The 56,288-nt window shown below is 65.7% G+C and carries 57 protein-coding genes, 3 tRNA genes and 1 rRNA gene (1 of these 61 running past the window's edge); 29 read left to right on the top strand and 32 right to left on the bottom strand.

The window, feature by feature from the left end; genetic code table 11:
- Positions 1–127, top strand: the 3' portion of a protein-coding gene (locus EGT50_RS15990) for a PaaI family thioesterase (RefSeq protein ID WP_127955651.1). Its footprint begins 308 nt before the window's first position; only the last 127 of its 435 coding nucleotides appear in the window; its start codon lies off the left edge, out of view; it ends in the stop codon at positions 125–127.
- On the opposite strand, the gene pcaG is transcribed toward EGT50_RS15990, so the two are convergent.
- Together pcaG and pcaH are read right to left on the bottom strand one after the other, a co-directional pair.
- Positions 128–802, bottom strand: coding sequence for a protocatechuate 3,4-dioxygenase subunit alpha (gene pcaG, locus EGT50_RS15985; protein ID WP_235870780.1), 675 nt, complete (start codon positions 800–802; stop codon positions 128–130).
- Positions 799–1,527 carry a protocatechuate 3,4-dioxygenase subunit beta gene (gene pcaH, locus EGT50_RS15980; protein WP_127955650.1) on the bottom strand — a complete coding sequence of 243 codons (729 nt, stop codon included), beginning with the start codon at positions 1,525–1,527 and terminating at the stop codon, positions 799–801. The genes pcaG and pcaH overlap by 4 nt, the downstream gene beginning before the upstream one ends.
- A 92-nt stretch (positions 1,528–1,619) precedes the next feature.
- Between pcaH and EGT50_RS15975 the strand changes: the two genes are divergently transcribed.
- On the top strand, positions 1,620–2,582 hold the full coding sequence (locus tag EGT50_RS15975; RefSeq protein WP_127955649.1) for a LysR substrate-binding domain-containing protein: 963 nt from the start codon (positions 1,620–1,622) through the stop codon (positions 2,580–2,582).
- A 132-nt stretch (positions 2,583–2,714) separates the two neighbouring features.
- Positions 2,715–4,322 (top strand): acyl-CoA synthetase, encoded by a 1,608-nt coding sequence (locus EGT50_RS15970; protein ID WP_127955648.1) that lies wholly within the window; start codon positions 2,715–2,717, stop codon positions 4,320–4,322.
- A 54-nt stretch (positions 4,323–4,376) separates the two neighbouring features.
- On the opposite strand, the gene EGT50_RS17095 is transcribed toward EGT50_RS15970, so the two are convergent.
- Both EGT50_RS17095 and EGT50_RS15965 read right to left on the bottom strand, forming a co-directional pair.
- Positions 4,377–4,553 (bottom strand): hypothetical protein, encoded by a 177-nt coding sequence (locus EGT50_RS17095; protein ID WP_164873434.1) that lies wholly within the window; start codon positions 4,551–4,553, stop codon positions 4,377–4,379.
- Between the two features lie 121 nt (positions 4,554–4,674).
- Positions 4,675–5,601, bottom strand: a complete 927-nt coding sequence (locus tag EGT50_RS15965) for a D-isomer specific 2-hydroxyacid dehydrogenase family protein (protein WP_127955647.1) — start codon at positions 5,599–5,601, stop codon at positions 4,675–4,677.
- A gap of 193 nt (positions 5,602–5,794) precedes the next feature.
- On the opposite strand from EGT50_RS15965, the gene EGT50_RS15960 reads away from it, so the two are divergent.
- A complete protein-coding gene (locus EGT50_RS15960) occupies positions 5,795–6,346 on the top strand; it encodes a carboxymuconolactone decarboxylase family protein (protein ID WP_127955646.1) in 552 nt (183 codons plus the stop codon).
- A complete protein-coding gene (locus tag EGT50_RS15955; protein WP_164873433.1) occupies positions 6,343–7,020 on the top strand; it encodes a haloacid dehalogenase type II in 678 nt (225 codons plus the stop codon). The genes EGT50_RS15960 and EGT50_RS15955 overlap by 4 nt, the downstream gene beginning before the upstream one ends.
- Before the next feature lie 51 nt (positions 7,021–7,071).
- Here EGT50_RS15955 and EGT50_RS15950 read toward each other — a convergent pair whose 3' ends face one another.
- Positions 7,072–7,377: a hypothetical protein gene (locus tag EGT50_RS15950; RefSeq protein ID WP_127955644.1), complete on the bottom strand. Its 306-nt coding sequence runs from the start codon at positions 7,375–7,377 to the stop codon at positions 7,072–7,074.
- A gap of 253 nt (positions 7,378–7,630) precedes the next feature.
- On the opposite strand from EGT50_RS15950, the gene EGT50_RS15945 reads away from it, so the two are divergent.
- Together EGT50_RS15945 and EGT50_RS15940 are read left to right on the top strand one after the other, a co-directional pair.
- Positions 7,631–8,164 carry a hypothetical protein gene (locus EGT50_RS15945; protein ID WP_127955643.1) on the top strand — a complete coding sequence of 178 codons (534 nt, stop codon included), beginning with the start codon at positions 7,631–7,633 and terminating at the stop codon, positions 8,162–8,164.
- A gap of 150 nt (positions 8,165–8,314) precedes the next feature.
- Positions 8,315–8,872 carry a hypothetical protein gene (locus tag EGT50_RS15940; protein WP_127955642.1) on the top strand — a complete coding sequence of 186 codons (558 nt, stop codon included), beginning with the start codon at positions 8,315–8,317 and terminating at the stop codon, positions 8,870–8,872.
- A gap of 194 nt (positions 8,873–9,066) precedes the next feature.
- On the opposite strand, the gene EGT50_RS15935 is transcribed toward EGT50_RS15940, so the two are convergent.
- The 3 genes from EGT50_RS15935 to EGT50_RS15925 all read right to left on the bottom strand — a co-directional run bounded on the left by EGT50_RS15935 (position 9,067) and on the right by EGT50_RS15925 (position 10,096).
- A tRNA-Arg gene (locus tag EGT50_RS15935) sits at positions 9,067–9,139 on the bottom strand.
- Positions 9,140–9,185: 46 nt separating this feature from the next.
- Positions 9,186–9,276, bottom strand: a tRNA-Ser gene (locus EGT50_RS15930).
- 94 nt (positions 9,277–9,370) lie between these two features.
- Positions 9,371–10,096 (bottom strand): dienelactone hydrolase family protein, encoded by a 726-nt coding sequence (locus EGT50_RS15925; protein ID WP_127955641.1) that lies wholly within the window; start codon positions 10,094–10,096, stop codon positions 9,371–9,373.
- Between the two features lie 71 nt (positions 10,097–10,167).
- Between EGT50_RS15925 and hisC the strand changes: the two genes are divergently transcribed.
- Positions 10,168–11,241: a histidinol-phosphate transaminase gene (hisC, locus tag EGT50_RS15920; protein WP_127955795.1), complete on the top strand. Its 1,074-nt coding sequence runs from the start codon at positions 10,168–10,170 to the stop codon at positions 11,239–11,241.
- A 42-nt stretch (positions 11,242–11,283) separates the two neighbouring features.
- Here the strand turns inward: hisC and EGT50_RS15915 are convergent, their stop codons facing one another.
- Positions 11,284–12,285, bottom strand: a complete 1,002-nt coding sequence (locus EGT50_RS15915; protein WP_127955640.1) for an alpha/beta hydrolase — start codon at positions 12,283–12,285, stop codon at positions 11,284–11,286.
- Positions 12,286–12,736: 451 nt separating this feature from the next.
- On the opposite strand from EGT50_RS15915, the gene uriH reads away from it, so the two are divergent.
- Entirely contained in the window at positions 12,737–13,684 is a 948-nt protein-coding gene (gene uriH, locus EGT50_RS15910) for a uridine-preferring nucleoside hydrolase UriH (protein ID WP_127955639.1), read from the top strand.
- A 5-nt stretch (positions 13,685–13,689) separates the two neighbouring features.
- On the opposite strand, the gene EGT50_RS15905 is transcribed toward uriH, so the two are convergent.
- From EGT50_RS15905 to EGT50_RS15870, 8 genes are all read right to left on the bottom strand, one after another.
- The gene (locus tag EGT50_RS15905; RefSeq protein WP_127955638.1) at positions 13,690–14,241 is read right to left on the bottom strand and encodes a YceI family protein; all 552 of its coding nucleotides are present in this window, start codon (positions 14,239–14,241) and stop codon (positions 13,690–13,692) included.
- 128 nt (positions 14,242–14,369) lie between these two features.
- Entirely contained in the window at positions 14,370–15,332 is a 963-nt protein-coding gene (locus tag EGT50_RS15900; protein WP_127955637.1) for a helix-turn-helix transcriptional regulator, read from the bottom strand.
- A 256-nt stretch (positions 15,333–15,588) separates the two neighbouring features.
- On the bottom strand, positions 15,589–16,620 hold the full coding sequence (locus EGT50_RS15895; protein ID WP_206615853.1) for an MDR family NADP-dependent oxidoreductase: 1,032 nt from the start codon (positions 16,618–16,620) through the stop codon (positions 15,589–15,591).
- Between the two features lie 192 nt (positions 16,621–16,812).
- Positions 16,813–17,613: a TlpA family protein disulfide reductase gene (locus EGT50_RS15890; RefSeq protein ID WP_127955636.1), complete on the bottom strand. Its 801-nt coding sequence runs from the start codon at positions 17,611–17,613 to the stop codon at positions 16,813–16,815.
- A gap of 80 nt (positions 17,614–17,693) precedes the next feature.
- A complete protein-coding gene (locus tag EGT50_RS15885) occupies positions 17,694–18,434 on the bottom strand; it encodes a class I SAM-dependent methyltransferase (protein WP_127955635.1) in 741 nt (246 codons plus the stop codon).
- 127 nt (positions 18,435–18,561) lie between these two features.
- Positions 18,562–19,314, bottom strand: a complete 753-nt coding sequence (locus tag EGT50_RS15880; protein ID WP_127955634.1) for a class I SAM-dependent methyltransferase — start codon at positions 19,312–19,314, stop codon at positions 18,562–18,564.
- A 139-nt stretch (positions 19,315–19,453) separates the two neighbouring features.
- Positions 19,454–20,029, bottom strand: a complete 576-nt coding sequence (locus EGT50_RS15875; RefSeq protein WP_127955633.1) for a class I SAM-dependent methyltransferase — start codon at positions 20,027–20,029, stop codon at positions 19,454–19,456.
- A complete protein-coding gene (locus EGT50_RS15870) occupies positions 19,956–20,657 on the bottom strand; it encodes a TetR/AcrR family transcriptional regulator (protein ID WP_127955632.1) in 702 nt (233 codons plus the stop codon). Before EGT50_RS15870 ends, EGT50_RS15875 begins: the two co-directional genes overlap by 74 nt.
- 397 nt (positions 20,658–21,054) lie before the next feature.
- Here EGT50_RS15870 and EGT50_RS15865 point away from each other — a divergent pair, with 397 nt between their 5' ends.
- Complete coding sequence (locus tag EGT50_RS15865) at positions 21,055–21,879, top strand: PH domain-containing protein (RefSeq protein ID WP_164873432.1); 825 nt, start codon at positions 21,055–21,057, stop codon at positions 21,877–21,879.
- Between the two features lie 111 nt (positions 21,880–21,990).
- On the opposite strand, the gene EGT50_RS15860 is transcribed toward EGT50_RS15865, so the two are convergent.
- The 3 genes from EGT50_RS15860 to EGT50_RS15850 form a co-directional block, all read right to left on the bottom strand.
- Positions 21,991–22,075, bottom strand: a tRNA-Ser gene (locus EGT50_RS15860).
- 42 nt (positions 22,076–22,117) lie between these two features.
- The gene (locus EGT50_RS15855; RefSeq protein ID WP_127955792.1) at positions 22,118–22,552 is read right to left on the bottom strand and encodes a MarR family winged helix-turn-helix transcriptional regulator; all 435 of its coding nucleotides are present in this window, start codon (positions 22,550–22,552) and stop codon (positions 22,118–22,120) included.
- Between the two features lie 79 nt (positions 22,553–22,631).
- Positions 22,632–23,795, bottom strand: a complete 1,164-nt coding sequence (locus EGT50_RS15850; protein ID WP_127955791.1) for an alpha-hydroxy-acid oxidizing protein — start codon at positions 23,793–23,795, stop codon at positions 22,632–22,634.
- A 54-nt stretch (positions 23,796–23,849) separates the two neighbouring features.
- Between EGT50_RS15850 and EGT50_RS15845 the strand changes: the two genes are divergently transcribed.
- Entirely contained in the window at positions 23,850–24,845 is a 996-nt protein-coding gene (locus EGT50_RS15845) for an NAD(P)H-quinone oxidoreductase (RefSeq protein ID WP_127955631.1), read from the top strand.
- 14 nt (positions 24,846–24,859) lie between these two features.
- Here EGT50_RS15845 and EGT50_RS15840 read toward each other — a convergent pair whose 3' ends face one another.
- Positions 24,860–26,062 carry a cysteine desulfurase-like protein gene (locus EGT50_RS15840; protein WP_127955630.1) on the bottom strand — a complete coding sequence of 401 codons (1,203 nt, stop codon included), beginning with the start codon at positions 26,060–26,062 and terminating at the stop codon, positions 24,860–24,862.
- A gap of 134 nt (positions 26,063–26,196) precedes the next feature.
- On the opposite strand from EGT50_RS15840, the gene EGT50_RS15835 reads away from it, so the two are divergent.
- From EGT50_RS15835 to EGT50_RS15815, 5 genes are all read left to right on the top strand, one after another.
- Complete coding sequence (locus EGT50_RS15835; protein ID WP_127955629.1) at positions 26,197–26,778, top strand: bacterial proteasome activator family protein; 582 nt, start codon at positions 26,197–26,199, stop codon at positions 26,776–26,778.
- Between the two features lie 57 nt (positions 26,779–26,835).
- Positions 26,836–27,717 carry a galactan export ABC transporter permease subunit Wzm/RfbD gene (wzm, locus tag EGT50_RS15830; RefSeq protein ID WP_127955628.1) on the top strand — a complete coding sequence of 294 codons (882 nt, stop codon included), beginning with the start codon at positions 26,836–26,838 and terminating at the stop codon, positions 27,715–27,717.
- A 21-nt stretch (positions 27,718–27,738) separates the two neighbouring features.
- Positions 27,739–28,569, top strand: coding sequence for a galactan export ABC transporter ATP-binding subunit Wzt/RfbE (gene wzt, locus EGT50_RS15825; RefSeq protein ID WP_127955790.1), 831 nt, complete (start codon positions 27,739–27,741; stop codon positions 28,567–28,569).
- Positions 28,566–29,480: a galactofuranosyltransferase GlfT1 gene (glfT1, locus tag EGT50_RS15820; RefSeq protein WP_127955627.1), complete on the top strand. Its 915-nt coding sequence runs from the start codon at positions 28,566–28,568 to the stop codon at positions 29,478–29,480. The genes wzt and glfT1 overlap by 4 nt, the downstream gene beginning before the upstream one ends.
- Before the next feature lie 145 nt (positions 29,481–29,625).
- Complete coding sequence (locus EGT50_RS15815; protein ID WP_127955626.1) at positions 29,626–30,486, top strand: class I SAM-dependent methyltransferase; 861 nt, start codon at positions 29,626–29,628, stop codon at positions 30,484–30,486.
- Between the two features lie 26 nt (positions 30,487–30,512).
- On the opposite strand, the gene EGT50_RS15810 is transcribed toward EGT50_RS15815, so the two are convergent.
- The gene (locus EGT50_RS15810) at positions 30,513–32,363 is read right to left on the bottom strand and encodes a glycosyltransferase (RefSeq protein WP_206615852.1); all 1,851 of its coding nucleotides are present in this window, start codon (positions 32,361–32,363) and stop codon (positions 30,513–30,515) included.
- 45 nt (positions 32,364–32,408) lie between these two features.
- Entirely contained in the window at positions 32,409–33,164 is a 756-nt protein-coding gene (locus EGT50_RS15805) for a glycosyltransferase (RefSeq protein ID WP_235870796.1), read from the bottom strand.
- Positions 33,165–33,357: 193 nt separating this feature from the next.
- On the opposite strand from EGT50_RS15805, the gene EGT50_RS15800 reads away from it, so the two are divergent.
- The 4 genes from EGT50_RS15800 (at position 33,358) to EGT50_RS15785 (ending at position 39,275) form a co-directional block, all read left to right on the top strand.
- Complete coding sequence (locus EGT50_RS15800) at positions 33,358–35,559, top strand: hypothetical protein (RefSeq protein WP_127955623.1); 2,202 nt, start codon at positions 33,358–33,360, stop codon at positions 35,557–35,559.
- Positions 35,560–35,720: 161 nt separating this feature from the next.
- Positions 35,721–36,443, top strand: a complete 723-nt coding sequence (locus tag EGT50_RS15795; protein WP_127955622.1) for a cysteine hydrolase family protein — start codon at positions 35,721–35,723, stop codon at positions 36,441–36,443.
- A gap of 102 nt (positions 36,444–36,545) precedes the next feature.
- Positions 36,546–37,970 (top strand): purine-cytosine permease family protein, encoded by a 1,425-nt coding sequence (locus EGT50_RS15790; RefSeq protein WP_328590654.1) that lies wholly within the window; start codon positions 36,546–36,548, stop codon positions 37,968–37,970.
- Between the two features lie 264 nt (positions 37,971–38,234).
- On the top strand, positions 38,235–39,275 hold the full coding sequence (locus tag EGT50_RS15785; RefSeq protein WP_235870779.1) for a phosphatidylinositol-specific phospholipase C: 1,041 nt from the start codon (positions 38,235–38,237) through the stop codon (positions 39,273–39,275).
- Here the strand turns inward: EGT50_RS15785 and EGT50_RS15780 are convergent.
- Together EGT50_RS15780 and EGT50_RS15775 are read right to left on the bottom strand one after the other, a co-directional pair.
- Positions 39,268–40,227: a Gfo/Idh/MocA family protein gene (locus EGT50_RS15780; RefSeq protein WP_127955619.1), complete on the bottom strand. Its 960-nt coding sequence runs from the start codon at positions 40,225–40,227 to the stop codon at positions 39,268–39,270. The genes EGT50_RS15785 and EGT50_RS15780 overlap by 8 nt on opposite strands.
- Positions 40,224–41,330 carry a DegT/DnrJ/EryC1/StrS family aminotransferase gene (locus EGT50_RS15775; RefSeq protein ID WP_127955789.1) on the bottom strand — a complete coding sequence of 369 codons (1,107 nt, stop codon included), beginning with the start codon at positions 41,328–41,330 and terminating at the stop codon, positions 40,224–40,226. The genes EGT50_RS15780 and EGT50_RS15775 overlap by 4 nt, the downstream gene beginning before the upstream one ends.
- A gap of 122 nt (positions 41,331–41,452) precedes the next feature.
- On the opposite strand from EGT50_RS15775, the gene EGT50_RS15770 reads away from it, so the two are divergent.
- Both EGT50_RS15770 and EGT50_RS15765 read left to right on the top strand, forming a co-directional pair.
- Positions 41,453–42,178: a DapH/DapD/GlmU-related protein gene (locus EGT50_RS15770; RefSeq protein ID WP_127955618.1), complete on the top strand. Its 726-nt coding sequence runs from the start codon at positions 41,453–41,455 to the stop codon at positions 42,176–42,178.
- 88 nt (positions 42,179–42,266) lie between these two features.
- Positions 42,267–43,280: a lysylphosphatidylglycerol synthase transmembrane domain-containing protein gene (locus EGT50_RS15765; RefSeq protein ID WP_127955617.1), complete on the top strand. Its 1,014-nt coding sequence runs from the start codon at positions 42,267–42,269 to the stop codon at positions 43,278–43,280.
- Positions 43,281–43,299: 19 nt separating this feature from the next.
- Here EGT50_RS15765 and EGT50_RS15760 read toward each other — a convergent pair whose 3' ends face one another.
- Together EGT50_RS15760 and rfbB are read right to left on the bottom strand one after the other, a co-directional pair.
- Positions 43,300–43,932 carry a pentapeptide repeat-containing protein gene (locus tag EGT50_RS15760; RefSeq protein WP_127955616.1) on the bottom strand — a complete coding sequence of 211 codons (633 nt, stop codon included), beginning with the start codon at positions 43,930–43,932 and terminating at the stop codon, positions 43,300–43,302.
- A 115-nt stretch (positions 43,933–44,047) separates the two neighbouring features.
- Positions 44,048–45,043 (bottom strand): dTDP-glucose 4,6-dehydratase, encoded by a 996-nt coding sequence (gene rfbB / locus EGT50_RS15755; RefSeq protein WP_127955615.1) that lies wholly within the window; start codon positions 45,041–45,043, stop codon positions 44,048–44,050.
- An 80-nt stretch (positions 45,044–45,123) separates the two neighbouring features.
- Here rfbB and rfbA point away from each other — a divergent pair, with 80 nt between their 5' ends.
- The 3 genes from rfbA to EGT50_RS15740 are packed head-to-tail and all read left to right on the top strand — an operon-like array spanning position 45,124 to position 47,718.
- Positions 45,124–45,999: a glucose-1-phosphate thymidylyltransferase RfbA gene (gene rfbA / locus EGT50_RS15750; RefSeq protein ID WP_127955614.1), complete on the top strand. Its 876-nt coding sequence runs from the start codon at positions 45,124–45,126 to the stop codon at positions 45,997–45,999.
- A gap of 2 nt (positions 46,000–46,001) precedes the next feature.
- Positions 46,002–46,598, top strand: a complete 597-nt coding sequence (locus tag EGT50_RS15745) for a dTDP-4-dehydrorhamnose 3,5-epimerase family protein (protein WP_127955613.1) — start codon at positions 46,002–46,004, stop codon at positions 46,596–46,598.
- 4 nt (positions 46,599–46,602) lie between these two features.
- Positions 46,603–47,718 carry a S1C family serine protease gene (locus EGT50_RS15740; RefSeq protein WP_127955612.1) on the top strand — a complete coding sequence of 372 codons (1,116 nt, stop codon included), beginning with the start codon at positions 46,603–46,605 and terminating at the stop codon, positions 47,716–47,718.
- 3 nt (positions 47,719–47,721) lie between these two features.
- Here the strand turns inward: EGT50_RS15740 and EGT50_RS15735 are convergent, their stop codons facing one another.
- Both EGT50_RS15735 and EGT50_RS15730 read right to left on the bottom strand, forming a co-directional pair.
- On the bottom strand, positions 47,722–48,573 hold the full coding sequence (locus tag EGT50_RS15735; RefSeq protein WP_127955611.1) for an LLM class F420-dependent oxidoreductase: 852 nt from the start codon (positions 48,571–48,573) through the stop codon (positions 47,722–47,724).
- An 87-nt stretch (positions 48,574–48,660) separates the two neighbouring features.
- Positions 48,661–49,128, bottom strand: coding sequence for a GtrA family protein (locus tag EGT50_RS15730; RefSeq protein ID WP_127955610.1), 468 nt, complete (start codon positions 49,126–49,128; stop codon positions 48,661–48,663).
- Positions 49,129–49,218: 90 nt separating this feature from the next.
- Between EGT50_RS15730 and EGT50_RS15725 the strand changes: the two genes are divergently transcribed.
- Both EGT50_RS15725 and EGT50_RS15720 read left to right on the top strand, forming a co-directional pair.
- Positions 49,219–50,643, top strand: coding sequence for an FAD-binding oxidoreductase (locus EGT50_RS15725; RefSeq protein ID WP_127955609.1), 1,425 nt, complete (start codon positions 49,219–49,221; stop codon positions 50,641–50,643).
- A 36-nt stretch (positions 50,644–50,679) separates the two neighbouring features.
- Positions 50,680–51,462: a decaprenylphospho-beta-D-erythro-pentofuranosid-2-ulose 2-reductase gene (locus EGT50_RS15720; protein ID WP_127955608.1), complete on the top strand. Its 783-nt coding sequence runs from the start codon at positions 50,680–50,682 to the stop codon at positions 51,460–51,462.
- Positions 51,463–51,532: 70 nt separating this feature from the next.
- Here EGT50_RS15720 and EGT50_RS15715 read toward each other — a convergent pair whose 3' ends face one another.
- Entirely contained in the window at positions 51,533–52,447 is a 915-nt protein-coding gene (locus EGT50_RS15715; protein ID WP_127955607.1) for an alpha/beta fold hydrolase, read from the bottom strand.
- A 150-nt stretch (positions 52,448–52,597) separates the two neighbouring features.
- Here EGT50_RS15715 and EGT50_RS15710 point away from each other — a divergent pair, with 150 nt between their 5' ends.
- Entirely contained in the window at positions 52,598–54,445 is a 1,848-nt protein-coding gene (locus tag EGT50_RS15710; protein WP_127955788.1) for a galactan 5-O-arabinofuranosyltransferase, read from the top strand.
- Positions 54,446–54,466: 21 nt separating this feature from the next.
- Here the strand turns inward: EGT50_RS15710 and EGT50_RS15705 are convergent, their stop codons facing one another.
- Entirely contained in the window at positions 54,467–55,078 is a 612-nt protein-coding gene (locus tag EGT50_RS15705; protein WP_235870778.1) for a TetR/AcrR family transcriptional regulator, read from the bottom strand.
- Between the two features lie 67 nt (positions 55,079–55,145).
- Here EGT50_RS15705 and EGT50_RS15700 point away from each other — a divergent pair, with 67 nt between their 5' ends.
- Positions 55,146–56,102, top strand: a complete 957-nt coding sequence (locus EGT50_RS15700; protein ID WP_127955606.1) for a Rossmann-fold NAD(P)-binding domain-containing protein — start codon at positions 55,146–55,148, stop codon at positions 56,100–56,102.
- Between the two features lie 111 nt (positions 56,103–56,213).
- On the opposite strand, the gene rrf is transcribed toward EGT50_RS15700, so the two are convergent.
- Positions 56,214–56,288, bottom strand: a 5S ribosomal RNA gene (gene rrf / locus EGT50_RS17440); the annotation flags it as partial.

Below are 56,288 nucleotides of genomic sequence, written 5' to 3'. Positions count from 1 at the left end.
GCGGGTCGTGCACTCGGGACGACGCCGCGCCGTGTGCGAGTGCACATTGGAGATGGTCGCCAACGACGGCAGCACTAGTCTGTGCGCCGTCGCGCAGGGAACCGTTCTCCCCGTGACCGCTTCCTGATCAGATGTCGAAGAACACCGTCTCCGCACCGCCGTCGGGGCTGCTCTGCAGTCGGATGTCGAAGGTGTAGAACGTCTTTCCGTCCCGCTCCGAGCGCGTGGCGACGAGCGTCCGGCGACGGGTCTCCCACTCGATGCTCGCCAAGACCGGGTCGGCCGCGTTGCGCTCGGCCTCGTCGTCGAAGTAGAGGCGGGTGTGCAGACCGAAGTTGATGCCACGCGCGAAAACGACGACGCAGATGTGCGGAGCCTGTACGCGCCCGCCGTCGGCCTCGACCGGCCCCGGCTTGACCGTGTGGAACTCGAAGACGCCGGAGTCGAAGTCGGCACCGGTGCGCCCCCACCCGCGGAATGCCGGGTCGACCGCCTTGTCTTGCGGGTCGAGGCGGTGTGCGTACTTTCCGGCGGCGTTGGCCTGCCAGATCTCGAGCAATGCGTCGCGCACCACGGTGCCGCTGCCGTCGAATACGCGGCCGGCGATCGTGATCCGTTCGCCGACGGTGGCGTCGGAGACGAGGCTGTTTCCGAAGTTGTTCTCGAAAATCTCGAAGCCGGCCTGATGCGGTGCGAGCCCGATGTGGACGTACGGCCCCCCGGTCTGCGACGGCGTCTCGACCAACCGCGTCACCATCGGGCGTGGAGTGAAGGAGTTGGGATGCTGGTCGATTCGGCTCATCGCGAAGATCCTGGGACGGTGTTCTCGAAGAAGGTGGCGCGACGTCCGCGGAGGGTGACGTCGAAGCGATAGGTGCGCGCGTCGAATGGCACGTGATGGGCCGGGTCCTCCTGCGCGATCAGGCTGCGGACCTGCTCGATGGTGGGGACCGTCCGGACGATGGGGCACCGCTCGATCAGCGGGTCACCCTCGAAGTACAGCTGCGTGATCAGGCGCTGCGCCCACCCGTCCGCGCTGAGGGACATGTGGATGTGAGCGGGGCGCCAGGAGTTGGTGTTGTTGGGCCACGGGTACGGGCCCGGCTTGATCGTGCGGAAGACGTAGTAGCCGTTGCTGTCTGTGAGCATCCGGCCGCAGCCGCCGAAGTTGGGGTCGATCGGCGCGAGGTACTGGTCCTTCTTGTGGCGGTAGCGGCCGCCGGCGTTGGCCTGCCACAGCTCCACCAGGGCTCCCGAGACCGGATTGCCGAACTCGTCGCGCACGTAGCCGTGGACGATGAGGCGTTCGCCGATCGGCAGTCCGTCCGTGGCGAAGTTGAGGATCAGGTCGTTGTCCTTGTCCCCCAACTCGTTTGCAGCGAACACCGGTCCGGTGACCTCGGAGAGCGTGTTCCGGGGCGAAATCAGGGCGTTGCGCGGCGCACGCAGCACGCTGGTTTTGTAGCCAGGGGTCAGCGCCGGTGGATGCACCGTCAAATCACGTTCGACGAACTCGCCGATGGTCATGGGGTTCTCCTCGAGCCGATACTCCGCCACACTATTTCTGAGCATGCCTCATGTAAATTGACATTTTGTCCAACTTTCCATAACTTGAGGAAATGTCCGAAGGTTTCGTTCCCCCGCCCCCACCGGACACCGCGGCCGCGGCCCGCTTCCTGCAGCGGATCCGACTGCGACACCTCACCTGCTTCGTCGCCGTGGCTCAGGAACGCCACCTCGGACGCGCGGCGCAACGCCTGCACCTGACACAGCCCGCGGTGACGAAGACGCTCAACGAACTCGAGGCCCTCGCGGGTGTGCGCCTGGTCGACCGCGGACGGCACGGCGCCCGCCTGACCCCGGCCGGGGAACAGTTCTTGCGGCGCGCGGTCGCGGTCACGGACGCGATGGAGTCCGCGGCAGCGGCCCTCTCCGGAGCCGGCGCCCCGAGTGCACCGATTCGGGTTGGCGCACTTCCCACCGTCGCGAGCGTGATACTGCCCAAAGCGATCTCACGGCTGCAGAGCACACACAAGGACACTGGTGTGCGGGTGATCACCGGCTCGAACGCTGTCCTGCTCGCCTCGCTCCGCGCCGGTGAACTCGATCTCGCGTTGGGTCGGATGGCCGAGCCCGAGGCGCTGCAGGACGTGACCTTCGAACTGCTCTACACCGAGTCGCTGGCCCTCGTCGTACGGCCGGGACACCCCCTGACCGCATACGCCGGAACCGCCCCGATGCCAGCCGTTCTCGAGTATCCGATGATCGTGGCGACCGCGGGAACGGTCCCTCGCCACCACACCGAGGTCCTGCTGCAACGGCACGGGTTATCCCTGCCCTCCGGCCGAATCGAGACACTGGACGTCACGCTGGCCCGGACCATGGCCCGAGACGGCGACGCGGTCTGGTTCACTCCGGAACGCGCACCGCAGACCGATCTCGCCGACGGAACTCTCGTCCGGCTGCCACAGCCGACGCCGGGCACCGCGGAACCGGTTGGCGTGTTCCGGCGGGCAACACCGGATTCGGCTACAGCCGTCGAGGAATTCGCCGGGATTCTGCGGGAACTGGCCGTCACCTGAGGCGGTGTGGGGCGGCCGATCACGCGGCGCCGAGAAGTCCGAATCCGCCGATGAATCCGTTTCGCGCTACTCTCCATCGACGACAAGGGTGATGCGTGCCGGCGTCCGGCACTGTGCCGAAGGGAATGACTAATGCAGTTCAATCTCGCCGATGTCTTCGAGTCCGTCGCCGAGTCAGTACCCGACCGCGTTGCGCTGACATACGAGGGCAGGAGCCTCACGTACGCGAGGTTGGACGCCGAGGCAAACCGGGTCGCGCACCTGCTGACACAGGCCGGTATCGCCCCGGGCGACCATGTTTCGCTGTTCCTGAAGAACAGCATCGAGCACGTCACATCGATCCTCGGGTCGATCAAGATCCGCGCGGTACCGGTCAACGTCAACTACCGGTACACGCCGTCCGAGCTCGAGTACATCTTCACCAACTCCGACTCGGTCGCCGTCATCGTCGAACTCCCTGAGCACCAGCGGGCCCTCGCCGGGCTTCTAGACGGCTGCCCGCTGATTCGGTCGGTGATCGTCGTCGGTGATCCGGTCGCGGAACTGGTCGACGCCGCCGCCAGGCGATCCATCACCGTGGTGCCCTTCGCGGATTCCCGTCAACAGTCGAGCAGCAGGGACTTTCCCGCGCGATCGGGCGACGACCTGTATGTGTTGTACACGGGTGGCACCACCGGGTACCCGAAGGGCGTCATGTGGCGCCATGACGACTTCTTCCGCAAGCCGCTGTCCGGCGGCAACCCGTACGGCGAGGAGAAACGGCAGGATCTCGCGGAAGTCGCTTCTGCAGCAAAAGAATTCCCGGACATGTCCTTCCTCATCGCCGCGCCGCTGATGCACGGGGCCGCGCTGTACTCGCTGTTCACCTTCTTCACGCTCGGCGCGCGCGTCGTGCTGATGCGCGACTTCGACCCGAAGAAGGTCGTCGAGGGGATCGAGAAGGAATCGTTGCAGGTGATCCTGATCGTCGGTGACGGTATGGGGCTGCCGCTCGTCGACGAGATGGAACGCCGCGAGGGCGAGGTCGACTTCAGTTCGCTCTACTCGATCACGTCGGGCGGGGCGATCTGGTCGGTCGGCGTCCGTGAACGGATGCTCGCGATCAAGCCGGACCTGGTGTTGCGTGACAATTTCGGCGCTTCGGAGTCGGGGAACGACGGCGCCTTCACCGTCGACCAGGACGGCAACCTCCGCATGCCGCCCTCTCCCAACATGGTTCTCGTCGACGAGGCGCTGAATGAGATCGAACCCGGAACCGACGAGATCGGGTACATCGCGCGCATCGGAAATGTCCCGCTCGGGTACTACAAGGACGCGGAGAAGACCGCCCGGACCTTCCCGACACGCGACGACGGCACCCGTCTGGCGATCCTCGGTGACATGGGCCGGGTGGAGGTGGACGGCACGATCGTCTTCCTCGGACGCGGCTCGCAGTGCATCAACACCGGAGGCGAGAAGGTCTTCGCGGAGGAGGTCGAGGCGGCGCTGCACGCGCACCCGTCGATCGCCGACGCGCTGGTCGTGCCGCGACCGGACGAGCGCATGGGTCAACAGGTCGCGGCCGTGATCGCCACCTACGCCGACGCTCCGGAACTCACCCTGACCGAGATCCAGGAGCATTGCCGGAAGACTTTGGCCGGCTACAAGATTCCGCGGGCGATGGTCGTGGTCGATGCGGTCAAGCGCACGCCGGCCGGTAAGGCGGACTACCGCTGGGCCACCGCGATGGCCTCTACCTAGGCGGTCACAGCGAGCGGGACCCGCGGCCCGGGACGACCCGGGTCGTGGCGGTGACTACACGCGTTCACGCTCCTTCTCGAGTGTGGCGGCGAGCCGAATGATCTCGCCGGCCGCCGCGATGTTGGCGGCCTTGTCACTCGTATCGGCGATGCGTTGGGCGAGCCGACGGATGCGAGCCGCATCGCTCGATCGCGTGGTGATTCCGTCTGTGTGCGGTCTGTGGTGTTGCACCGGAAATCCTTAGTCGAGTTGGGCGTTCCCGCTAGGTTAGGCATTCGGGCATTCCACGTAAACCCCCGGGCCCAGGATTCGCCCCGGAACTCATCCCCGACCGTGTCAGTTGAGGTGTGGATCAGTAGCCGGCGACCGGGTCGACCCGCGCCATGAGGTCTTCGCCCGCGACAAACCGGCGTACGTTCTCCGCGACGTGCTCGGCGTAGGCGGGCGAGCGCAGTGATGGCGGGTTGGAGTCGTGCGGTGTGACGATCGCGTTCGGTAATTCCCACAGCGGATGCCCGTCCGGCAGTGGCTCGGGATCGGTCACATCGAGACCGGCTCCACCGATACGGCGGTCCCGCAGCACCTCCACCAGGGCCTCTGTGTCGACGAGGGAACCGCGCGCGACGTTGATCACCCAGGACCGCGATCCCAGCCGGGACAACTGCTCCCGCCCGACCAGATGCTGGGTCTCGGAGGTGGCCGGCGCCGCGATCACCACGTGGTCGACCGTCGAAAAGACCTCGTCGACGCGGTCTGCGGGGATGGTCTCGTCGGCGCCGTGGACGGGTCGGCCCGAGCGGTTCACGGCTACCGTCGTGGCGCCGACCGAAGCGAGCATCGGAATCAGCGCTCGTCCGATCCCGCCGGCGCCGACGATCCCGACGCGGGAGCCGCGCAGGGTTCCGACCAAGTCGAACAACTCCCGTTGTCGCCACGTGGTGGCGGCGAGGTGCTCGGGCAGCCCGCGGACCCCGGCGAGAAGCATCGTGAACGCGTGCTCGGCGACGGTCGCGGCGTAGGCCCCGGCCGCGGACGTCCACACGATCTCCGGGTGACGCTGGATGACCCCAGCTGCGAACCATTCCTCGACGCCTGCCGACGGCAATTGCACCCATCGGATCGTCTCGGGGACATCGCCGGGAAAAGCCGCCGGGTCGTTGCCTGCCCACACGAGAGCGCGAGCATCGGCCTGTGCAGCGACGATCGCACCGCCCCGAGCAACGGCATCCACCAGCACCGGATGGTTCGTCGGGCCAAGTGCGACGGGGACGGGGGACATTTCACGCTCTCCTTCGGGTCGTGGCCCCGGTCCGCCAGAATACGCGGCCTGGTGAGGTCACACGATCGTCCTAGGTGCGGAGCATGGCCCACACGCCGTTATTGCCGGGAAGATCTATCGATCTCACCGGGTTCCCTGGTTATCCACCGTGGATCGCCAGGAGTACCCGCGGACATTCGAGAGAGTTCAGTTGATGCCCCGCATACCAGTTCACACGATCGACAGCGCCCCCGACGCCAGCACGGCTACCTTGCAGGCGCTGGCGAAACGCACCGGCAAAGTCCTCAATATTCACGGCGAAATGGCGCACTCACCGGTCGTGCTCGCCGCATACTCCGGGATCAGCGACGCCATCGCACAGCACGGCAGTTTCGACGCGCGCACCCGTGAGGCCATCGCCCTGGCCGTCGGTGCAGTCGACTCGTGCGACTACTGCCAATCCGCCCACACCATGATGGCGATCGGTGCCGGGCTCAGCGAAGAGCAGACCATCGCAATCCGTCGCGGCGACGACGGTGTTGACAGCAAGCTCGGCCCGTTGCTGGCCGTGGTCCGCGAGGCCACCAGCAATGTCGGTGAGGTCGACGACGCGACCTGGAAGACCGCGCTGGACGCCGGGTGGACCGAAACCGAACTCACCGAAGCGTTCGCCCACATCGCGGTGAATCTGTTCACCAACTACTTCAACCACTACGTCGGTACCGAACTCGACCTTCCCCCAGCTCCGGGACTATCCGCGACGTGACCACACGGATTCGGCCGGACGTCGTCGTGTTCGACGTCGTCGAGACGCTCGCATCACTCGATGCGGTGCAGTCGCGGCTGAGCCGGCTGCAGCAGCCCAGTGGGCTGCTGCAGCGGTGGTTCGCCCGGTTGCTGCGCGACGCCATGGTGATCACCGCGGCCCACGGCTACTGCACCTTTCTCGACGTCGCCGCGTCCTCGCTGCAGGCCGAAACGCGTGGGACCCTCACCCCCGAACAGATCGACTTCGCGGTCGCCGGATTCCGCGAGTTGACCGCCCAACCGGACGCCGCGGAGGCAATCGACACCGCGAAGCGCGCCGGATTCCGTGTTTTCACCCTCTCCAACGGGTCCGAAGAAGCAACCCGAGCGTTCCTCGCCCGCGCCGGACTCACACCACAGATCGAGGAGGTCCTCTCGGTCGACGAGGTCAAGATCTGGAAGCCGGCGCCAGAGCCATACGAACTAGCGATCAGCAGGGCACGGGTACCCGCCGAGCGGGTCGCCCTCGTCGCCGTGCACTCCTGGGACATCCACGGCGCACACCGTGCCGGGTTGACCACCGGCTGGTGCCCGCGACTCGAGACCGTTGCGACCCCCGCGTTCACCGAGGCAGACGTCAGCTCGGACACCCTGCCGGGTGTCATCGACGCCCTGGCCGCCCTACCGCGGTGACCCGGCCACCGGCAACTGACAACTCGCCCACGATCGAAAGCCGTTCCTGAATCAGCGACGGTGGATTTCCGGCAATAGGCCGGGAAGCGGTTCTACAGGTAGGACTTCCTCCGGGGTGACGGTCCCGGTAGCCGAGAACAATGACAGCCCGAGAAGCACCGCTGTGACCAGGGTGATCGCGCCGACCACGACAACATCCCGATTCAGAACCATACTGACGACCGCCAGTGGCACAGCAATGAAGGGATTGAAAAATAGCAGCGGGACGCTCGCCACTGCCGCAATTTGCGTGACCGCGGGCATCCATGAGGACACGGCGACGGGTGAATCATGCTGCGGATGTTGAGTTTTGGACATCAGACTCCCCCATCAGGGCATCGGCATCAGCGCCGAACGGACCCCGGCCGCGATGAACACCAGAGTTGCGATCAACAAGGTCGAGACCAAACGCCCCTCCGAGATTTAAGAAGAGGATACTAACCGTTTGGATGTCCTTGTGTAGGTTGATACCCGGCTTGCACCGGTTCCGACGACAAGGCCTGGGTAACTACTTCGAAGGGGGAGAAACCTGAAGGTCAAAGCACGGAACGCACTTCTCGGTGCCTTTGTTGTGTCCGGGACTGTTCTGGCAGTTGGCGGGCTGGCGCAGGATGAAGGCATCAGTGCCCAGCTCGAGCGTACGCAGCTCGTGAACGAGGTCGTCTACGAGGAAGAAGCGCAGCTTCCCGTCGATGCCGCCGCACATGCGAGTCAGCGGGCGGCCGAATCGGATGGCCGCACAGTGAGTCCCATGGCCGCTGGATGCTGGACAATGCGAGCCGACTATCACGGGAGAGCGGCAGCCGGGAACACTGTCTACACCGCCTGGCATACCGGTTATTGGTGCTCTGATGGAAACACGATCACCGATGCCCGCACCCTCGACTCCGGGGGGCAGACCATGACCCCGTACTGGGGATTCGAAGGCCCGATCGATGGTGGTGCGGGCGTATGGCAAAACGAGGCACGTTCGTTCACCAAGTTCCACTTCGTCCTTGGCATCTCCGGGAAGTGGCAAATCCAGAGCCCGACGCCGTGTATCCGGGTCATCGGATCCGTGAATGGATCCGGCAGAGGCGACGATCGCTGCTCGGTCGAGTTCTGACCGCAAGTGAGTTCGGAACAGATTCCTGCTAACCGATCAAAACGGTTCCACTCGTAACGGACTCGGGCCCTTCGCCGGTACACAAGACGCAGATGCAGCCGGGGGGTGTTGATCAACCGTCCCCTTGGCCCGTAGCCAACAGGAGGGGACATGAGTATCGGCAAAGCGGCGAAGCGTGCACTTGTGGGGGCCGTCGCTGCCGTCGCGCTCGGTAGTGGAGTGACGGCACCAGCGGGCGCAGCTACGGATCCGCCGGGCTCGAGCGCCGGGAGTGCTTCTCTCGGTAGCGTCGCAGCACCCGAGGCGATGACGACCCAGACTCTGATCGCAGCCCGGAACGCCGGGCTCCCGATCTACGAAGCGGTTGTCACCAACGAGTACTCCGCACCGAAATCGATGTTGACCCTGACCGAGTACCGGCGGGTGTACGACATCGACGCACTGAGTTCGCCCACAGTGAAGTTCGTGGGCCTCGGTGCCGTCGCCCCGGACACCTTCTGGGTCATACCCCGCGGCTTCCGCAGCACTTCGATCCTCGTCAATCTGCACGAGACGTGGCAGGACAACGTCGCATTCCCGCTGATGAGGTGGGACGAAACGACGCTGAAGTTCGTCAACAGCCCGCTCGTGCAACTGCCAGACGGCGGCCCCAGCATCGGTATCGCACGGATCACAGATGAGGATGAGAACGACTCGAGTTCCAGCTGACCGAGGTCACCGGGGCGGGTTGGCCCGAGTGGATGGACGGGTTGCTTGATCCATCCGAAGCTGCTCCGGCCCTTCGTCGTTCGGCGTGCACTCGGCCGATCTCCGCCCTCGAACGCTAGCGGCTTCGGAGCGAGACACGAAAAGGCCCCAGGCGATTCGACCGTCAACAACGGTGCTTCACCTGGGGCTTTGCGTGCGCCCGAAGGGATTCGAACCCCTAACCTTCTGATCCGTAGTCAGATGCTCTATCCGTTGAGCTACGGGCGCATATCCAGACATGTTCATTTGTTGCTGGACTATACGAGAACCAGCGTGGCGGAGGCGAGAGGATTTGAACCTCCGGTCCCCTATAAAGGGACAACTCATTAGCAGTGAGTCCCATTCGGCCGCTCTGGCACGCCTCCTTGGGGGCCGGCCCTTTCGAACCGCCGAGCGAAACAGTACACAGAGTTGGCCGAGAAACGCAAAACTACTGTTCAGGGTCTCATGTCCGGCGAGTCACCGAAGGTTCGCGTCGAACCAGTTGAAGATCCGGCGTTGCGCATCGAGGATGGCGATGACGAGCGGATCGTCGTCTGCGGCGCCCGGCTCCGGCACCGGCGGCTCGTCGGCCCGGTGCGCAAGTCCGGCGTAGCTGACGATGTTTGTGGCGACCTCGGCGTGCGCGACCGCCTCTCGGAGCAGGTCGACGTGCGCGGGCGGAGTGCGGGGGTCGTCGGCTCCGTACAGCGCGAGCCAGGGCGCTTTCAGCGCCGGGGCCGCCTCGACCAGGGTGGGGGTGTCGTCGGCGAGCTTGTGGACGATGCCGTGCGCAGAGACACTCACCACCGCCCCGACCGGCCGGTTGGTGGCGACGAGCATCGCCGCACTGCCCGCGTCGTCGAATCCGAGGACGCCGACGCAGTCGGGATAGATGCCACGGTCGACGAGCCAGTCGAAGGTGGCGTCGAAGTCGTCGAAGAGGTTCTGACCGAACACCTCAGCGTCGCTGTGCGCAGGTTCGCGATGGAACAAGTGTGGCGCGACCGCGAGCCATCCCTCCGCAGCGAGCGCGCCCATCAACTCGATCAGCGCGTCGGTGAACTCGCGGGATTCGTGCAGTACCACAATCCCACCGCGCGCATGCCGCTCCGGCTCGACGGCGGTGAGCGGCACCCGCGGTCGCGCCTGGGGGTCAGAGCCATCGGAGCGCAGAGTCACACTGGCCCGGAGGATTCCCGGCATATATCAACCTTGGCACGACCACGTCGTGAAAGCACGCGCTCCCAGAGCGCATAATCGCAATCGTGACCCCTGTGACCCGTGTGACCCGCGCAGACCTCGATTCCATCCCAGCCTACGTGCCCGGGCGCAGTTCTCCGCGGGCGATCAAGTTGGCGAGCAACGAATCGACACAAGGGCCGTTGCCCGGTGTCGCGCAGGCCATCGCCGACGCTGCCGCGACCGCGAACCGTTACCCCGACAACACTTCGGCCACGCTGATCCGGGCCCTGTCGGAGTCACTGGATGTGCCAACGGAGAGCATCGCGACCGGCTGCGGCTCGGTGGGCCTCTGCCAGGAACTGGTGCAGATCACATGCAAAGACGGGGACGAGGTGATCTACGCGTGGCGCTCGTTCGAGGCCTACCCGGTCGTGACGAAGGTGGCCGGTGCGACACCCGTCCCGGTTCCCCTGACCGCAGAGCAGGGCCACGATCTCGATGCGATGCTGGCGGCGATCACCGACCGCACCCGGCTGATCTTCGTGTGCACTCCGAACAACCCCACCGGAACCGCACTGGGCCGTGAGGAACTCGAGCGCTTCCTCGACGCGGTGCCCGCGAACATCGTCGTCGCGCTCGACGAGGCGTACTTCGAGTACAACCGCTCCGGTGTCGACGGCATCGAACTGGCACGGACTCGACCCAACGTCGTCGTACTGCGCACGTTCTCCAAGGCATACGGACTGGCGGGGATCCGAGTCGGCTACGCGGTGGCCGATCCAGCGATCATCACCGCGCTGGCGAAGGTGCACACGACGTTCAGTGTCAGCTCGGTGGCGCAGGCTGCGGCGATCGCCTGCCTGCGCGCTCGGGACGAGCTGTTGCAACGCACGCATGTCGTCGTCGCCGAGCGCGACCGCGTCCGCGATGCTCTGCTCGCCGCCGGCTACGACGTTTCGGTCACCGAGGCCAACTTCGTGTGGCTGCCCCTGCGGGACCGGTCCGCCGCCTACGGCCAGGCCAGCGCCGACGCCGGAGTGTTGATCCGCCCGTACGCCACCGACGGCGTCCGCGTCACGATCGGCGACGCGCACGAGAACGACGCCTTCCTGGCCTTCGCGACGTCGGCGGCTGCGCTTCAGTTGGCCGGGATCCCCACCCCGTAACTGAACCGGAACCGACTGCCCCGCGCGTTCACCCGGACCGCGTCACACACCGAGCGAGCGCGCGAGGGTAGGCCACGCCTCATGCAGATCGTCCTGCCAGTACGGCCACGAGTGCGTTCCGTACGGGCGGTACAGATAGGTCGCCGGGATGCCGAGCTGCTCGAGGCGCTGCTGAAACAGCTGCGTGCACCAGTTGGACACGATCTCGAGCGGCCCGCCGATAACGACCTTCTCGACCATGTCCGGTGCCCCGACCTCGTAGGGGCCGGGAAGGCCATTGCCAGTCGAAACGAAAATGTCCTTGCCGCGCAGGCTCTCCGCGTTCGCGGTTGGATCGTGTTCCAGCCACCCCGGACCACCGGGCGGTCCCCACATGTTGTCGGGGTTGCCGCCCCTCGACGCGACTGTGCCTCGCACCGCGAGCTCTGATTCGAGTCGGGTGGTGTCCATGCAACCGCTGAAGGCGGCGACCCCGGAGTAGAGGTCAGGGTTGCGGGTGATGAGCGTCATTGCGCCCTGCGCCCCCATCGACAGTCCCGCGATCGCGTTCACCCCGTTGCCGTTGAACTGGCCGTCGACGATCGGGGGCAGCTCACGGGTCAGAAAGGTCTCCCACTGGTTCTCGCCGAGAACCGGGTCGGCTTGGGCCCAGTCGGTGTAGTAGCTGGCGAGCCCGCCGATGGGCAGAACGACGTTGACGTTCTTGTCGGCGAAGAACTCGACGACGTCCGTCATCTGCGTCCAGGTGCTCTCCTGGTAGTTGGACTCGGACCCGGCATTGACGCCATCGAGCAGGTACAACGACGGCCGGGGCTCGTCGCCCTCCGGGTGCAGGATCTGCACCTGCACCACCCTGCCCATCGAGGGCGAATCCACGAACACCGCGGTGCGCTGGTCGGTCAACTCGACCACGTTGTCGACGACCGCCGAGCTCTCTGCGACCTGCTGCGTAACCGCCCAGGGCGCGGCATGCGCCACCGCCGCAGGTCCCAATATCGTCAGTGCGGACGCCAGTCCCACGACAACGGCAGATCGCCGCCCCATTACTCCTCCGGTCTCCCCCCCGGATCATCGGTTCGAGCCCACTGTGTCCGAGCCCACATCGAGCCCACAGTACGGAAGGTTCGATGCAAGTGGTGGGAGCTGAACAATATTCAAGCGAGCGACCGTTCAAGAATCTCTTATATCCGCTGGCAGACGCTTTCCTGAGACGTCGGTGTGAGTTTGTCTACCCCCCGACCGCGCGTGGCGTCCTGTCCGACGGCCCTCGCACACGAGATTCTTGCCGGACCCGAGTGGTACGACTGTCTGGTTCTGTTCGCCGTGGTCACTGCGCGCGCCCAGGGTCACCGCGTCGATCAGCGGCGTCGTCCGTCGTTCGCTTCGGCGAGACCTCGGCGCGTGAATTGTTGCCAACGTTGAGCTGTGGCTGCGGGTATCGCCGCAAGTAGTGTGAGTTTCGTCCACCGAACCAGACGAGTGGAGCAACCCCGCAATGCCCACGAAGATCATTCTCGACTGCGACCCGGGACACGACGATGCCGTCGCGATCTTGCTCGCTCACGGCAGCCCCGCAATCGAGTTGCTCGCCGTCACTACCGTCGCCGGCAACCAAACCCTGCCGAAGGTCACACGGAACGCGCTCGTAGTTGCCCGCGTCGCCGGGATCGTGGACGTCCCCTTCGCCGCCGGTGCCGAGCGCCCATTGATTCGCGAGCCTGCGACTGCCCCGAACATTCACGGCGAGTCCGGCCTGGACGGCCCCGAACTCCCCGAGCCAACGATCGAACTCGACACGCGTCATGCCGTCGATCTCATCATCGAGACGGTGATGGCCCATGAGCACGGGACGGTGACGCTGGTGGCGACCGCGTGCTTGACGAACCTCGCGTTGGCCGCACGCAAGGAACCGAGAATCGTCGACCGGGTCCAGAGGGTGGTCCTGATGGGCGGTGGCATCCATGTCGGCAACCGGACCCCGGTCGCCGAGTTCAACATCCTTGTCGACCCGGAAGCCGCGCACATCGTCTTCAGCGCCGGATGGCCGGTCGTCATGGTGGGCCTCGACCTCACCCATCAAGCCCTCGCCACCCCAGAGGTTGAGCAAGCGATCGCCGCCATCGGTACCGGACCAGCACGGTTCGTCGGTGCGCTCCTCGACTTCTACGGACAGAGATATAGGGACACGCAGGGATTCGGGGCTCCCCCGGTGCACGACCCGTGCGCCGTGGCGCATGTCATCGACCCGACGATCGTCCGCGCCGTTCCGGTCCCGATCTCGATCGAAACCACCGGCACCCTCACCCTCGGTATGACTGTCGCGGACTTCCGCGCCCCGGCGCCCGACGACTGCCGAACGTCTGCCGCGCTCGAACTCGACCGCGAACGGTTCTGGGGGCTCGTCCTCGACGCGCTCGAGCTGATCGGCGACCCGGAGAGCTGAGCCGGTCAGGCCTGGAGGCCGGCCTCGACCTCGAGGTTGATGTTGATCTGGTCGCCGACGACGGCTCCGCCGCCCTCGAGCGGCATGTCGATGCTGATACCGAAGTCCTTGCGGTTGAGGGTGGTCTTGGCCTCGAAGCCTGCGACCGGGCCGCGACCCATGCCCGGGTTGACACCAAAGAACTCGGCGGCGAGTTCGACAGGCTTGGTCACGCCGTGCAAGGTGAACTCGCCCTCGATGACATAGTTCGGACCGGCCTCACGGACACCGGTCGAGACGAACGTGGCCGTCGGGAACTGCTCGACGTCGAAGAAGTCGGCAGACCGGATATGGCCGTCGCGCTGCTCGCTGTTGGTGTCGATGGACGCCACCTGGATCTCGGCCCGCACGGACGGGGTGCCGTCCACGGCGATAGTGATCGCGCCCGAGAAGTCGTCGAAGCGGCCGCGTACCTTGCTCACCACCAGGTGGCGGACCGTGAAGCCGACGGTCGAGTGAACGGGATCGATGGCCCAGGTTCCGGAGGTCAATCCAGGAAGGCCGAGAGCGGTAGTCATGTGAACTCCCGAGGAAAGAGTCTAGTGTTCGCCTGCAACGCTCACACCGCCGCCGCCGTTCCGCAAGGTGGCGCCGACGTCGGTCACATAACGTTCCCGGTTGTCCCCTGCGCTCGGCGGGAGTTCCTTCAGATGTGCACGGCCACACGGGTTGCAAGACGGCGGAGTCCTTCTGCGGTCGCGTTATCGGTGTCGACGGTGTACGCGATGGATTCCGGGATCCAGCTCAGCTTGATCATCAAGTCCTGAAGAGACTGCCCACCAATAGGCCACCGGGTAGCTACGCCGTCCACGGCGTAGCTCCCCTGTGCCCATCCCTTGGCGTAGTCGACCCACTCCCGCAGGCCGACCATGAGTACGACCTCTGCTTCGTACGCACAGTCGATACGTGAAAAAGACTCGCGGACGAAGTCCGCCGGTGAGTCCGCCGGAAGGTCACGCTGCCGGAAGATTTCACCAGTTGCTCGCACAGCGGTCATTCTGTCGGCACGAAATGTCCGCCACCCCTCCCTGTGACGGTCCCAGCAAACGACGAACCACGCGCGTTCGGAGGGCACCAGCGCGATTGGTTCGACGCTGCGTTCCTCGGCTTGGCGATCCGGCCTGGTGTAGTCGAAGTTCACCACCTCACGGTCTCGGCAGGCCAGTGCCAGAGCGCCGATGCCGTCTGCGGGCGGAGCGACCCTCCCGGGATCGAGGGGAGTCACGTGCTCGGCGACAGCGGATACCCTCGCTCGTAGCCGTGCAGGCAGTATCTGTTCGAGCTTTGCAATGGCGGTCGTGGTGGTGGTCTGTCCGTCGACAAGCCCGTTCGCAGCCGCCACACGAATGCTCGCGGCAATCGCCACAGCTTCCAAGTCGTTGAAGACGAGGGGTGGCAACGCACTGCCCGCGACCAGTCTGTAGCCGCCGTACCGACCCCTGACCGCTTCGACCTGGTAGCCCATCTCGCGGACACGCTCCACGTAACGACGGAGGGTGCGCGGCGTAATGTCGAGACGCCTTGCTAGTTCTGGACCGGCCCACTGCCGGTGCGTCTGCAGCAAGCCGAGTAGCTCGAGTACGAGCTCGCTTGTCGTCTTCGCTGACATTCCGCAGCCCCATCCCCTCTACCAGAATCCACCGATGAAAGTGCCGGTTGTCGAGGGTCGAACTGGAGACAGCACCATCGAACCAAGATGACTTATGTTTATACACAAGACTTTTAGCGGTTCATGCGGGAGGCCGATCACATGGCAGGTGCGCGATCGCCTGCTTCACCACGGTGACATGTTCGTCGGCGGTGTTCGGCGGGCGGTAGCCGAGGGTACGGTCAGCTTTCGAGCAATTCGGCCTCTTCCTTGTCAGTTACGAGTGCTCGATCTCGAGTGCGACATTGCCGCGATACTTCCCGCTGATGAGATTCTTCAGTGCTGTGGGGGCGTCCGTGATGGGACCTTTCAAGCCAGTGTGTGGGAAGACCAGCTTTCCTTCCGAAAGCCACGTTCCGAAATGCGTTGCCCAGTTCCGGATCTGCTTCTGCGTATGGAGCGTCGCGAACGGAAAGATACTAAGGTTCTTGGTGATTGCGGTCATCAGATTCAGTCGCGGCCAAGCGTCTGCGTCCTTGGACACCTGACTCGACAGTGCTCCGCAGAGTGCAAAGCGCGCGTTCGGCTTCGCCGCGCGAATCGCTGCCTCGAACTGATCCCCGCCTACGTTGTCGAAGAAGACATCGATGCCGTCCGGAGCGAACGACTTGATGTTCTCGACCAAGTCGCCGGTCTTGTAGTTGAAAGCTCCATCGAAATGCAGTTCCTCCACCAGATAGCGAACCTTCTCGTCTGTACCTGCGCTGCCGAGAACCATGGCGGCACCGCGGATCTTCGCGATCTGGCCCGCAAGGGACCCAACGCCTCCGGCTGCGCCGGACACGTAGACGACATCCCCTGGTCCAACCTCGGCGACATCGGCCATTCCGTAGAAGGCGGTGACGCCTTGGTTCAAGTAGTAGGCGGGACTGGGGACGACACTCCGATCGAGCTTGGTCAGCTCCTCGGCCTTGGCAACTTGGTACTCGCTCCAACCGGTGAACGCGAAGACCAAGTCGCCTTCTTCGAAGTCCGCAGATCGCGACTCGAGCACCGTTCCGACAACGGCACCGCCCACTGTGTCCCCTAGCTGGTACGGCGGCATCGGGATCTCTGCATCCACACGCATGAGATCCGTGAACGCCGGCACCACCTGCACGAAGTCGATCCGGATGAATACCTCGTCGTCCCCGAGGTCCTTTGTTTCGACAGTCCTGACTGTGAACTGACGGTCCTCTACTTCCCCTACGAGATGCTCGGCGAGAGCGATGCGCTCGTACTCTTCTGGGATTGCTGGAGCGGTTGCCACGACGGTCCTTTCATAGGGAATCGGTACAACCGAAAAGCTAGAGCGGTAGTAGGTCTCTCAATGTCCTGTATGAACTAGATCACATCGATTCAGGTTGGGCGTGTGAGCGCGGTGGCGAGGGTCGGTACGAGTTCCTCGTGAGCTACTGCAGTGGCACCCAGACTTCGCCACCCCGATGTCAGTCGTGTGATCTCATCGCCGGGAGACCCGCCATCGTGCGATGCGGCCTTCGCGGGCTGGTTTGAGGTCTCCCCGGATCATCCTGCGGAAAATCGGAAGAATCTTGGGGGACGCGACAACCATGTCCAACACTGCTTGCCTGCCGGCGCGTCGCATGACCCGCCGGATAACCGCCGGCCGCGCCAGTCGAGGTCGGGCCTGCAGCCGGCTCGGATCACCTCCGGCCATGGCCTCCTTCAGGGCCTCTTCGACGGCTGACGGGTCGTTCCACATGTTCCGAAACACCACGGTCCCTTGTGGATCGATCACGTAGACGATGTTGGGCATTCCCCCATAGGCTCGGTGGACCTGGCCGTCGAGGGTGTCGATGAGGATGCGGCGCCCTTCCCGCTCTTCCCGGCGCAACAAGCTGGCTGCGGCTGTCTTGTCGGCGAGGCAGCGATGTGGGCCGAGGTTTTCACCGGGGTGGGCTTCACGGATATAGAGCACCAGGAACGCGACGTCCGGAAACCGGTACGTGAGCGCGTTCATCGTGGTGATGCCCTTTCCGAACATCGGGCAAGTGGCACAACCGGTTTCCAGGACGACGAACCGGCCGCGGAAGTCAGACAACGCCACCTCAGCGCCGTCGATGTCGGTGACGCGGAAATCCGGTGCCGGATCGCCGATCTTCGGGCCGCCGAATTCCTGGTGCAGCGGATATTCACTCGGGTCGAAACGAGTGTAGTTATAGATCAGAGCTGCATCCCGGGCTGAGGAAGGCCGGCTGCTGGTTCCCTGCGGGCGCGTCGACGCCGAATCAGATGTGGTCATCGTTGCTCCTTAGAATTTGCTCCAGTACCTCAATTCCTAAGACCCAAGGGAGCTTTCAAATGCGCTCACCGGGGCAAGGGTTAGTCGATACGCGCTGCGTGCACGGTCCAGAACGGCATATGCACCAGGTGGTTTTCCAGCAGCGGCCCGATAGTTCGGAGTTGCTCCAGGACGGGCCGCATCCGCTCTGCCCACTCCTCGTTGCTGATCAATTCGGACATCTTGGCAAAGGTCTCGGGGGCGAAGCGGGCTTGGTAGGTAGTGGTCCCCAGGTAGTCGATGCGCCAGCCCGACGCCGGAAGTACCCGCGCGAAGTTCTCGGCTGGCAACCCTTGTATCTGTAGACCGTTGACGTTGTGGCGGCCGACCTCGAACAAATACAGTCGCGCTCCGGGTTTGGTGGCCCGGTGCAAGGCCCGCGCATACCGTTCCTGGGTGTCTTCGTCTTCCTCGAAAGTGTGGTAGAAGGCACTGTCGACGACGGTGTCGAACCGATTCTCGAGTCCCTCGAGCGCCGTAGCGTCGGCCACCCGAAAGTCCACCGTCACCCCGGCCGTCAGCGCGTTGCGTCTGGCCTGTTCGATCGCCGCGGGCGAAGAATCAATACCCGTGGCCGAGTATCCCTTCGACGCGTAGTAGATCGCGTTATGGCCCGGCCCGGTCCCCGGATCGAGCACCTCGCCGCGCAAGGCGCCGTAAGCCACCAACTCCTGCACCACGGGCTGTGGGCCGCCGATATCCCACGGCGTCAACGGTGCCCCTCCGTCTGTCGTCTGCCCGCTGCGGTACAGCGCGTCAAAATCTGGTCGTTGAGAAGACATAATCCCTACTCCTCAGTGTCTTGTTCATTACCGATTCGCGTCATCGGACGCGGTCTGGGCAATTCGATTGAGAACCCCAATCCTCTAGATCCAAGCAAGTTTTCAAATGCGCTCACCGGGGCAAGGGCTAGTCGATACGCGCAGCGTGCACGGCCCAGAACGGCGCATGCACCAGGTGGTTTTCCAGCAGCGGCCCGATGGTTCGGAGTTGCTCCGTGACAGGCCCCATCCGCTCTGCCCACTCCTCCAACAACTCCGGGTTGCTGATCAGTTCGGACATCTTGGCAAAGGCATCTGGGGCGAAGCGGGCTTGGTAGGTGGTGGTCCCCAGGTAGTCGATGCGCCAGCCCGAAGCCGGAAGCACCCGCGCGAAGTTCTCGGCCGGCAACCCTTGAAAATGTACGCCGTTGACGTTGTGGCGCCCGAACTCGAACATATACAGTCGCGCTCCGGGTTTGGTGGCCCGGTGCAAGGCCCGCGCATACCGTTCCTGGGTGTCTTCGTCTTCCTCGAAAGTGTGGTAGAAGGCACTGTCGACGACGGTGTCGAACCGATTCTCGAGTCCCTCGAGCGCCGTAGCGTCGGCCACCCGAAAGTCCACCGTCACCCCGGCCGTCAGCGCGTTGCGTCTGGCCTGTTCGATCGCCGCGGGCGAAGAATCAATACCCGTGGCCGAGTATCCCTTCGACGCGTAGTAGATCGCGTTATGGCCCGGCCCGGTCCCCGGATCGAGCACCTCGCCGCGCAAGGCGCCGTAAGCCACCAACTCCTGCACCACGGGCTGCGGGCCGCCGATATCCCACGGCGTCAACGGTGCCCCTCCGTCTGTCGTCTGCCCGCTGCGGTACAGCGCGTCAAAATCTGGTCGTTGAGAAGACATAATCCCTACTCCTCAGTGTCTGTTCACTACTTGTTGTCTGTTCACTACTTGTTCGCGCCGTCGGACGCGGTCTGATCACCCTCATCGGGGTGCGTTTGCTTTCGTGAAAGCTCATGACTTGCCCTGCAACGGTGAGGGTTCAACGGCGTCTCAGCCAGTACCAGGTGCCGGCGATGGCGCGGCGCAGCATGAGCCGCTCGAGGATGAAATCTTTGCGCTCGAAACGTTCAACGGTGAAGTCGCGGCTGAACGCATCGGAGATCTTGTCGGGTTTGATGCGGAGGGTCTCCCACATCATCAACGGCGTTCCCGCCTCGGTGACCGCCGCCAACTCGGCGACATAGACGGGTTTGGCGGCGTCGGGCAGTGAGTGATAGCAGCCCATGTCCAGCACGAGGTCGATCGGTTTGCCGATGTCCAGCTGCGAGAGCTCAGTCGCGTCACCCTCCAGGAAGGCGGCCCCGGCAATCCCATCGGCAGCACGCCGTGCACGCTGGATGGCGGTGGCCGAGAAGTCGACGCCGGTGGCCCGCCAACCATGCTTGGCCAGGTAGATCACATTGGTGCCGGTCCCACAGCCGACATCGAGTGCGTGCCCGGGTGGCAACGCATCCTCGCCTTCGACGGCGTCGCGTAGTTGCTCAGGGGGCGGGGTGTCCCACATCGGCCGGCCGAGCCGGTAGATCGTGTCGAACACGGCGTGGCGCCAACTCATGGTCGGCCCCCTCTTGGTCGATCGGTGGGTGACTGAGTTCGCCGAGCAGGTAGCGCTGCAGTGTCGCTCCCAGATCGGCGGCGACGAGCTCGCGGGGATGGGAAGCCAGCGGTTCGATCCCGACGATGTAGCGCGCCAACGTCAGACCGATCGTCTGCGACATCACCAGCCCGGCCCGGTAGTCGGCGTGATCGGCGTCCAAACGCTCGGCGATGGGGACGACGAGATTTCGCGTGAGAAACTCTCGCACCAGACGCGCGGCTTCGGGTTCGGACGTCGCAGCGCGGATCATCCCAACGATGGGTCGGCGACGAACCTCGTCGTCGAGGATGTCGAGCACGACGGTGGCCAACCGCACCCCGGCGCTATCGGGCTCACCGCTCGTGACGTGATCGATCAGCTCGCTCGGATCGATTGGCAACTCGACCACGGCCAAGAACAGATCGAGCTTGCTGCCGAAGTAATGGCTCACCAGAGCCGGGTCCACTCCGGCCTCAATGGCTATCTGTCGCATCGAGGTGCGGTCATAACCCAGCCTTGCGAATTGCTCGCGGGCAGTGTCCTCGATGAGGGCCCGGGTGGTGTTGGGTCCCGGACGGCGCCCGGTGCGCTTGGCAGGACGATTCACGTCTCGACCTCTCCTAGACCGCCGAATTCAGCATCTACCGAATTCAGTATACGCGGAATTCCAACCGAGGTCTGCGATGAGTCCAGCGTTAATAGGTCAGCCGCCACGCTCTCGTTGACGCCCTCAGAGCGCACTCGGGCAGGCCGAACCAGGTGAAGAATCTGTCTGACTCTGCCCACACAAGTGCAGAATCTGCACCTACCTCGGTGCAAAGTTTGCACCACGAGAAGGACCTCGTCTTCTCTCTCTGGCTAAATATTCGAACGCACGTTCGAGTCTGATGCTACGGTTGTGGCGTGGCCCGGGGGAAGCAGGCCATGCGATCGCCCCGCCGTAATGGCTCTACGGCGGGGCGTCGTCGTGATGTTGGCACCGACCATCTGGTATGAAATCGGACATGGGAATCGTGCGTACCTCAACCGCTCGCGTCCTCGCACCGTTCGACGCGACACATCAGGCGATCATGGAAGCGATGCAGGCCGTCGGCCAGGACGTCACCCCCGGCAACCCGATCTACGGCACCGCAAAACGCTCGATCCGGAAGAACCGGTGGGCGTCCACTGTCTCCGCTGGCGTCCGGCCGGAGACCGACACCACGACCCTCGTCGATTGGTCGGTCGAAATGATGGGCGACAAGCACACCGCGGTTGTCTCGGAGATCCTGCAAGCCCTCCCCGGCATCGAGGTCGACGACCTCGGGGTCACGGACGCACTCGAACGTCTCGGAAAGATGGGCCGCTTCTTCGGCTTCCAGGAGGCGTCGGCGCTCACCCAGTACATCCACACCGACGAACGTGTCGTCGAGCTCGCTCAGGGCGTCTACAACGGCAAGCAGGGAATGCTGGTGTTGACGACGCAGCGCCTGTTCTTCTTTGACAAGTCACTCCTCGGCGCGCAGGTTGAGGAGTTCGAGTTCTCGGCGATTGGATCGCTGGGACATTCCCAGAAGATGACTGGCGAGACAATCAGCATCTCGATCTCGGGACGGTCCGCGGAGATCAAGCAGGTCGCACACGGCCGGGCCGAGACATTCATTCAGGCGTTCCGGCGGGTAAAGGCCGATGCTTCCGCGGCATCAGCGCCTGCACCGACGGTGATCCAGGCTGCGCCGGCACCGGATCTGGCTGAACAGATCAAGAAGCTCGCTGAGTTGCGTGAACTGGGTGTGTTGAGCGATGAGGAGTTCGAGTCGAAGAAGTCGGAGTTGCTCGCCCGCATGTGAGCGAGTGTCTGTGACAACTTTCGGTGATTCCCACCCACGCGGTCAGCATCAACAAGTACCCCGCTAGTAAAAAATAACCCCTCACCTGCAATAACAGGTGAGGGGCTTCGGCGGAAGCGGAGGGATTTGAACCCCCGGTCGCTCTCGCGACGCTCGCTTTCAAGGCGAGTGCATTCGGCCGCTCTGCCACGCTTCCGTGGCGAATATTAGCCGCAGTAGTCGCCGCGGGGGAAACCGATCAGTCGACTGCGCGGTCACCGATGGCAGCGTCGACCTTGGCGAAGACGTCGGCGAGGACCTTCAACTCCGTCGTGTCGAGCAGGTCGATGAGGTAGCTACGCACTCCGGCGACGTGAGTGGGAGCGGCCTCGGCGAGCCGACGCCGACCCTCGTCGGTGATGACGGCCAGCACGCCGCGGCCGTCCTCGGCGCACTGGCCGCGCTCGACCATGCCCTCGTTCTCCATGCGTCGGATCTGATGGGTGAGCCGGCTGCGCGACGACAGCACGCCGTCGGCGAGGCCACTCATCCGCAGCGAGCCGTCCGACGACTCCGACAGCATCGCCAGGATCCGGTACTCGGCCAGGGAGATGTCGTGAGCGGACTGCAGCTCCCGATTCAATACGTCCATCAGTCGCTGACTGCCATCGATGAAACCGCGCCACGCGCGCATTTCCTCGGCACCGAGCCACGCCGGCACGGCACCCGCGGTTACTCGAGCACGTGCAATCACGTATGCATCGTAGTGCTACCTATCTCCCAACTGAACGCAGTACGCTCGCATCGATCTCGCTGACGCTGGACAAACCGGCCAACCCCATCGTGACGTCCAGGTCCGCCAACAGCATTCGCAGCGCGTGCCGGACGCCGTCGGCGCCCGCCAGCCCCAGCCCGTACACCCAAGGCCGCCCGTACAGGACTGCGTCGGCTCCCAGGGCGAGTGCGATCAACACATCTGCACCAGACCGAATTCCGGAGTCCAAGAGCACGGTGGCCCGACCCTCGACCGCGGCCGCGACAGGTCCGAGGGCCTCGAGCGCAGCGATTGCACCGTCAACCTGGCGGCCGCCGTGGTTGCTGACGACCACGCCGTCGGCGCCAGCGTCTACGACAGCTCGCGCGTCGTCCTCGTGGAGAATGCCCTTCACCAGAACGGGGAGACCGGTCCATTCACGGATCTTCACGATGTCCGACGCCCGCAGCGTGTGATTGCCGAACTGCGATACCCAGGTGAGCACCGCCATCTGCATCGCCTCGGGACCGTCCTCGGGCGGAGCCGCCAACTTCGAGCGGAACACGGGGTCCGACAGGTAGTTCGCGATGCCCTGCGCCCGCAGGAACGGGAGGTGGCCGAGTTCGAGATCTTTTGGACGCCAGCCCAATCCCGGAGTGTCGACGGTGACGACGATCGCCTTCGCGCCAGCCTTCGCAGCCCGCTGCACCAGCGACTGCGCCAACTCGTCGTCGGCCGGCCAGTACAGCTGGTACCACCAGCTATCGCCCGAGACGGCCCCGACGTCCTCGATCGTCGACGACGCGGCGGTCGAGAGCACCGACCCGACACCGAGGTCGGAAGCCACCTGGCCCACGATCGTCTCCCCCTGGTCGTGGACCAGACTGAGCACCCCGACCGGGGCGGTGAGCACCGGTGCCGCGAGATGGGTGCCCAGGATCTCGACGCTGAGGTCGCGGGCGTCGGGAGCGGTGGTGCCGCGCAGCATCCGAGGCACGATCGCATGCCGGGCGAAGGCGTCGAGGTTCGCGGCTGCGGTGCGCTCGGTGGACGCACTGCCGGCGATGTAGGCGTACGCCTCCGCACTCAGTTCCTCCCGCGCCCGCGCCTCGAGCCCGGCTGCGGTCATCGGCAGCTCGGGGCGCGTCCCTGAGATGCCGGCCAGATAGATTTCGTTTTGCATATTGCCGAAGAAGGTCACGCGGTGACGCTATCGCGACGGACTAGCGTCGGGGGCATGTACGCGATCACGATTTCCGAGCCCGGTGGGCCCGAAGTGATGTCCTGGACCGAGGTTCCCGATCCCACACCCGGGCCCGGCGAGGTCGTCCTCGATGTGGCCGCGACGGCCGTCAACCGCGCCGACTTGCTGCAGCGCCGCGGCCTGTACCCGCCGCCGCCCGGCGCGAGCGACATCCTCGGTCTCGAATGTTCCGGTGTGATCACCGAGATCGGACCGGACGTCCGCGGTTGGCAGGTCGGCGACCGTGTAGCGGCGCTGCTCGCCGGGGGCGGCTACGCAGAGAAGGTGGCCGTCCCGGCCACGCAACTACTACCGGTCCCTGAAGGGTTGGACCTGCGGGCGGCGGCGTCGCTGCCCGAGGTTGCGTGCACCGTGTGGTCGAACCTGGTGATGGAGTGCGGCCTGCATGCCGGCCGGGTGCTCCTGGTCCACGGCGGCGGAGGGGGCATCGGCACCCATGCCGTCCAGGTCGGCCGGGCCCTCGGCGCCCGCGTCGCGGTCACCGCCGGATCCACCGTCAAACTCGAATGGTGCGCCGAGCTCGGCGCGGAGATCCTGATCAACTACCGCGAGTCAGACTTCGTCGAGGTGCTACGCGAGGCCACCGGCGGCCACGGCGCCGACGTCATCCTCGACAACATGGGCGCGTCGTACCTCGACCGCAACATCGACGCCCTCGCACCCGACGGCCAGTTGGTGATCATCGGCATGCAGGGCGGCTACGCCGGCGAACTGAACATCGCCAAGCTGCTCGCCAAGCGCGGCCGGATACTCGCGACCGGACTGCGGGGACGACCCGTGAAGGGGCCGTCGAGCAAGGCCGCGGTGATCGCCGCGGTCCGCGACAAGCTGTGGCCACTGGTCCGCGACGGCATCGTCCAACCGATCGTTCACGCGGAACTTCCGATCACCGAGGCGCGGACGGCGCACGAGATGCTCGACTCCGCTGACGTCGTCGGGAAGCTGGTCCTAGCTGTTGCGAAGGACTGACCGCGGCTGGACGTTCAGCCCAGCGACGACAGGTGCTTGACGAGCTGGTCGATCTCGTACCGGGTGGTGTACGGCGCGAGGCCGATGGTGATCGCGCCTCCCTCGTCGTTGACGCCCAGTGCGTCGAGCAGGCGACCACCGACGCCCGGGCCGCTGACGGTTGCGATCCGGTTGTCCGCGAGGTGTGCGGCCACCTTGTCGGCGGTCATGCCGGCGACGGTGAAGCTCAGCGTGGGCACCCGGATCGGCGACCGCCCGATGACCGTCACCAGCGGCAACGCGTCGAGCGAGCGCATCAGGTACTCGAACAGCTGGTCGTGGTAGTCCTGCAGCGAGCTGATGGACGTCTCGAGACGCTGACGGCGGGTACCGGTCGCGGTCTCCTCGAGCCCCGCCAGGAAGTCGATCGACGTGGTCAGCCCGGCGAGCAGCGCGAACTGGTGGCCGCCGACCTCCAAACGTTCGGGGCCACGGGCGTGCGGGTTGAGTGACATCGCCGGAATTCGCTCCAGCATCGTCGGATCGCGGAACACGAGCGCACCGACCTGTGGGCCACCCCACGACGGCGCACTGACGGCCACGACATCGGCACCGAGCTCGCCGATGTCGACGTGTGCGTAGGGCGCGGCACCGATTGCATCGACGACGATCAGGCCGCCGACCTCATGAATGCAGTCGGCCGCGGCGCGCACCGCCGGCGCCGATCCGACGATCGACGACGCCGCGGTCAGCGCCACCAGCCGTGTCGTCGGCTCTACCAGTTCCGTGAACTGCCAGCTCGGCAGCTCGCACGTCTCGATCTCCACCTCGGCCCACCGGACCCGCGCGCCGTATCGGCTCGCGACCCGCAGCCACGGCGCTACGTTCGCTTCCTCGTCGAGGCGCGACAACACCAGCCCGGTCCCGAGTCCGAGCCGGGAGCTGAGCGATTCGGCCAGCCACGCCAGCAGCACCGCACGGTCGGAGCCCAACACGACACCCGCGGGATCACCGCCGACGAGGTCGGCGACCGCCTCACGCGCGGCCGTGACGATCCCTGCGCTGCGTTGCGCGGACAGGTGACGGCCCGTCGACGAGGACGAGGACGACCGGAAGGCCGTGGATACGGTTCGTGACACGGCATCGGGGATCTGCATTCCGGCTTGCGGGTCGAGGTGAATCCATCCATCGCCCAGCGACGGGATCAGTCCACGTACTCGGGCAACGTCGTAAGCCATGTCGGACACTCTAAGTCCCGCTGTCAACATCGTGCGATTCAGATCCGGCCCTGGGACAGGCGTTTGCAAGCGCTGTTTCGGTGTCGAACGGCCCACCCTCAGCAGTACGCCGCCGGAAGATAGAAAATGGAGCCATGACGCAACCGGATAACGAACGCGTGCTCGTGATCGGCCCCGACGGTCGCCCGGTCCCCATTGCCCACGGCGGGGACCGTGCCGACAGCTCACAGCCTGCGACCGAAGCCGGAACCGAGCAGGACGATCAGGACTCGCTCACCGACATGGTGGAGCAGCCGGCGAAGGTCATGCGCATCGGAACGATGATCAAACAGCTGCTCGAGGAGGTGCGCGCCGCTCCGCTCGACGACGCCAGCCGCACACGGCTGAAGGAGATCCACAAGTCGTCGGTGCGGGAGCTCGAGCAGGGCCTTGCACCCGAGCTGCGCGAGGAACTCGAGCGGCTCACGCTGCCGTTCAAGGACGACACGGTGCCGACGGACGCGGAACTGCGGATCGCGCAGGCCCAGCTCGTCGGCTGGCTCGAGGGCTTGTTCCACGGCATACAGACCGCCCTGTTCGCCCAGCAGATGGCGGCGCGCGCACAACTCGAGCAGATTCGCCAGGGCGCCCTCCCGCCCGGAATGGGCATAGGACCGCAGCACCGTGTGCAGGGATCCGACGACAGCTCGTCGTCCGGGACCGGTCAGTACCTCTAGACCAGGCCAACCCGGTCAGGCGGGTCGGTCCGCTCCCGAACGGTAGGCTCGGAACTCGTGTCAGCAGCAGCCTTGGATCACCAGCCGGCCTCGAACGGCGAGCCCGGCGAAGTCGTGTCCGACTCGCAGACGTTCCGTCGCGCGTTCCAGGACCTGCGGGAGGGGTTCGCGCAACGGGAGTTGTGGCTCAACCTCGGCTGGCAGGACATCAAGCAGCGCTACCGCCGGTCGGTGATCGGCCCGTTCTGGATCACGATCGCCACGGGCGTGCAGGCGAGCGCGATGGGCATCCTGTACTCGGCGCTGTTGAACATCCCTCTCCAGGAGTTCCTGCCGTACGTCACCGTGGGTCTGATCGTGTGGGCGCTTATCAGCGCGTCGATCCTCGAGGGCTCCGAGGTGTTCATCTCCAACGAGGGGCTGATCAAGCAGCTGCCGTCGGCGCTGAGCGTGCACGTGTACCGGCTGGTGTGGCGCCAGATCCTGCTGCTGGCGCACAACCTGCTCATCTATGTGATCCTGCTGTTCGCGTTCGGGGTGTGGCGGCACCTGAGCTGGACATCGCTGACGGCGATTCCCGCGTTCGGCCTGCTGGTACTCAACGCGCTGTGGGTGTCGATCGTGTTCGGCATCTTCGCGACCCGCTACCGCGACATCGCACCGATCCTCGGAAGCCTGACACTGCTGCTGTTCGTGCTGACCCCGATCATGTGGTCCACCCAGGCGCTCGAGGCGCAGGGTGAGGAGGTCGCCAGGCGGGCCAAGATCGCGGAACTGAATCCGCTGTTCCACTTCCTCGACATCGTGCGGGCGCCGATGATCGGGCAGGATCAGGATGCCTACCACTGGTACATCGTGCTGGGCTTCACCGTCGTCGGCTGGGCGGTCGCGCTGTACGCGCTGCGTAAGTACCGGGCCCGCGTGGCCTACTGGGTCTAAGGGGGCCACGTCGTGACAAACCTGACCAGCAAGGTGAGCATCGAGACGCGCGGTGCCTGCGTCGACTTCCCGATTTTCGACGCCAAGTCGCGGTCGCTGAAGAAGGCGTTCCTCGGCAAGGCCGGCGGCGCAATCGGCCGCAACAACTCCGACGTCGTCGTGGTCGAGGCACTGCGCGACATCACCCTGTCTCTCGAGGAGGGCGACCGCGTCGGCCTGGTCGGCCACAACGGCGCCGGCAAGTCGACGCTGCTGCGACTCCTGTCGGGCATCTACGAGCCCACCCGTGGCAGCGCCCGCGTCCGTGGCCGCGTGGCACCGGTCTTCGACCTCGGCGTCGGCATGGACCCCGAGATCTCCGGGTACGAGAACATCATCATCCGCGGTCTGTTCCTGGGGCAGACCCGCAAGCAGATGATGGAGAAGATGGACGAGATCGCGGAGTTCACCGAGCTCGGCGAGTACCTGAACATGCCGCTGCGCACCTACTCGACGGGCATGCGAGTGCGCGTCGCGATGGGTGTGGTCACCAGCATCGACCCCGAAATCCTCCTGCTCGACGAGGGCATCGGCGCGGTCGACGCCGAGTTCATGAAGAAGGCCCGCATCCGCCTGCAGAAGCTCGTCGAACGCTCCGGCATCCTCGTGTTCGCCAGCCACTCCAACGAGTTCCTCGCGCAGCTGTGCGACAGCGCGATGTGGATCGACCACGGCCAGGTGCGGATGCGCGGCGGCATCGAGGAGGTCGTGCGCGCGTACGAGGGCGACGACGCTGCCGACCACGTGCGCCAGGTGATCACGGACCTGGAAAAGGAAACATCGGAACAGACCGGCCGGGGACGGGCCTCGTGACCGAACGCGTCGGGGACAGCCCGACCACTGCGACGGTCATCGGCGTCGTCGTCACCCACAGGCGACGCGAATTGCTGGCCAAGTCCCTGAAGGTGCTCGCCGGGCAGACCCGACCGCTCGACCATCTCGTCGTCGTGGACAACGGCGACGAGCCCAGCGTCCGTGAACTCGTCGAGAGCGCCGACGTCCCCACTACCTATCTGGGGTCCAAGCACAATCTCGGCGGCGCCGGCGGATTCGCACTCGGCATCCTGTACGCGCTTTCGCTGGGCGCAGACTGGGTGTGGCTGGCCGACGACGACGGCCACCCCGAGGGCCCCGACGTTCTCGGAACGCTGCTGGCGTGCGCGAGGCGGCACGGCCTCGCCGAGGTCTCCCCCGTCGTGTGCGACATCGACGACCCGGACCGGCTCGCGTTCCCGCTACGCCGCGGCCTCGAGTGGAAACGATGGCGTTCCGAGCTGGGCGACGAGGACCTGCTGCCCGGCATCGCCTCCCTGTTCAACGGGGCGTTGTTCTCCGCGGCCGCGATCGACGCCGTCGGCGTACCTGACCTGCGCCTGTTCGTGCGCGGTGACGAGGTCGAGGTGCACCGCCGCCTGATCCGCTCCGGGCTGCCGTTCGGCACGTGTCTACAGACCGCGTACGTGCACCCCAACGGCGCCGACGAGTTCAAGCCCATACTCGGCGGCCGGATGCACACGCAGTACCCCGACAACGAGACCAAGCGCTTCTTCACCTATCGCAACCGCGGGTACCTGATGGCCCAGCCGGGGATGCGCAAGCTCCTGCCTCAGGAGTACGCACGCTTCGGCTGGTACTTCCTGGTCAACCGCCGCGACCCGAAGGGACTGCGCGAGTGGCTGAGGCTGCAGAAATTGGGGCGTCGGGAGCGGTTCGAGCGGCCCTGAGATCCTCCCCGCGTCCGGTCCGTAACCGTACGTGCTCTGGTCTGACACAGAACGGTCGCACCAGCAGGCTTTAGCCAGACACCTCCCACCGAACCCTGGCAGCATGGGAACGGAGTCGACGTTCGCACATGGGAGGGGAACAAACATGTTCGATCGGTTCCGCAAGTCGGCCAGGCTCAAGGTCCAGCGAGCGGTCGCGGAGGTGGTCCGCGACTCAGATCGCAAGGCGCGGATCGAGCAGGAGAACAGACACGACCAGCTGCTGGCCGAACTGTCTGCGAACAACGGCGAGATGCTCCGCATGCTGAACGAGATCGCCGAGGCGCGCGGCCAGGTGGCCGAGGTCTGCGAACGCCTCGACGAACTCGAGCAGCGCACCCGACGCGACATCACGCACGCGCTCGACATCCGCGCCACCGACGAGAGTGCCCAGTTCGTGCTCGACCACATGCCGAAGGCGCCGGTGTTCTGGCATCCCCACGACACCCTGCGCCATGGCCTGGAGCTGGTGAAGGTTGACGGCCTTGCTCTCGAGTTCGGCGTCGGGAACGGCACCACGCTGCGAATCGCCAGCGATCTACTTCGCGCCACCGGGCACGAGGTGTGGGGCTTCGACGTTTGGTCGGGCCTGCCGGAGGCGTGGCGCACCGGGTTCCCTGCGGGCGAGTTCGCGCAACAGTCGCTCCCGTCGGTGCCTGGCGCGCAGCTGGTATCCGGGCTGTTCGAGAACACCCTGCCCGGCTTCCTCGCCGACCATCCGGGCCCGGTCGCGTTCGTGCACCTCGACGCCGACCTGTACTCGTCGACGCGCACGGTGCTCGACCTCGTCGGCGATCGCCTCGTGTCCGGCTCGGTGCTCGTGTTCGACGAGTACTTCAACTACCCGGGCTGGCAGAACCACGAGCACCGCGCCTGGAGCGAGTTCGTCACCCGCACCGGAATCCGCTTCGACTACCTCGCGTACACCGCCAACCACGAGCAGGTCGTCGTCCGCATCCGCGAATAGCCTTCCGCGAATAGTTCTGCCGCACATCAATTCTCGTACAGGCGGGCCCAGTTCTCGCGGCTCGTCAGCTGGGGGAACGCTCGCCGGTAGGCCTCGGCGACGTCCGGCGCCTCCGCGCGGAACCGCTTCATGACCCTGACGAGGCGGCCGGTCATCTCCGCGGCCAGTTCCCGATCGAACCGCCGCTCGCGCACCCCGGACTGCGACGCGTCGGTGACGAACACGTGCGCGAAACGCCCCACGTGCCACCACTGGGCGTCCTCGAACGAGATCGACACCGGGCCCGGCTCGAGTCGACCACGAGCCTGCGTCACCACCCGCTTCGCGAGGATTGCGTCTTCGAGGGCCGGATTCGGCGGCGGATCCGCCCGTCGCACCGGCACCGGAGGCAGCTCAGAGGCTCGACGGGTGACGGTCTCCGCGAACCGCTTTCGCTCTGCGTTGATCGACGCCAGCGCCGCCTGTCCGCCGTCGGCGAGCGCATCCGGGCCTTCGAGGAAGCCCTCGATCGCGCGCAACTGGGTGTGTGCCAACCCGTATTGCAGGCTGACGATGGACCGGCTGATGTCCCGCGAGAGGTTCTTCACGAGCGCCGACGACGCGAACCCGGGATCGAGCGCAGCGGTGATCAGGCCATTGCGGGTACTGAAGTAGTGGGCGAAGCCGTCGACGTCCTTCCAGTAGAAGTCCGCGTGCCATACCGCGGCGCCGGGCAGGGTGATCGTCGGGATTCCTGCACGCCCGCACCGCAGACCGAATTCCACATCGTCCCACTGGAAGAAGACCGGCAGCGGCAGCCCCACCCGGCGCACGGCCTCGGCCGGGATCAGGCAGGACCACCACCCGTTGTACTGGGTGTCGACCCGGCGTTCGGGCAGCGTCTTCAGCAGATTGTGGTTGTGGGTACTGAACTTCTCCGTCGCCAGACCCCTTCGCAGATTCGTCAGGTCCACCCTCTCGGCGTTCGCCAACAAGTAGTTTGGGCTGTAGAGGAACAGCATCTCGGCGCCGACGATGGCGGGCTGGGTGGTGCAGTTCGCGAAGGCACCGAGCCGCAGAACGGTCTCCGGCTCGCACAGGATGTCGTCGTCCATGAGGATCACGTCCGTGTCGTCACCGGACGCCGAAACCTCGAACAACCCGCGCGTGAAGCCACCGGCGCCACCGAGATTCGGCTGGCGGAGGTAGTGCAGCCGATCACCGAAGGTGGGCACGACCTTTCGGAACAGCTCACGGTCCTCGACCGGGTCGGTGCCCTGATCGACCACATAGACGGCGTCGAGTTGGTCGACGACGCGTGTGTCGGACGCCAACGCGGCCACCGTGTTTGCGCAGTCGTCGGCGCGGTTGAAGGTACAGATCGCGATTGCGAGCGGACGCGACGGCGCGGCGGCCTCGACACTCCACTCGATCCGGTCGAACGTTACTTCGGCGTCGAGGGCCTCGAACTCGAGCCACAGCGATCCGCCGTCGACGAACTGGTCGAGGCTACTCGTCAGCGCGACGGTGCCCTGACCGTCGGGAGAGCTCGCCGCGACGATGCGTCGGTGGCCGCCGATGTCGGAGGCAACGAGCAACACTCGGCACGACGTGGTGGACAGGACACGCACGCTTGCGGTGACCTCTGTCGCGGTGGTCCACCGCTGCCAGTAGCTGGCCGGGAACCGCCCGAAGAAGGTGTTGGTGTGCGCCTTGGCGCCGGCATGCAGGTTCAGCGAGAAGCGGTCGCGGGTCGAGCCGCCCTTCTCGACGACCGCGTACAACTCCTCGTTCGCGACCGGTGATGTCCCGGTGAACAGGGTGCGTTGGGCGACGAGCCGACCGGTCGTCTCGTTCTCTGGCAGGGGTCGAGTGCCGGGCGAGTTCGCAGGATCCACATCCGGCAGGGTATCGCGGACCGACCCTCCGGCATGCCCCGTGCCCTATCTGTCCGATGAGCGCGCGCCGCCGGCGGCGGAGGCTGCCGAACGCAATGTGGAGCGACGACGGCGCAGCGACAACAACCCTTTCGCCATCCGCACCACGTCGCCCGCGGATACGCGGCTCGGGTGCGCGCGATGCTCACCGCTGAGCCGGATCGGGACCTCCACCGGACGGATACCCGCAGCCTCGACCGCGTAGTCCAGTTCGGTGGTGAACAGGAATCCGGACTCGATCAGATGCGGGACGAGCGCGCGCAACAACTCACCGTCGACCAGGAACGTGCCCTGGGGGTCTCCGGTACGGGTACCGAGGATCACCCGCCTCAAGATCGCGAAGCTCCGTGTCATCACCGCGCGGGCCAGGCCTCGGTCGGCGACCGAGTCGGGGTGGGCCTTCGAACCGATCACGACCGCAGGCCGCCGGCCGGTCTCCCGCTCCACGCCATCGGCACCGTCGATGTCGTCGAAGCCGAACGGCAGATCGTCGGCGGTGAGCAGCACCCGCGACCCGCGCGAGGCAAGCGCGCCGGCACGCAGGGCGTTGCCCATGCCCTTGTCACTGCGCAACGGGACGAAGGACACGCCCGCGGTGTCCCAGCCATCGGCGATCTCTGCACAGATCGCGAGGGTGTCGTCTGTCGAGCCGTTCTCTACGACGATGATCTCGACGGACTGCCCACGGAAACGCTCCGCGAACCGGCGCACCGTCAATGGAAGGACCGCTCCCGAGTTGTGCGCGGGGATCACGATCGACAGGGCGACGTCGCTCTCGGGCTCGCCCCCGCCGCGATCGGAGCCCTCGCCGCGATCAGAGTTCGTCCGCACCCGATGACCTCCGCGCCCCACTCGATGTGCCTTCTCGATGTGCCTTGCGAACCGCGGCGAAATACTACGCTCCGACGACAGGGATGTTGCCGCTTCGCGATCCGTCCGCCGACGAAAGCCCGCCGTGAGACCTGACCTGCCGCTCGCCAAACGTGTGACGCCACCGATTCTGCTCGCCGTGCTCGTCGCGGCGGTGGCGGCGATCCCGCTGCTGTCGAATCCCTGGTTCTACTACTGGGACGACAGCGCGGCCGCGTTCGCGCCGGGCTGGCACACGATCGGCGAGCGACTGCTGTCGGGATCGTGGCCCACACTGCTGCCGGAAATGTGGGCGGGTGGCAACATCACCGCCGAAGCGCTGTACGGCACCTACAACCCGGTGTTGCTCGCCGAGTCGATCCTCGTCGCCCTCGTGCCGGACCTGGCGATCGGCATGATGCTGGTCAAGATGCAGTTCCTGGCGCTGCTCGCGGTGGGCGTCTACGTCCTCGCACGCCAGTACGGCGCGACCCGCTCGATGGCATTCGTGGCCGGCTTCGCGATGCCCTTCGCCGGCTACACGCTCTACTTCGACGCCTCGACCTGGGCGTCCGGACTCATCGCATTCGCGTGGATCCCGCACGTGTGGTGGTCGGCCCGCGCGAGCGCGCTGGGCCGGGTCAATCCGCTGGTACCGATCCTGTTCGGCGTCCTGGCGATGACGAGCGGCAACCCGTACGGCGCGGTAGCGGTCGGTGTCGTGTACCTGGCGGTGATCGCCGAATGCGCCGCGGTGCGGTTGTATCCCGGCATCCGGTCCCTGATCGTGAGCGCAGTGGCGATCGCGATGATGTCGCTGATCGTCTACCTGCCGCTGGCGTTCACGACCGGCGTATCGGTGCGCACCCAGACCGGCGTCAGCAACGACAACGCACTACGGCCGGGCCTCGGGGACCTGCTGAACCTCTCGGCGCTGTCGAACCAGCCGTACCTGCCGATCTTCGACACCCCCGCAGCAACGGTGCCGCTGGTGTATCTGGCGTGGTTCCTGGTGCCGCTCGCGCCGTGGATCCGCTGGGGATCGTTGCGGCGCCTCGGCCGCGCCGGAGTCTCGCTCGCCGTGTTCGGCGGCATCTACCTGGTGCTGCTGCTGGGCCCGTCGGACCTGTGGCTGTTCCGCTGGCCCGCACGACTTATCGAGTACGGGCAGCTACCGGTGGTAGTGGCCGCCGCAGTCGCGTTGTCGGCCGGGCTGGCTCGCGACCGTTGGAAGCAGCGCCTGGGGATCAGCGCCGGACTGATCCTGCTGCAGTTCTACCTGTCGTGGGCCAACATTCCCGACGACATCGGCATCCACCTGGCGGCCCTCGCGATCACGGTGGCGCTCACCTCAATCGCGCTGATCGTTGCGGTCCACGCTCCTCGTCTGCTCGGCGGGGCGCTCGCGGCAGGAGTAGTCGTGGTGCTGGCCGCACAGACCAACCTGTGGTTCATCGGCAACGACAACGTCACGCCGTGGAAGTTCCCGCGGCAGGTCGCCTTCCTCGAGGAACACTTCGGAGACCGCTACCCCGGCACGACGTTCGTGATCGCAGACCGCGAGAACATCAGCGAGGACGACCCCACCGGTCAGTGGAGCGACATCCTGTTCGGCAGCCTGTACCAGCCGGCGGGGGTGCGCGCAGTCAACAACTACGCGGGCATCGGCTTCAAATCATTCGTCGAGGCCCTGTGCATCAACTACTACGGCGGCGTCCACTGTCCCGACGGTGTCAGCCGTCTGCGCGCCGAGTCTCCGGGCACCGGGGTGTCGTGGCTCGACGCGATGCGCATCGACACCGTCGTCGTGCAGAACAGCGGACCGTACGGCGCGACACAAGCACTCGATGCGCTACCCGCCGACGAGTGGAGTGTCCGCACCGAGCACGTCGTCACCGTCGGAACCCGCACCGAATCGAGGCCGTGGCCGAACGGTCGGCTGTCCGCCACCACACCGGGTCTCGAAATCACCAGCGACTTCGCTGCGACCGACATCCGCGAGACTGTTGCGTACACCGGTTCCGGCACAGCCACTTTCGCGTTGCTCGCCTGGCCTGGATGGACAGCAACCGTAGACGGGGATGCAGTGGACGTCATCGCCAGCCCCGGTGGACTGCTGCAGATCCAACTGCCGGACACCGGCGACCGCGAGTCGACGCTCACCCTCGAATTCATTCCACCCGGAACCACTCTCGGGCTGGCTCTGGCCGGGGCCGGACTGGTTCTCGCGCTCGCGCAGGGGCTGTGGTTCGCGGTGCACCGACGGAGCCGCGCCTACCGCGCAGAAGACGTGCTGCATCATCGCTGAAGCGATGTGCGGCAGAATTTCTCACATAGCTCGCATCGCGGAGTACTGTGGGTCGAGGGTGCGCGGTACCGCGGGTATCCGGTCGGCGCCGAAGCCGGGACCGAAGCCGCTGTTGAGCGGCGGCGCGAGGTCCACGAATTCCTCGTGTGGGGATCTTGAATATGACCGACAAAGACATCCACAACAATACTGCGATGCTTGTCATCGATATGCAGAAGGAAAGCAAATACGGCATCGACGGAATGCAGGAGGCCGTGGACGCCGCCGAGCAACTGATCGATGCATGCCGATCACTATCGATTCCAATCATTTACACAAGGCATGTCGGCAGAGCAGACGGACGTGGACTGGTAAAGAACGACGTTCTCGACTCCGAGGGAAAGCCCGTCTTCTACAGATCTGACACACCCGACCTCCAGGTGATCGACCAGATCAAACCCCGACTCGATGATGTCGTCATCGACAAATACCGGTGGAGCGGATTCTACGAGACGCCCCTCGATCTCCTGCTCCGCACGGAAAGGATCGAGACTTTGATCGTCGTCGGCTTCGTTACCGACGGCTGCGTCCTCACGACGGTGTTCGACGCCTTTGCCCGCAACTACGACATCGTGCTGGTCAAAGATGCGTGTGCTGCTACCAATTCGGGGGCGCACAAGTCGGCCGTGTTGACCATGGGCAACTGGGTGTACGGCATCGAAATCATCGATTCGAACGAAATGCTCAAGAAGTTGGAAGGGTCTCCCTACGCGTCCTGGACGTCTAGCGCGCCCGACCTTCTTGCTCACTCGAGTGACAAATTGGATGAATGTTACGCATCACTATCGGGGGAATTCAAGGGAGTATCGGGGGAATTCAAGGGAGTAGAGTCCGATGGCCGATGACCGTGTCGAGAGCACCGACGTATATTTGTCCGAAGATCTCTCCAAACTCGATCAGCTCGGACTGTTGTCCCTGGCTATCGTCCCCATTGTTCTGGCGCTTTGGTGGCACCTCTCGCAAGTGGCGCTGACGTGAAGGGGGACACCTCCACCTCGGCACCCCTACCAAAATCGGCTCGCTACGCGGGTTTCCTCTCGATATTTTGGCTGTGGGCCGGGGGGAATGTCCTCCTGACAAATTTCATCTCCGGATCCTCTTACAGCATCGGTCTCGGGTTCTGGAACATGCTGGTGGTCACCGTAGCCGGCTTTATGCTCGGATACGCTTTCTGCTCGTGGAATTCGCAGCGTAGTGCGAGGTACGGTGTCGATGAGATTGTGTCGTTGCGACCCGCCTTCGGTCACCGCGGTTCGTCCTACGGGACATTGCTTCTCGTCTGCATCAACTTCGGATGGGTCGGAATTCTGGCCTCGCTGGCGGGCACCGCGGCTCATATCGTTGCCCACGGGCAAGGAGTGAGCTTCCAAGGTGACTACTACGTCTATGCGATCGGCGCCGGTATCGTTCTACCTCTGTTGATCATCACATACAGTCAGAAGGCTGCGTTCATCGTGTCACGGTTCGCCGTACCGGTTCTCGTTGTCTTTGTTCTGTACATAGTCTTCAGATTGGCAACCGACGGGCATATGGCCACCATCGTCGGCCACCCTGGCGACGGCAGCGCGGGGTGGGCGGACGCGTTCGAAATAGTCTTCGCTTTCTCGATATCGTGGTTCCCGTACCTTGGTTCCTGGAACCGATTCTCCAAGACGGAGAAGTCGAGTTTCTGGGGTACATATCTCGGATTGCTGCTGACCGGAGTGATGTTCGCCGTAGTGGGCGGTATGGCCACACTGGCGACCGGTGAGATAGATCCCGCCGTGTGGGCCAATGAGCTCGACCTGGGGTTGGTGTCGCTGCTGATAATCATCCTGGGGACCGTGACAGCGGTGACTCACCTTCTGGGCTCAGGGTCGACGGGAATTCTGAGCACGTTCCCCCGCACCAACTACCGAGTGGTGTGCCTGCTGGTGACCACTCCGTCCATCATCTTCGTTTTCGGCTCGTCACTGCAAGAGATCTTCAATATCCTCCTCGTGTTCATCGGTTTGCTCGTGGGACCCTACTGGGCCGTCGCTCTGGCCGATTATTTCTTCCTTCGCAAGCAGAAGTTCGACGTGAGGGCATGCTTCGACAGATCCGGACCGTACTGGTACGTGCGCGGATTCAATCCGTTCGCCTTCGCCAGCACCCTGGTCGGGATGATCGTGTGGCTGTTCCTCGGCGGTTGGCTGAGCGGATTCTCACTCCTGACATTCCCTGCGGGCCAGACCGCCTTCAACTACATCAGTGCCACCCTGCCGGCTATGGCCGTTTCCGGGCTGGTCTATTACTTGTTAGGTAAGACCGTCGTACCGAGGTTGGGTATGGGCGGGTACAAGGCGGTGGTCGGCGCCCGCATACCAGCCATGGTTCCGGCGAAGTCGTGACAAGGCTGCCCTCAGCGGCCATCCCCACCGCGACGGCGTTCCGTCGGCTCGTGACCTGGGAGCTACGGTACCGAGCTACGTGAGCCGGCTCTTGATTTCGAAACCGGACCGCGTGGATGCGCCGGTGCGCATCACCGACCTTCCCGTCGGAAATTTCCGAATTGCCCCTCTCCGCGTCGCATTCCCTGCCATACTCGGCGCTCATCGCCCTCCGGCGGAGCGCGGATGTAAGCGGGCATGTCCCGCAGAGGGGAGTCCAATCAAGTGGCCGACGTAACCCGTCCTGGGCGCCGCGCAGTGCTGCGGGCACTTGCCGCCAGCCCTCTGCTGCTGATTCCAATGCCTCCTGTCGCAGCTGCATCGACCTCGAGACCATCGGCCCCGAGCATCGGCAGTAGCGACGTTCTCGCGGGCAGCTTGGGTTGGAGTGACCTCGACACCACGTTCGCGCCCGACTGGATGGCTGCCCTTCCCGACACGTCGAACCCGACGACGCTGTCCTTGCCGGGCACCCACGACACGATGGCCTTCAGCGCGTCATTCATCGGCGCCACTCAGGATTTCGACCTGGCCACCCAGCTTCGCGCCGGAATCCGGGTGCTCGACATCCGCACCCGGCACATCCGGGATGCATTCACGATCCACCACGGACTCGAGTACCTGCACGCAAACTTCACCGGCGTCGTACGAACTGTCACCGACTTCCTGCGTGAGAATCCGAGCGAGACCGTGCTCATGAGGATGGCGTCGGAGTACAGAGAAACCGAGAACACCCGTTCGTACGAGGACACGCTGGACTGGTACATCCACGAGAACCCCGACACTCGTGACCTCCTGGCCGAATACCTGTGGACGCCGCCCGCCGGCTATGACGGCCGGATCCCGGACCTCGGCGCGACCCGCGGCATGGTCGTCATCCTGCAGAGCTTCACGGCCACCGGTGTCTACGGGCCCCGATGGGGCGGCTCCGACATGGACATCCAGGACGACTACATAATCCCCAGCCTCGCCGCGATCGAGACGAAGTGGTCGAATGTCCGTACACAGTTCGAGCGCGCCGCGCAGGGCCCCGCAGAGACAATGTTCGTCAACGGCCTGAATGCAACCAGTGGAGAGGACCTCATAGCGGTAGCCCGTGGCGTGTGGCCGATCAGCATCGCCAAGGGCGCCCCGGGCTTCACCGGAATCGTGCCTCGAACGGAGGACTACCTGCGCGAGAACGGAACTGGCCGCACGGGCGTGGTGATGATGGACTTCCCGAGTGCCGCGGTGGTCGAGGCGATCATCGCCCGCAACTTCAGTTGACAGCCGACACCGTCGCGTCGTGGACCGCTCGGTGCGCAGGCAGGATCGATGCCCGCTCGGCCACGACGTCGCCAGTACCGTCGAGCAGTCCGACGAAATGGGCGAACTGCGCCACGAGCGGCTCCTCGCCGTATCGGACCGTCGGGATCTCGATGATGGTCTGCTGGTGGTAGCCGCCGCCGTCGGGCGCGAGGTCCTCGTCGACGTGCCGGTAGATGGTGATGTCACGGCGCAGCAGGTCGATCTCGATGAGGCGTTCGGCCTCTAGTAGAGACAGCTGCCGGATCTTGCGTTGGCTGATCCTGCTCGCGGAAATGGTTGCCACGGAACCAGATTCGAAGCGCATGATTGCGTCGGCACTGTCCTCGGCACGGTTCTCGATCGATACCGGGTGGAAGTAGCCGAACTCGGCGCAGGTATGCACCGGTGCCGAGCCGACGAACCCGATCGCCAGGTCCAGATCGTGGATCAGCAGGTCGGTCCCGACACCAGTGGGAATGCGAGAAACGAACGGCGAGTGACGCATTCCGGTCACCTGCCACACGCTGCCCACGAACTCGCGAGCGGTACGCACCGCCGGGTTGAAGCGTTCCAGCAGACCACACATCAGTGGCACGTCCGCGCGCGCCGCCCGCTCGACCAGGTCGAGGCTCTGTTCGTAGCTCGCGGCGAGCGGCTTCTCGACGAGGACAGGCTTGCCGAGATCGAGGACGCGACCGGTGAGCTCGTAGTGCGCCGGCGTAGCCGCTGCGATCACGGCGGCGTCGACTCCGGCTAGATCGGTGAAGTCCGGCGCCCACTCGGCACCGCACCGCTCGGACACCGCCCGGCCCTGTTCTTCGCTCGGGTCGACGACAAGGGTGAGGTCGGCCAGCGGCGATTGAGCCAGCACCCGCGCGTGCAGCGATCCCATCTTGCCGGCGCCGATCAGGGCGATCCTCGGGTTGCTCATGCCCGTGCGCCCATCGCGTCACGCACCGCGGCGATGATCTGGTCTACCTCCGACTCCGACAGGCGGGCGTGGACGGGAATGCTCAGACACCGCGCCGCGACCGACGTCGCGACGGGGGTGTCCTCGAGTACGACGCGGGGGTGCTCGCGGAAGCACTCGTAGTCGTACACCGCCTTCGGGTAGTAGATGCCGCTGCCGACCCCACGTTCGGCGAGCCGCGCCGCGAGCGTGTCTCGGTCGATGGGTGCATCGTCGTCCAGCAGAAGCGTGAACTGGTGCCACACATGCTCGCGGCTCGGCATCACGCTCGGCAGGCGCAGCCCGGCGACGTCCTTCAAGCCCGCCTGCAACGCCTCCGCGTTGCAGCATCGGGCCGTGACCTGCTCCGGGTACGACGCGAGCTGCGGCAGCGCGAGGCTGGCTTGCAGGTCGGTCATCCGGTAGTTGTGGCCCGCCATCTCGTATGAGTAGCGCTCGCGCATTCCCTGGTTGCGCAGTACCCGCAAGCGGTCGGCGAATGTGTCGTCGTCGGTAGTGATCATGCCGCCCTCGGCACTGGTGAGGTTCTTCGTCGCATAGAACGAGAAGCAACCGATGCCGAAGCTGCCGGCGCCGCGCCCGTCGAACGTCGCTCCGTGCGCCTGCGAAGCGTCCTCGACGACGGACAGCCCGTGCCGGTCGGCGAGCGGCATCAGCGACGCCATGTCCGCGGTCTGGCCGTACAGATGCACTGGAAGCAGGACCTTGGTCCGGTCGGTGATCCGTTCGGCCGTGACCGCCGGGTCGAGGTTGAAGTCGGCTTCGGTGATGTCGGCGAAGCGGGCCGTAGCGCCGGCATCGAGGATTGAGTTGAGCGTCGCGACGAACGTGAACGGGCTGGTCAGGACCTCGTCTCCGGGCTGAAGGTCGAGCACTTGCAATGCCCCGCTCAGCGCTGCGGTGCCGTTGTTGACGGCCACCGCGTTGCGGACACCGACCAGTGCCGCGAACTCGTCTTCGAACCGGTCGACCTTGGGCCCTTGAGCGACGACCCCTGACCGCAGTGTGTCCAACACCTCTTGTTCTACGTCTTCGCCGAAAGCGATGCTCGAGATTGGAATCACCAAACGCCCCCTCCCGATAGATTCAGAGATTCAGTTCACAACACCTCGTCGAGGATCGGAAGCAATTGCCTGAGAGTAGCCAAACATCGTCTACTGTCACCGGGAAAGGACTCGAACCGGACATGTCGATCGGCCAGCACTGTCACATCCACCCGACCGCGGTGATCGGGGACGGCGTCACCGTCGGCGACGAGGTGACCGTCGGCCCTCATGCGGTCCTCACCGGGCCCCTGACCATTGGTGATCGGTGCTGGATCGGCGCGGGCGCGGTCGTTGGTGCGCCCCCGGAAATCCTCGGCGCCACCCACCCGAATTCTTGGCGCGAACAGGCACCGTACCGCGGCATCGTCATCGGTCCAGACACGACGATCCGCGAGTTGTCGACGATTCACCAGGGCAGTGAGCGGGCTACGACAGTCGGCGCCGGATGCTTCGTCATGAACCGGGTGTCCGTGGAACACGACGTGCACATCGGCGACCGGTGCGTGATCGCGGCCCGTTCGACGTTCGCGGGACATGTCAGCGTCGGTGACGGTGCGAACATCGGCATGCACACCGTGGTGCACCAGCACCGCGTCGTCGGGGCCGGTGTGGTGACCGGCATGGGAACCGTCGTCGTCAAGGACGTCCCGCCGTACGCGAAAGCGTTCGGCAACCCGGTGTCGTTGCGGGGCGTCAATCGCATCGGGATGAACCGATCGGGCATCGAGGACGCTGACATCGATGCAGTCGCGCGACTGTATGCGACCGGGGCACGCGGCGGCGCTGTTCCGCCATCTCTCGCACCGGCTTTCGAGTGGTGGCGTGAGCGCGCCACGAAGCCGCTCGCCTTCCCGGTCACGGCCTGACTGGTTGCTATGGTCGAGAAGCACCGGCCATTGGTCGATAAGCACCCGGTCGGGAAGCACCTCCGGATCACGCGAGGAGCGAACGCGTATGACGTTCGATACCGATTCCGTCGCCGGTCGATCGGCGCCACCGAGTAACAGGCGAAGCCTGTTGGTCAACGGATTGCGCGTCGCGGTGACCGTTGCGATCGTCGTAGCGATCGCTTTCGCGGTGAAGTCGCAGTGGACCGAGGTGCGCGGGGCGATCCGCGACCTGCAGTGGTGGCCGATGGCCGCGTCGACGGTGTTCATCTTTCTCGGCATGGGTGCGGCGATCCGGGGCTGGCAGCACGCACTCGGTGCGCTCGAGCATCCGATTCCCGCGTTCGACGCCGCCCGCTGTTATCTCGTGGGCCAACTCGGCAAGTATCTGCCGGGAAGCGTCTGGGCGTTCGTGCTGCAGGGTGAGCTGGCACGCCGCGCAGGCGTGTCCGGGGCGGCCGCATTCATCGCCGTGCTCGTCACCGCCGGTTTGAGCACGACGTCAGCACTGATAGTGGGCTTGCTGGGGCTGCCTGCACTCTTCCAGATCGGCACGCCGGCTGCCGTCGCGGTGATCGCGGTGACGCCGATCGCGCTCGTCTGTGCCTACCCTCGGACGCTGACCCGGCTCGTGAATTTCGCGCTGAAGCTCCTGCGCCGCGCGCCGCTGCACCGCCCGCTGGCAATGCACAAGGTCGGGCTGGCACTGGTTTGGTGCGCGATCAGCTGGGTCGCCTACGGCTTTCATCTGTGGCTGCTCGCCTCGACGTTCGGCGGCTTCGGCACCGACCGGCTGATCGCGTCGATCGGCGCGATCTCGCTGGCGATGTGCGCGGGCGTGCTGGTCTTCGTCGTCCCGTCCGGCATAGGCGTCCGCGAGGCCGTCATCGTCGCGGCGCTTGCACCGGTCGCCGACGCCGGGACGGCGCTCGCGCTCGCGCTGACTTCACGCCTGCTGTTTACGCTGTGCGAGGTGTTCGCCGGCAGCATCGCAGCGGTCGCGGGATCCCGGTCCCTGCGGAACGCGCTGGTGCACGAGCAGTCGCGGGTGCCGCACGCGCACGTGGCCTACCAGCGCTGATCACTCGGCCACTGTTCACTCAGCTGAGCGTGCCGATGCCCAGCGAGCCCGCGGCCAACGAGCCGATCCCGGTCTTGAGCGATCCGTAGGTGAGCGACCCGGTGTTCATCGAGCCGAGGTTCACCGAACCGGTGTTCGCCGAGCCCACGTTGCCCGAACCGGTGTTCGCCGAGCCCACGTTGCCCGAACCGGTGTTCGCCGAACCTACGTTGCCCGAACCGGTGTTCGCTGAACCCACGTTGTGGGAGCCGGTATTGCTCGACCCCCTGTTGTAGGAGCCGGTGTTGTCGGGGCCGGTATTGCCCCAGTCGATGCTGCCCCAGTCGATGGTGGCCACGGCGAGGCTGCCGAGCCCGGCCGAGCCGGCGGAACCGATGGCGCCGGCCTGCACTTCGGCGGGGCCGACGAAGCCGATGGTGGCCGCGTCCTGACAGGGCACCGGCAACACCAGGTCCGGAGCGGCCGCGGCGGTGAGGTTCGCCAGCAGCCCCTCCAATTGGACCGGCGAGCACGTAGGGGCACCCGCGACAGGTTTGGCGGCAGCTGTCCCGATGAACCCGACTGTCAACACCGTCAAAGCGGACGCGACGACAAGTGTCCGGCGCACGTTCTGACCACTGCGGTGTGAACTGTTGAGCGATGCGGCCCCCATGCGAGCGCCCCCTCCGGTTCGACGACCGAGCGACAGATCCCGACACGATTGCTGGTCACGCTACCGCGACGAGGCCGTCGACATGGCCGGTTCGGTGCCTACGCCCCTGCTGGGACTACTGCCCGGTGCGCGAGTATCCCGCCTCGGTCGCCGACTTCGTCGGGCGCCACCACTTCTCGTTGTCGCGGTACCACTGCACGGTTGCCTCGAGCCCGCTGCGCAGAGATCGGTACCGCGGCTCCCATCCGAGTTCGGACCGCAGGCGCGTGGAGTCGATCGCGTAGCGAAGGTCGTGTCCGGGCCGGTCAGGGACGAAGTCGAAGTCGCCGGGATCCTTGCCGAAGATCTCGAGCAGCATCGCGACGACGGTGCGGTTGTCGACTTCGCCGTCCGCTCCGATCAGATACGTCTCGCCGATCCGTCCGCGTTCGAGCACCGTCCACACCGCGCGATTGTGGTCGTCGACGTGGATCCAGTCCCGCACGTTGCGGCCCTGCCCGTAGAGCCGTGGGCGCACGCCGTCGAGCAGGTTCGTGATCTGCCGCGGAACGAACTTCTCGACATGCTGGAACGGGCCGTAGTTGTTGGAACAGTTCGACAGGGTCGCCCGGATCCCGAACGACCGCGTCCACGCCCGCACCAGCATGTCGCTCGACGCCTTTGTCGATGAGTACGGGCTCGACGGGTTGTAGGCGGTGGACTCGGTGAATCGCGCCGGGTCGTCGAGTTCGAGGTCGCCGTACACCTCGTCGGTGGAGATGTGGTGGTAGCGCACGTCGTGCTCGCGGACGGCCTGCAGCAACGCGAAAGTGCCCACGACGTTGGTGCGCACGAACGGCCACGGGTCGGCGAGCGAGTTGTCGTTGTGGGACTCAGCCGCGAAGTGCACGACGGCGTCGGAGTTCGCGACCAGGCGCTCGACCACCGCCCCGTCGGCAATGTCGCCGTGCACGAAGTCGATCCGGTCGGCAACGGCATCCAACGAAGCCCTGTTGCCGGCATACGTCAGAGCGTCGAGGACCGTGACGCGAACGTCGGGTCGTTCCGCGACGGTTTGGTGGACGAAGTTGGCGCCGATGAACCCGGCGCCGCCGGTAACGAGCAGCCTCATGTGGACAAACAGTACTCACGACGTCGGTGCCCTTCGAACTCCGCCGCGCTCCTGCAGCAACCCGTGAAACACTGCACTACATGCGCGGAATCATTCTGGCCGGCGGTACGGGCAGCCGGCTGCACCCGATCACGCAGGGTGTGAGCAAGCAATTGGTGCCTGTCTACGACAAGCCGATGATCTACTACCCGCTGTCGACGCTGATGCTCGCCGGGATCCGCGACATCCTTGTCATCACGACACCGAGGGACGCCGACCAGTTCCGCCACCTGCTCGGGGACGGCTCGCGGTTCGGGATCTCACTGAGTTACCAGATGCAGCACGAGCCCGACGGTCTGGCGCAGGCGTTCGTGCTGGGCGCCAACCATATCCGCACGGACACCGTTGCATTGGTGTTGGGCGACAACATCTTCTACGGCCCGGGCCTGGGTACGACGCTCAGTCGCTTCCACGACATCAAGGGCGGCGCGGTGTTCGGCTATTGGGTGTCCGATCCCGGCGCGTACGGCGTCATCGAATTCGACGACGCGGGCACCGCGATTTCCCTCGAGGAGAAGCCGGCGGCACCGCGATCGAACTACGCGGTGCCGGGGCTGTACTTCTACGACAACGACGTCGTCTCGATCGCACGCGACCTGAAGCCGTCGGCGCGCGGCGAGTACGAGATCACCGACGTCAACCGCACCTACCTCGCGGCCGGCCGGCTGCAGGTGGAGGTGCTGCCACGCGGTACGGCGTGGCTCGACACCGGCACCTTCGACTCGCTGCTCGATGCGTCGAACTTCGTGCGCACCATCGAGGAGCGGCAGGGCCTGAAGATCGGAGTGCCCGAGGAGGTTGCCTGGCGGCGCGGGTTCATCACCGACGACGAACTGCGCGAGCGCGCCGAACCGCTGGTCAAGTCCGGTTACGGCACGTATCTGCTGGGGCTGCTCGAGCGCGGTAGTGAGTGGTGACCATGGAATATCGGGGGTTGAAGGTTCCGGGGGCGTGGGAGATCACGCCCCGCCAGTTGGGCGATCGCCGCGGGGTGTTCCTCGAATGGTTCAAGGAGCCCGGCTTTACGACCGCGGTCGGCCGCACCCTCGATCTGCAGCAAGCCAACTGCTCGGTGTCCGCGGCCGGTGTGCTGCGCGGTATCCACTTCGCGGACGCCCCACCCGGGCAAGCCAAGTACGTCACATGCGCAAAGGGGACGGTCCTCGACGTCGTCGTCGACCTACGGGCGGGGTCCCCGACGTTCGGGCAATGGGACTCCGTTCTCCTCGACGACATCGACCGTCGAGCGATCTTCATCTCCGAGGGTCTCGGGCACGCGTTCCTCTCGCTCGAGGACGACTCGACGGTGATGTACCTGTGCTCGACCGGCTACAACCCCGAACGCGAACACGAGGTGAGCCCTTTGGACCCGGACATCGGCATCGACTGGCCGGCAGTCGGACGCGACGGCCGTCCACTGCACTGGAGGCTGTCCGACAAGGACCTCGCCGCGCCGACCCTCCAGCAGGCACTCGACTCCGGCCTGCTCCCCCGCTACCGGGAGGGAGTCGACTGAGCTGATGCGAGCGGGGGGGATGACCCGAGCGGGCGCTGTGGTCGCAGCGCTGACAGCAGCGGGTCTAGCGCTCGCGACGATTCCTCTCGAACACGGCACACTCGACGCAACACCGCCCCCGGCGACTGCTGTCATCGAGCCCGCGCCCCCGCCGCGCACCCCGCTGCGTGCGGAGGAACTCACGAGCCGGGTCGTCCCTACGATCGTCACCCTCACCGCCCGCACCGCACTGGGCACAACGGCGGGCACCGGGATCGTGCTGCGCCCCGACGGCAGCGACAACGCACTCGTGCTCACCAACCACCACGTCATCGACGGCGGCACCGAAATTACGGCAACCAGCATGTATGACCGGTCCACGTATGCCGTCGAGGTCGTCGGCTACGACAGCTCCCGTGACCTCGCGGTGCTGCGACTGCCCGGGGCCGCGCATCTGCCACCGGCCGTGCTGGCACCGACGGGGTCGGTAGAGGTCGGCGATCCGGTCACCGCGATCGGGAACGCGGATGGCGGCGGGATCCCACTATCGGCGACCGGCTCTGTCACCCGGATCGGGGTAACCGTGACAACCCGCAACACCACCGACAACTCTCGCAATAAGCTGTCGAACCTCATCGAGGTCGACGCCAATGTTCGGCCCGGAGATTCCGGCGGGCCGCTCGTCGACGTGTTCGGCGAGGTCGTCGGCATCAACAGCGCCGGCAATGCCGTCGAACCCGGGTCCGAGGAGTCACCCGACCCGAAGTCGTATGCCATCCCGATCGACGACGCAACGACCCTGGTCGACGAGGTGTTGTCGGGTCGAGCGTCACCGACCGTCCATATCGGACCCACCCCGCTGCTCGGGGTGACGGTCGCCGACCACCGGGACGTGCGATCGGGGACACGGTCCGGTGCCGAGGTGATTCACGTCAGTTTCCGCGGCCCCGCCGAGGGCGTCGGGCTCGTCCGCGGCGACGTCATCGTCGAGTTCGACGGGATCTCGATCCGGTCGGCGTCGGACCTGACGACCCGGATGATCGCGCTGCATCCCGGCGACCCGGTGGACCTGCGGTGGATCGACGCCACGGGCCGACCACGCTCCGCTTCGCTGGTGCTGCAGGAGGGCCCGCCGCGCTGACGCCTACGCGCCGAGGCCCAACCTGTCGGCCAACCGCTTCAGATAGCCGACGACCACCTGCTCCTCCTCGGCTTCGGGCACGCCGAACAGTGCCTCGGTCACGCCCAGGTCCTCCCAGCGGGCGAGCTTGTCGGCGTCGCGCTTGCTGGCTAGGACGACGATCTCAGGCTGTCCGGCACGACCGGCATCGGCCCAGATCCTTTGCAGCATGACGATGCTGTCCTCGATGTCCCGATCCCTCGGCGTCGTGATCCAGCCGTCGGCCGAGCGGGCGATCCGCGTGAACGTACTCTCCGACGCGCCTGCGCCGATGAGCACCGGCGGGCGCGGCTGCTGGATCGGTTTGGGCCACGCCCAGCACGGACTGAATTTCACGAACTGCCCGTCGTACGACGCCTCGTCCTGCGTCCACAGCGCCTGCATCGCCTCGAGATACTCGCGCAACGCGGTGCGGCGCTTCTTGGGGTCGACGCCGTGGTCGGCGAGTTCCTCTGCGTTCCAGCCATAGCCGACGCCGAGCGTCACCCGCCCTCCGGACAGGAGATCGAGCGACGCGATCGCCTTGGCCAGGGCGATGGGGTCGTGTTCGAGCGGAAGCGCGACCGACGTGCCGAGACGAATACGCGAGGTCACCGACGCAGCGGTGCTCAACGCGACCCAAGGATCGAGCATGCGCGCGTAGCGTTCGGGCAGCTCCGTGCTGTCGGTACCGGGATATTTCGACACCCGGTCGACCGGGATGTGGGTGTGTTCGGGCACGTAGAACGTGTCGAACCCACACTCTTCGGCGGCCCGCGCAGCCGCCGCGGGGGTGATTCCTCGGTCACTGGTGAACAGGGTGACTCCGTGGCGCACAGTCTGGCTCCTCGCGTTGATCGGTGCCAGAAATGTAACCAGGTTCAACCACGGATGGGGAGAGGTTCCGGACCGGTGTGCAGACAATCAGTGGATCTTGAAGATCACCGCACGCTGGACGACGAAGTTGATGACGGTCGCGGTGCCCTGGGCAACGACGAACGCCAGCGGCACACGCCACCACTCGTCCGGGAACACTTGGTACATCACCTGATTGAGCCCCACCTGCACCGAGAACGTGAGTGCGTAGAGCACGACCACCGCAACGAAGCGCGCTCGACTCGGCTCGGCCTTGAACGTCCAGCGGCGGTTGATCAGGTAGGCGGTGGTGGTGCCGGCGACGAAGCTGATCGACTTGGCGACCGGTACCGGAAGGCCGATCCACAGCAGCAACACGTACAGGCCGAAATCCACGACGGCCGAGACGCCGCCCGTGAGCACGAACCGCACGATTTGCGTCTTCAGATCCAGCGCCGCGTCCGCGATGGAATCGGTGACCGGAATCTCGACTGGCAGCGGCGCGTGAGGATCGTGGGCGTGGGGGGTTCCGGTCACGCAACGAGAGTAGGCGACCACCCGTGAAGGTTGTGGATCGGCACACTCGAGCCGCAGCGCGCCCACTACTGCGGGGTAACCTCATAGCCGATGTCCACGACAGCAGACAAGACGGCTCACGAGCCTCTCCCCACGCAGACCCGCACCCTCACCGGATGGGGGCGCACCGCGCCGACCACCTCACAAGTGCTGTCCACGCCCGATGTCGAGCTGATCGCCAAGGCGGTCGCCCAGGTGGCGGAGCAGAACGAGTCGAAGCCGTCGCACCTGCGACGCGGCGTCATCGCGCGTGGCCTGGGCCGCTCGTACGGCGACCCGGCACAGAACGCCGGGGGACTCGTCGTCGATATGAACGCGCTGAAGCGGATCCACACCGTCGACGCCGACACCCGATTGGTAACGGTCGACGCCGGTGTGAATCTGGATCAGCTCATGCGGGCCGCACTGCCTCTCGGCCTATGGGTTCCGGTGCTGCCGGGCACGCGGCAGGTGACAATCGGCGGCGCGATCGCCTCCGACATCCACGGCAAGAACCATCACAGCGCCGGCAGCTTCGGCAACCATGTGCGCTCGATGAAGCTACTCACCGCGGACGGTCAGATCCGCACCCTCACCCCGGCCGGGCGGAACTCGAAACTGTTCTGGGCCACGGTCGGCGGCATGGGGCTGACGGGCATCATCCTCGAGGCCACCATCGAGATGACGCCGACCGAGACCGCGTACTTCATCGCGGACGGCGACGTCACCAACACCCTCGACGAGACGATCGCGTTGCACAGCGACGGCAGCGAAGCCAACTACGACTACTCGAGCGCGTGGTTCGACGCCATCGCCCCCGAGCCCAAGCTGGGCCGTGCCGCGGTCTCGCGCGGCAGCCTCGCGAAGCTGGAACAGCTACCGAAGAAGCTGCAGAAGAACCCGCTGAAGTTCGACGCGCCCACGCTGCTGACGCTGCCGGACATATTCCCGAACGGCCTGGCCAACAAGTTCAACTTCTCCATGATCGGCGAGCTCTGGTTCCGCAAGGCAGGCAACTACCGTGGCAAGGTGCAGAACCTCACGCAGTTCTACCACCCGCTAGACATGTTCGGTGAGTGGAACCGCGCCTACGGCTCCAATGGTTTCCTCCAGTACCAGTTCGTGGTTCCGCCGGAGGCGGTGGGCGAATTCAAGCAGATCATCCGCGATATCCAGGCATCGGGGCACTACTCGTTCCTGAACGTGTTCAAGCTGTTCGGTGAGGGCAACAAGGCGCCGTTGAGCTTCCCGATGGCCGGCTGGAACATCTGCGTCGACTTCCGGATCAAGCCGGGCCTGAACGAATTCGTGACCGAACTCGACAAGCGTGTGCTCGAGTTCGGCGGCCGCCTGTACACCGCGAAGGACTCGCGGACCACGGCCGAGACGTTCCACGCCATGTACCCACGGATCAACGAGTGGATCAAGGTCCGCCGATCCGTAGACCCCACAGGCGTTTTCGCCTCCGACATGTCCAGAAGGCTGGAACTGCAATGACCCCAATGACTGCAATCTCGATGGAGGCGTGACTCGGTGATCAACGCTGTGGGTAACCCCCAGACCCTGCTGCTGCTCGGTGGCACGTCCGAGATCGGCCTGGCGATCTGCGAGGAGTACCTGAAGAAGGCTCCGCTGCGCGTGATTCTCGCTGCGCTGCCGAATGATCCGGGCCGCGATGCCGCCGTCGCCCAGATGAAGGCCGCGGGCGCCACCCAGGTCGATGTGATCGACTTCGACGCGCTGGACACCGACAGCCACCCGAAGGTGATCGACGAGGCGTGGGCCCTCGCGTCAGGAGCAGCTTCCGCGGGTGACGTGGACGTTGCGATCGTTGCCTTCGGCCTCGACGGCGACGCCGAAGAACTGTGGCAGAACCAGCGCAAGGCCGTCCAGGTCGCCGGCGTCAACTACACCGCCGCCGTCTCCGTCGGCGTGCTGATCGGCGAGAAGATGAAGGCACAGGGGTTCGGCCGCATCGTCGCGATGTCGTCGGTGGCCGGCGAGCGGGTCAGGCGCGCCAACTTCGTGTACGGCTCCACCAAGGCCGGCCTCGACGGCTTCTACCTCGGCCTGGGAGAGGCCCTGGCGCCGTTCGGCCCCAAGGTCACCGTCGTGCGGCCCGGTCAGGCACGCACCCGGTTCAGCGCCCACGTGGAGGAAGCCCCGCTGACGGTCGACAAGGACGTCGTCGCCGCGCTCGCGGTGTCCGCGTCGGACAAGGGCAAGGAAATCGTCTGGGTCCCTGGTCAGTTCCGCTTCGTGATGATGGCGCTTCGCCACGTCCCGCGCGCGATCTTCCGCAAGCTGCCGATCTAGACCGACCACGGTCGGCCCCGACCGGCCCGCTTCCGGAAGCTCCGTTGCCGCGCTCCCTCGTGCCGTTCGCTCAGTCCGCGAAAGCCGAGGGAGTGGCGGCCCAGGCGGCGAGGACCGCCCGGATACCGGTGATCAGCGACAGTGGCTGGTCGATCATCGTGTGATGGCCGGCGTCGGGGATCTCGGTGACGATGGCCGACGCACCGAACCGCGGCCGCATCTTCTCCATCAGTTCATCCGAGATGATGCCGCGCTGGGCCCGGAAGTACGCGACCGGGCAGCGTGCCTGCGCGACGGCCATGATGTCGCTGCCGGACCTGGCGAACATGGCGGGGTCGAACTTCCACGACCACCCACCCTCGACGGCCGCCAGCGACGTCTCGGCGATGTGTTCCCGCACGCACGGCACCGCGGCCTCCTGCGGCGGCACGAACCGGAACCGGGCGAGCGCCTCCTCACGGGTGGGGTAGACCTTCTTCGGCCCGAACGCGGCCTTGACCCGGGCCGCCTCCTCCTCTGGGGTGCGCTCACGGATCGGCGAGTCGATGATCTGCACACCGGCCAGCTCGTCGCCATACAGGTGCGCCGCGACGAACGAGACGAGGCCGCCCATGCTGTGGCCCACCAGCACGGGCGCGCCGTCGATGCCCGACGCCGCCGCCACCGCCTGCACCTCGCGCGCCCACTGGTCCAGCGAATAGCGCTCCCGGGCGCCGCTGTCGCCGTGACCGCTGAGATCGAGGGCGACGACCCGGTGGTCGACCGCCAGTTGCGGCCCGATGTGGTCCCACCAGTGCGAATGCGCCGCACCACCGTGCACCAGCACCAGGCCGGGCCGGGCCGGCTCACCCCACGCCCGGAATCGGATGTCGGCGCCTTCGACCTCGACAATCCCGGTCTCCACCGGGACGGCCAGTGCCTCACGGAACCACTGAGGCGGTGCCTCACGAAACCCCTGGGGCGTCTGACCCTGCTCGTCACTCATTCCTCGAACCTACTTAAGCCCTCGAACCGCCTGGAGCCCGGTCCCGAGACCACACCCAAGTAAGCTCACTCCGTGTCGCAACCAGGTCCAGCGCCCCTCGTAGCGTCGCGCGTCTCCCCCGCCCGACTGGCCGGTGGGACCGCGGCCGAGATGATCCTCGCGTCCGCCGTCGGCGCAATCGTCTCCGCGGTGGGACTGTACGCCTTCGGCCAGGTGTCGTGGCCGGCGTTCCCATCGTCGAATGTGACGCATGCCGTCACGACCGTCGGCCAGGTCGTCACGATCGCCGTGCTCGCACTGTGCGTCGTCCTGTACCGCGCCCGCCGGTGGATACGCACTGCGACCGTGCTGTCGTGGGCGGGTGTGTCGGGGTTCGTGACGGTGACGCTCGGCATGCCGCTGAGCGCGACCAAGCTTTACCTGCACGGCATTTCGGTCGACCAGGAGTTCCGCACCGAATATCTCACTCGGCTCACCGATTCCGCTGCCTTGCAGGACATGACATACGCGGATCTGCCGCCCTACTATCCGGCCGGCTGGTTCTGGATCGGCGGACGCGTCGCCAACCTGCTCGGCATGGAGGGCTGGGAGACTTTCAAGCCCTACGCGATCGGCTCGATCGCCGTAGCTGCAGTCCTCGCTCTGGTGTTGTGGAACAAGCTGATTCGTGCCGACTGGGCCGTCGTCGTGACGCTAGCTACAGCGGCACTCGTGGTGGCGTACGGCTCGGCCGAACCGTACGGCGCCGTAGTCGCGATTCTCATCCCCCCGGTGCTGGTGCTGGCGTGGGGCGGGTTGTATCGGCCGGTCAAGACTGGGCGCGGTGGCTGGGGTGCGATCGTCGGCACCGGCCTGTTCCTGGGTGTCGCAGCGGCCTTCTACACGCTGTACTTGGGATTCGCCGCCTTCGCGGTGACTCTCATGGCCCTGGTCGCAGCCGGACTCGCGATCCGGGCGCAGGGATCGTGGCGGGCCGCAATCGATCCCCTCCTACGGCTGGCCGCCACCGCGGCAATCGCAGTCGCCATCGCCCTCACCGTTTGGCTGCCGTACCTGCTCCAGGCACTGCGCGGATCGCCGGCCGACAGCGGAACGGCAACTCACTACCTGCCCGACGCCGGTGCGCGCCTGCCGCTTCCGATGTTCCAGTTCTCGCTCGCCGGGGGGCTGTGTCTGCTCGGCACGATCTGGTTGGTCAGCCGCGTGATGACGTCGCGGCGGGCACAGGCGCTCGGGATCGGCGTGATCGGCATCTATCTGTGGGCGCTGATGTCGATGGCGTTGACTGCGCTCGGCGCCACTTTGCTGTCCTTCCGCCTCGAACCGGTGCTCATCCTGCTGCTCGGCACCGCGGGCGTGTTCGGCTTCTTCGAGTTCTCCCGCTGGATCGTGCTCGCCACGAGCGAGAACCCGCGGGTGAAGGCGTCGATCGTCGTCATCGGGCTCGCCGGGCTGGTCGCCTTCGTTCAGAACATCCCGAATGTGCTCGCGAGCGACATCACCGTCGCCTACACCGACACCGACGGCGACGGCGTCCGTGCCGACAAGCGGCCGCCGGGCGCGGCCGCCTACTACGCCGACGTGGACCGGATCATCACAGAGCTCCGCCCCGGCGAGCGCCACGACACGATTGTGCTCACCTCGGACACCAGCTTCCTCAGCTTCTACCCGTACTTTGGATTCCAGGCGCTGACGTCGCACTACGCGAACCCTCTCGCTCATTTCCGGGAGCGAGCGGAAGCCATCGAGAGCTGGACCGATCTCGAGACACCGGACCAGCTCATCGCTGCCCTCGATGAAGCGCCCTGGCGCCCACCGGACGTATTCCTGTTCCGTAAGAGCGCTGACGGGTACACCCTCCGGCTCGCCGAGGACGTCTACCCGAACCATCCGAACGTCCGCCGCTACACCGTCACGTTCCCCGCCGAACTGTTCGACGATCCGCGTTTCACGATCGACGACGTGGGGCCCTTCGTGATCGTGACCCGCGTCGGCTGACCGGGTCGGGTTGGCGGCGAATCACACCTCGAGACCCGCGGCGGCCGCGAGCGCATCGACCACCCAGCGTTCGTAATCCTCAGGGCTCCAACCCCGTTCGTCGATAAGCAGGGTGTGGGTCTCGGGAGCCAGCAGAGCCAGCCCGACATCGACGGTTCGGTCGACGTCGACGTGGTCGAGCTTGTCGGCGAGGACGATCGTCAGGTGCCGCAGCACCGTCTCGGTGTGCTCGCAGGTGGTAGCCCACAGCTGCGCAACCTCGGCGTCGGCACCGGCCGCGGCCCGCACCGCGAGCAGCACGGGCGCCGCCCGGTCGAGGACCAGACGCGCGCCGTGAACCTGAATGCGCAATTGGGACAACGGGTCCGGCTCCGCGATCGCCTCGGCCACCCACGGTCGCGCCAGTGTCGGAATCGGTTCATCGTCGCCGGCGATGGAAGTGTCGAGGAGGGCGGCGAGCACGCTGCGCTTGTTGCCGAACACGAAGTACACGGTCTGAACGGCGACGCCCGCCTCACCGGCGATGGCCTTGATGGTGGTCGACGCATAACCGGTCGTCGTGAAAAGGGTGCCCGCGGCAGCAAGGATCTTGCGCCGCGCTGGGATCTTGTCGTCCTCGATGTGCGTTGCCACTCTAGGAACTCTAGCTCTAGAGTGGTGCACTAGAGTATTGCTTTAGTTTGCTGGAGAGGCGGTCGATGTGACGGAATCGGTATTGGTCCTCGGTGGCTACGGTGCGGTGGGTACCGAGCTGGTCGAGCGGCTGCGAACATTGGGTGTCGGGGCCCTGGCCGCGGGCCGCGACCGTACACGCGCGGATCGGGTAGTCGATGTGACCGATCCCGCCTCGCTGGCCGCCGGGTTGGAGGGCGTGTCGGTGGTGGTGAACTGCACCGGCGCCGAGGACCCGATTGTAGCGGCAACTGTTGCCGGGCAAGGGATCCCATTCGTGGACATCACCTCGACCATCGAATACGTCCGACAGCTCGAGCAGATCGACGGCCCGGTGCTGGTCGGGGTCGGGATCGCGCCCGGGCTCACCAGCCTGCTCGCGGTCGAGGCGGCGCGGGGTGGTGGACCGGTGGACGTGGTGATCGGGTTCGGGGCGGGCGAGGGCGGTGGGCCTGCCGGGGCGGCGTGGATGTACGGGCTGTTCGGCAAGCACTTCACGGACCCGGACGGGTCGCGGGTGCGGAACTACACCCGTCCCAAGCGCTTCGCGCTTCCCGAGGAGGCCGGCTACCCCCGATTCCCCGCACTGCGGGCGGACTTCGCTGACCAGTACCAACTCACCGCGACCCTCGATGTGCCTGTACGAAGCTACCTTCGGACCGATTCCAAGCTCGCAACGATCGGGTTGGCCGCGCTCACGTGGATCCCGCGGGTCGCGGCATTGCTCCCGGACGGCGACATGCCCGGCGGTGACCGCTGGGTGGTCGCGGCGCACGGTGCTTCCGGGCGGAGCTACTGGGCAACAGCCCCCGGCCAATCGCGTTCGACGGCAGCCGTCGCCGCGGAGGCCGTTCGGCACCTTCTACGCAGCCCGATCGAGTCGCCGACCTGGCTACACGAGTGGAGGAAGCTCGACGACCTGCGGGAGGCGCTCGAAGGCGTCGGCGTCGAGTTCGGCACCGGACTCGCGGCACCGGCCCGGTAGCCGTACCCGCGGGCACGGCCGGCTCTGAGCGCGGGCGGTGTCGGCGGGTGTCGGGGTCTTGGGTATGCCGAAGGCCCCCACCATCTTTGGTGGGGGCCTTCGGGAACGGGTGTTCGGCGGTGTCCTACTCTCCCACACCCTGTCGAGTGCAGTACCATCGGCGCTGGAGGGCTTAGCTTCCGGGTT

It is taken from the genome of Rhodococcus xishaensis, assembly GCF_004011825.1.
Classification (GTDB): Bacteria; Actinomycetota; Actinomycetes; order Mycobacteriales; family Mycobacteriaceae; genus Prescottella; species Prescottella xishaensis.
This window is presented reverse-complemented; position numbering and strand designations above follow the sequence as displayed.

Coding starts and splice junctions, on each gene's coding strand:
- pcaG (WP_235870780.1), bottom strand. CDS start 802: ATGAGCCGAATCGACCAGCATCCCAACTCCTTCACTCCACGCCCGATG.
- pcaH (WP_127955650.1), bottom strand. CDS start 1,527: ATGACCATCGGCGAGTTCGTCGAACGTGATTTGACGGTGCATCCACCG.
- EGT50_RS15975 (WP_127955649.1), top strand. CDS start 1,620: ATGTCCGAAGGTTTCGTTCCCCCGCCCCCACCGGACACCGCGGCCGCG.
- EGT50_RS15970 (WP_127955648.1), top strand. CDS start 2,715: ATGCAGTTCAATCTCGCCGATGTCTTCGAGTCCGTCGCCGAGTCAGTA.
- EGT50_RS15965 (WP_127955647.1), bottom strand. CDS start 5,601: ATGTCCCCCGTCCCCGTCGCACTTGGCCCGACGAACCATCCGGTGCTG.
- EGT50_RS15960 (WP_127955646.1), top strand. CDS start 5,795: ATGCCCCGCATACCAGTTCACACGATCGACAGCGCCCCCGACGCCAGC.
- EGT50_RS15950 (WP_127955644.1), bottom strand. CDS start 7,377: ATGTCCAAAACTCAACATCCGCAGCATGATTCACCCGTCGCCGTGTCC.
- EGT50_RS15940 (WP_127955642.1), top strand. CDS start 8,315: ATGAGTATCGGCAAAGCGGCGAAGCGTGCACTTGTGGGGGCCGTCGCT.
- EGT50_RS15925 (WP_127955641.1), bottom strand. CDS start 10,096: ATGCCGGGAATCCTCCGGGCCAGTGTGACTCTGCGCTCCGATGGCTCT.
- EGT50_RS15915 (WP_127955640.1), bottom strand. CDS start 12,285: ATGGGGCGGCGATCTGCCGTTGTCGTGGGACTGGCGTCCGCACTGACG.
- uriH (WP_127955639.1), top strand. CDS start 12,737: ATGCCCACGAAGATCATTCTCGACTGCGACCCGGGACACGACGATGCC.
- EGT50_RS15905 (WP_127955638.1), bottom strand. CDS start 14,241: ATGACTACCGCTCTCGGCCTTCCTGGATTGACCTCCGGAACCTGGGCC.
- EGT50_RS15900 (WP_127955637.1), bottom strand. CDS start 15,332: ATGTCAGCGAAGACGACAAGCGAGCTCGTACTCGAGCTACTCGGCTTG.
- EGT50_RS15890 (WP_127955636.1), bottom strand. CDS start 17,613: ATGACCACATCTGATTCGGCGTCGACGCGCCCGCAGGGAACCAGCAGC.
- EGT50_RS15885 (WP_127955635.1), bottom strand. CDS start 18,434: ATGTCTTCTCAACGACCAGATTTTGACGCGCTGTACCGCAGCGGGCAG.
- EGT50_RS15880 (WP_127955634.1), bottom strand. CDS start 19,314: ATGTCTTCTCAACGACCAGATTTTGACGCGCTGTACCGCAGCGGGCAG.
- EGT50_RS15875 (WP_127955633.1), bottom strand. CDS start 20,029: ATGAGTTGGCGCCACGCCGTGTTCGACACGATCTACCGGCTCGGCCGG.
- EGT50_RS15865 (WP_164873432.1), top strand. CDS start 21,055: ATGGGAATCGTGCGTACCTCAACCGCTCGCGTCCTCGCACCGTTCGAC.
- EGT50_RS15855 (WP_127955792.1), bottom strand. CDS start 22,552: ATGCGCGCGTGGCGCGGTTTCATCGATGGCAGTCAGCGACTGATGGAC.
- EGT50_RS15850 (WP_127955791.1), bottom strand. CDS start 23,795: ATGCAAAACGAAATCTATCTGGCCGGCATCTCAGGGACGCGCCCCGAG.
- EGT50_RS15845 (WP_127955631.1), top strand. CDS start 23,850: ATGTACGCGATCACGATTTCCGAGCCCGGTGGGCCCGAAGTGATGTCC.
- EGT50_RS15840 (WP_127955630.1), bottom strand. CDS start 26,062: ATGGCTTACGACGTTGCCCGAGTACGTGGACTGATCCCGTCGCTGGGC.
- EGT50_RS15835 (WP_127955629.1), top strand. CDS start 26,197: ATGACGCAACCGGATAACGAACGCGTGCTCGTGATCGGCCCCGACGGT.
- EGT50_RS15815 (WP_127955626.1), top strand. CDS start 29,626: ATGTTCGATCGGTTCCGCAAGTCGGCCAGGCTCAAGGTCCAGCGAGCG.
- EGT50_RS15795 (WP_127955622.1), top strand. CDS start 35,721: ATGACCGACAAAGACATCCACAACAATACTGCGATGCTTGTCATCGAT.
- EGT50_RS15780 (WP_127955619.1), bottom strand. CDS start 40,227: ATGAGCAACCCGAGGATCGCCCTGATCGGCGCCGGCAAGATGGGATCG.
- EGT50_RS15770 (WP_127955618.1), top strand. CDS start 41,453: ATGTCGATCGGCCAGCACTGTCACATCCACCCGACCGCGGTGATCGGG.
- EGT50_RS15765 (WP_127955617.1), top strand. CDS start 42,267: ATGACGTTCGATACCGATTCCGTCGCCGGTCGATCGGCGCCACCGAGT.
- EGT50_RS15760 (WP_127955616.1), bottom strand. CDS start 43,932: ATGGGGGCCGCATCGCTCAACAGTTCACACCGCAGTGGTCAGAACGTG.
- rfbB (WP_127955615.1), bottom strand. CDS start 45,043: ATGAGGCTGCTCGTTACCGGCGGCGCCGGGTTCATCGGCGCCAACTTC.
- rfbA (WP_127955614.1), top strand. CDS start 45,124: ATGCGCGGAATCATTCTGGCCGGCGGTACGGGCAGCCGGCTGCACCCG.
- EGT50_RS15745 (WP_127955613.1), top strand. CDS start 46,002: ATGGAATATCGGGGGTTGAAGGTTCCGGGGGCGTGGGAGATCACGCCC.
- EGT50_RS15740 (WP_127955612.1), top strand. CDS start 46,603: ATGCGAGCGGGGGGGATGACCCGAGCGGGCGCTGTGGTCGCAGCGCTG.
- EGT50_RS15725 (WP_127955609.1), top strand. CDS start 49,219: ATGTCCACGACAGCAGACAAGACGGCTCACGAGCCTCTCCCCACGCAG.
- EGT50_RS15715 (WP_127955607.1), bottom strand. CDS start 52,447: ATGAGTGACGAGCAGGGTCAGACGCCCCAGGGGTTTCGTGAGGCACCG.
- EGT50_RS15710 (WP_127955788.1), top strand. CDS start 52,598: ATGATCCTCGCGTCCGCCGTCGGCGCAATCGTCTCCGCGGTGGGACTG.